At 34.1% G+C, this 57,671-nt stretch carries 61 protein-coding genes (1 of these 61 cut by a window edge); 34 read left to right on the top strand and 27 right to left on the bottom strand.

Translation table 11 applies throughout. The features are described from left to right. Both BK054_RS18035 and BK054_RS18030 read right to left on the bottom strand, forming a co-directional pair. Positions 1-2,331, bottom strand: the 5' portion of a protein-coding gene (locus BK054_RS18035) for a CusA/CzcA family heavy metal efflux RND transporter (protein ID WP_071307622.1). 2,019 nt of this gene lie to the left of the window's left edge; the window shows 2,331 of its 4,350 coding nt (coding positions 1-2,331); its start codon is at positions 2,329-2,331; the stop codon falls past the left edge of the window. Positions 2,332-2,544: 213 nt separating this feature from the next. Next, positions 2,545-2,889 (bottom strand): DUF6660 family protein, encoded by a 345-nt coding sequence (locus BK054_RS18030; RefSeq protein ID WP_071307621.1) that lies wholly within the window; start codon positions 2,887-2,889, stop codon positions 2,545-2,547. Positions 2,890-3,146: 257 nt separating this feature from the next. On the opposite strand from BK054_RS18030, the gene BK054_RS18025 reads away from it, so the two are divergent. After that, entirely contained in the window at positions 3,147-4,547 is a 1,401-nt protein-coding gene (locus BK054_RS18025) for an NAD-dependent succinate-semialdehyde dehydrogenase (RefSeq protein ID WP_071307620.1), read from the top strand. 210 nt (positions 4,548-4,757) lie between these two features. On the opposite strand, the gene BK054_RS18020 is transcribed toward BK054_RS18025, so the two are convergent. Beyond that, a complete protein-coding gene (locus BK054_RS18020; protein WP_006261771.1) occupies positions 4,758-5,279 on the bottom strand; it encodes a transposase in 522 nt (173 codons plus the stop codon). Positions 5,280-5,459: 180 nt separating this feature from the next. Between BK054_RS18020 and BK054_RS18015 the strand changes: the two genes are divergently transcribed. The 9 genes from BK054_RS18015 (at position 5,460) to BK054_RS17975 (ending at position 11,718) form a co-directional block, all read left to right on the top strand. Then, positions 5,460-5,789, top strand: coding sequence for an ArsR/SmtB family transcription factor (locus BK054_RS18015; protein ID WP_071307619.1), 330 nt, complete (start codon positions 5,460-5,462; stop codon positions 5,787-5,789). Positions 5,790-5,854: 65 nt separating this feature from the next. Continuing rightward, positions 5,855-6,340, top strand: coding sequence for a DUF6428 family protein (locus BK054_RS18010; RefSeq protein WP_071307618.1), 486 nt, complete (start codon positions 5,855-5,857; stop codon positions 6,338-6,340). 4 nt (positions 6,341-6,344) lie between these two features. After that, a complete protein-coding gene (gene arsB, locus BK054_RS18005) occupies positions 6,345-7,373 on the top strand; it encodes an ACR3 family arsenite efflux transporter (protein WP_071307662.1) in 1,029 nt (342 codons plus the stop codon). Positions 7,374-7,966: 593 nt separating this feature from the next. Then, positions 7,967-8,764 (top strand): class I SAM-dependent methyltransferase, encoded by a 798-nt coding sequence (locus tag BK054_RS18000; RefSeq protein ID WP_071307617.1) that lies wholly within the window; start codon positions 7,967-7,969, stop codon positions 8,762-8,764. Positions 8,765-9,109: 345 nt separating this feature from the next. Beyond that, entirely contained in the window at positions 9,110-9,676 is a 567-nt protein-coding gene (locus tag BK054_RS17995; RefSeq protein WP_071307616.1) for an AAA family ATPase, read from the top strand. Further along, on the top strand, positions 9,654-10,175 hold the full coding sequence (locus BK054_RS17990) for a GNAT family N-acetyltransferase (RefSeq protein WP_071307615.1): 522 nt from the start codon (positions 9,654-9,656) through the stop codon (positions 10,173-10,175). Before BK054_RS17995 ends, BK054_RS17990 begins: the two co-directional genes overlap by 23 nt. Positions 10,176-10,197: 22 nt before the next feature. Then, positions 10,198-10,758 carry a Crp/Fnr family transcriptional regulator gene (locus tag BK054_RS17985; RefSeq protein ID WP_006258565.1) on the top strand — a complete coding sequence of 187 codons (561 nt, stop codon included), beginning with the start codon at positions 10,198-10,200 and terminating at the stop codon, positions 10,756-10,758. 60 nt (positions 10,759-10,818) lie between these two features. Continuing rightward, positions 10,819-11,151 (top strand): DMT family transporter, encoded by a 333-nt coding sequence (locus BK054_RS17980; protein ID WP_006258563.1) that lies wholly within the window; start codon positions 10,819-10,821, stop codon positions 11,149-11,151. Positions 11,152-11,166: 15 nt separating this feature from the next. Next, positions 11,167-11,718 (top strand): DUF4269 domain-containing protein, encoded by a 552-nt coding sequence (locus BK054_RS17975; protein ID WP_071307614.1) that lies wholly within the window; start codon positions 11,167-11,169, stop codon positions 11,716-11,718. Between the two features lie 180 nt (positions 11,719-11,898). On the opposite strand, the gene BK054_RS17970 is transcribed toward BK054_RS17975, so the two are convergent. Continuing rightward, positions 11,899-12,375 (bottom strand): hypothetical protein, encoded by a 477-nt coding sequence (locus tag BK054_RS17970; protein ID WP_071307613.1) that lies wholly within the window; start codon positions 12,373-12,375, stop codon positions 11,899-11,901. Positions 12,376-12,540: 165 nt separating this feature from the next. Between BK054_RS17970 and BK054_RS17965 the strand changes: the two genes are divergently transcribed. Next, positions 12,541-14,502 (top strand): ATP-binding protein, encoded by a 1,962-nt coding sequence (locus BK054_RS17965; protein ID WP_071307612.1) that lies wholly within the window; start codon positions 12,541-12,543, stop codon positions 14,500-14,502. Then, positions 14,495-15,127 carry a response regulator gene (locus tag BK054_RS17960; RefSeq protein WP_071307611.1) on the top strand — a complete coding sequence of 211 codons (633 nt, stop codon included), beginning with the start codon at positions 14,495-14,497 and terminating at the stop codon, positions 15,125-15,127. Before BK054_RS17965 ends, BK054_RS17960 begins: the two co-directional genes overlap by 8 nt. Before the next feature lie 47 nt (positions 15,128-15,174). Here BK054_RS17960 and BK054_RS17955 read toward each other — a convergent pair whose 3' ends face one another. The 7 genes from BK054_RS17955 to BK054_RS17925 form a co-directional block, all read right to left on the bottom strand. Beyond that, complete coding sequence (locus BK054_RS17955; protein ID WP_071307610.1) at positions 15,175-15,903, bottom strand: FAD-binding oxidoreductase; 729 nt, start codon at positions 15,901-15,903, stop codon at positions 15,175-15,177. A 201-nt stretch (positions 15,904-16,104) separates the two neighbouring features. Then, positions 16,105-16,962 (bottom strand): AraC family transcriptional regulator, encoded by an 858-nt coding sequence (locus BK054_RS17950; RefSeq protein ID WP_006261759.1) that lies wholly within the window; start codon positions 16,960-16,962, stop codon positions 16,105-16,107. 172 nt (positions 16,963-17,134) lie between these two features. After that, the gene (tpiA, locus tag BK054_RS17945; RefSeq protein ID WP_006258553.1) at positions 17,135-17,890 is read right to left on the bottom strand and encodes a triose-phosphate isomerase; all 756 of its coding nucleotides are present in this window, start codon (positions 17,888-17,890) and stop codon (positions 17,135-17,137) included. A 1-nt stretch (position 17,891) separates the two neighbouring features. After that, positions 17,892-18,476 carry a TlpA family protein disulfide reductase gene (locus tag BK054_RS17940; RefSeq protein ID WP_006261757.1) on the bottom strand — a complete coding sequence of 195 codons (585 nt, stop codon included), beginning with the start codon at positions 18,474-18,476 and terminating at the stop codon, positions 17,892-17,894. Between the two features lie 23 nt (positions 18,477-18,499). After that, positions 18,500-19,576 carry an ABC transporter permease gene (locus tag BK054_RS17935; protein ID WP_039330292.1) on the bottom strand — a complete coding sequence of 359 codons (1,077 nt, stop codon included), beginning with the start codon at positions 19,574-19,576 and terminating at the stop codon, positions 18,500-18,502. Between the two features lie 12 nt (positions 19,577-19,588). Beyond that, complete coding sequence (locus tag BK054_RS17930) at positions 19,589-20,689, bottom strand: BT_3928 family protein (RefSeq protein ID WP_006261755.1); 1,101 nt, start codon at positions 20,687-20,689, stop codon at positions 19,589-19,591. 28 nt (positions 20,690-20,717) lie between these two features. Beyond that, positions 20,718-21,263, bottom strand: coding sequence for a DUF1599 domain-containing protein (locus BK054_RS17925; protein WP_006258549.1), 546 nt, complete (start codon positions 21,261-21,263; stop codon positions 20,718-20,720). Between the two features lie 125 nt (positions 21,264-21,388). Here BK054_RS17925 and folP point away from each other — a divergent pair, with 125 nt between their 5' ends. Beyond that, entirely contained in the window at positions 21,389-22,213 is an 825-nt protein-coding gene (folP, locus tag BK054_RS17920; RefSeq protein WP_039330286.1) for a dihydropteroate synthase, read from the top strand. Continuing rightward, complete coding sequence (locus BK054_RS17915; RefSeq protein WP_006258547.1) at positions 22,210-22,818, top strand: hypothetical protein; 609 nt, start codon at positions 22,210-22,212, stop codon at positions 22,816-22,818. The genes folP and BK054_RS17915 overlap by 4 nt, the downstream gene beginning before the upstream one ends. Before the next feature lie 153 nt (positions 22,819-22,971). Here the strand turns inward: BK054_RS17915 and rlmH are convergent, their stop codons facing one another. The 14 genes from rlmH to BK054_RS17850 form a co-directional block, all read right to left on the bottom strand. Beyond that, on the bottom strand, positions 22,972-23,445 hold the full coding sequence (gene rlmH / locus BK054_RS17910; protein WP_039330284.1) for a 23S rRNA (pseudouridine(1915)-N(3))-methyltransferase RlmH: 474 nt from the start codon (positions 23,443-23,445) through the stop codon (positions 22,972-22,974). Between the two features lie 140 nt (positions 23,446-23,585). After that, entirely contained in the window at positions 23,586-24,287 is a 702-nt protein-coding gene (locus BK054_RS17905; RefSeq protein WP_006264233.1) for a hypothetical protein, read from the bottom strand. Positions 24,288-24,295: 8 nt separating this feature from the next. Next, complete coding sequence (locus BK054_RS17900) at positions 24,296-24,985, bottom strand: hypothetical protein (protein WP_006258544.1); 690 nt, start codon at positions 24,983-24,985, stop codon at positions 24,296-24,298. Between the two features lie 6 nt (positions 24,986-24,991). Continuing rightward, a complete protein-coding gene (locus BK054_RS17895) occupies positions 24,992-25,642 on the bottom strand; it encodes a hypothetical protein (protein WP_006258543.1) in 651 nt (216 codons plus the stop codon). Between the two features lie 6 nt (positions 25,643-25,648). Further along, complete coding sequence (locus BK054_RS17890) at positions 25,649-26,347, bottom strand: hypothetical protein (RefSeq protein WP_058699686.1); 699 nt, start codon at positions 26,345-26,347, stop codon at positions 25,649-25,651. Positions 26,348-26,349: 2 nt separating this feature from the next. Further along, complete coding sequence (locus tag BK054_RS17885; protein WP_071307609.1) at positions 26,350-26,997, bottom strand: hypothetical protein; 648 nt, start codon at positions 26,995-26,997, stop codon at positions 26,350-26,352. A 19-nt stretch (positions 26,998-27,016) separates the two neighbouring features. Continuing rightward, the gene (locus BK054_RS17880; protein WP_071307608.1) at positions 27,017-27,646 is read right to left on the bottom strand and encodes a hypothetical protein; all 630 of its coding nucleotides are present in this window, start codon (positions 27,644-27,646) and stop codon (positions 27,017-27,019) included. A gap of 6 nt (positions 27,647-27,652) precedes the next feature. Then, the gene (locus BK054_RS17875; RefSeq protein ID WP_071307607.1) at positions 27,653-28,258 is read right to left on the bottom strand and encodes a hypothetical protein; all 606 of its coding nucleotides are present in this window, start codon (positions 28,256-28,258) and stop codon (positions 27,653-27,655) included. A gap of 15 nt (positions 28,259-28,273) precedes the next feature. Next, on the bottom strand, positions 28,274-28,993 hold the full coding sequence (locus tag BK054_RS17870) for a hypothetical protein (RefSeq protein ID WP_071307606.1): 720 nt from the start codon (positions 28,991-28,993) through the stop codon (positions 28,274-28,276). Between the two features lie 11 nt (positions 28,994-29,004). Continuing rightward, positions 29,005-29,724 carry a hypothetical protein gene (locus BK054_RS17865; RefSeq protein WP_071307605.1) on the bottom strand — a complete coding sequence of 240 codons (720 nt, stop codon included), beginning with the start codon at positions 29,722-29,724 and terminating at the stop codon, positions 29,005-29,007. 13 nt (positions 29,725-29,737) lie between these two features. Further along, positions 29,738-30,187 (bottom strand): hypothetical protein, encoded by a 450-nt coding sequence (locus tag BK054_RS17860; protein WP_232234314.1) that lies wholly within the window; start codon positions 30,185-30,187, stop codon positions 29,738-29,740. Between the two features lie 6 nt (positions 30,188-30,193). Continuing rightward, positions 30,194-30,373 (bottom strand): hypothetical protein, encoded by a 180-nt coding sequence (locus BK054_RS18730; RefSeq protein WP_232234313.1) that lies wholly within the window; start codon positions 30,371-30,373, stop codon positions 30,194-30,196. Between the two features lie 14 nt (positions 30,374-30,387). Beyond that, positions 30,388-31,029 carry a hypothetical protein gene (locus BK054_RS17855; protein WP_071307604.1) on the bottom strand — a complete coding sequence of 214 codons (642 nt, stop codon included), beginning with the start codon at positions 31,027-31,029 and terminating at the stop codon, positions 30,388-30,390. A 26-nt stretch (positions 31,030-31,055) separates the two neighbouring features. Then, entirely contained in the window at positions 31,056-31,391 is a 336-nt protein-coding gene (locus BK054_RS17850) for a PadR family transcriptional regulator (RefSeq protein WP_006258534.1), read from the bottom strand. Positions 31,392-31,682: 291 nt separating this feature from the next. Between BK054_RS17850 and BK054_RS17845 the strand changes: the two genes are divergently transcribed. From BK054_RS17845 to BK054_RS17835, 3 genes are all read left to right on the top strand, one after another. Continuing rightward, positions 31,683-32,000, top strand: a complete 318-nt coding sequence (locus BK054_RS17845; protein WP_071307603.1) for a rhodanese-like domain-containing protein — start codon at positions 31,683-31,685, stop codon at positions 31,998-32,000. Between the two features lie 2 nt (positions 32,001-32,002). Beyond that, positions 32,003-32,617 (top strand): class I SAM-dependent methyltransferase, encoded by a 615-nt coding sequence (locus tag BK054_RS17840; RefSeq protein WP_006264220.1) that lies wholly within the window; start codon positions 32,003-32,005, stop codon positions 32,615-32,617. 629 nt (positions 32,618-33,246) lie between these two features. Beyond that, positions 33,247-33,831, top strand: a complete 585-nt coding sequence (locus tag BK054_RS17835) for a hypothetical protein (RefSeq protein ID WP_071307602.1) — start codon at positions 33,247-33,249, stop codon at positions 33,829-33,831. 36 nt (positions 33,832-33,867) lie between these two features. Here the strand turns inward: BK054_RS17835 and BK054_RS17830 are convergent, their stop codons facing one another. Further along, positions 33,868-34,170: a DUF6804 family protein gene (locus BK054_RS17830; protein WP_006258530.1), complete on the bottom strand. Its 303-nt coding sequence runs from the start codon at positions 34,168-34,170 to the stop codon at positions 33,868-33,870. Between the two features lie 349 nt (positions 34,171-34,519). On the opposite strand from BK054_RS17830, the gene BK054_RS17825 reads away from it, so the two are divergent. From BK054_RS17825 to hisIE, 17 genes are all read left to right on the top strand, one after another. Beyond that, positions 34,520-34,957 carry a hypothetical protein gene (locus BK054_RS17825; protein ID WP_006258529.1) on the top strand — a complete coding sequence of 146 codons (438 nt, stop codon included), beginning with the start codon at positions 34,520-34,522 and terminating at the stop codon, positions 34,955-34,957. 10 nt (positions 34,958-34,967) lie between these two features. Continuing rightward, positions 34,968-40,031 (top strand): DUF4132 domain-containing protein, encoded by a 5,064-nt coding sequence (locus BK054_RS17820; RefSeq protein ID WP_071307601.1) that lies wholly within the window; start codon positions 34,968-34,970, stop codon positions 40,029-40,031. Between the two features lie 71 nt (positions 40,032-40,102). After that, complete coding sequence (locus BK054_RS17815) at positions 40,103-41,779, top strand: hypothetical protein (RefSeq protein ID WP_071307600.1); 1,677 nt, start codon at positions 40,103-40,105, stop codon at positions 41,777-41,779. Between the two features lie 6 nt (positions 41,780-41,785). Continuing rightward, complete coding sequence (locus BK054_RS17810) at positions 41,786-42,418, top strand: hypothetical protein (RefSeq protein ID WP_006258526.1); 633 nt, start codon at positions 41,786-41,788, stop codon at positions 42,416-42,418. A 2-nt stretch (positions 42,419-42,420) separates the two neighbouring features. Then, positions 42,421-42,825, top strand: a complete 405-nt coding sequence (locus tag BK054_RS17805) for a DUF2262 domain-containing protein (protein ID WP_006258525.1) — start codon at positions 42,421-42,423, stop codon at positions 42,823-42,825. 257 nt (positions 42,826-43,082) lie between these two features. Next, positions 43,083-44,123 (top strand): hypothetical protein, encoded by a 1,041-nt coding sequence (locus BK054_RS17800; protein WP_071307599.1) that lies wholly within the window; start codon positions 43,083-43,085, stop codon positions 44,121-44,123. Between the two features lie 37 nt (positions 44,124-44,160). After that, positions 44,161-45,606, top strand: coding sequence for an aminopeptidase P family protein (locus tag BK054_RS17795; protein ID WP_016648963.1), 1,446 nt, complete (start codon positions 44,161-44,163; stop codon positions 45,604-45,606). Positions 45,607-45,698: 92 nt separating this feature from the next. Next, positions 45,699-46,169: a hypothetical protein gene (locus BK054_RS17790; protein ID WP_016648964.1), complete on the top strand. Its 471-nt coding sequence runs from the start codon at positions 45,699-45,701 to the stop codon at positions 46,167-46,169. Positions 46,170-46,277: 108 nt separating this feature from the next. After that, positions 46,278-47,564, top strand: coding sequence for a DUF6051 family protein (locus tag BK054_RS17785; RefSeq protein ID WP_016648965.1), 1,287 nt, complete (start codon positions 46,278-46,280; stop codon positions 47,562-47,564). Between the two features lie 343 nt (positions 47,565-47,907). Further along, a complete protein-coding gene (gene hisG / locus BK054_RS17780; RefSeq protein WP_006258520.1) occupies positions 47,908-48,765 on the top strand; it encodes an ATP phosphoribosyltransferase in 858 nt (285 codons plus the stop codon). An 11-nt stretch (positions 48,766-48,776) separates the two neighbouring features. After that, the gene (hisD, locus tag BK054_RS17775) at positions 48,777-50,066 is read left to right on the top strand and encodes a histidinol dehydrogenase (protein ID WP_039330261.1); all 1,290 of its coding nucleotides are present in this window, start codon (positions 48,777-48,779) and stop codon (positions 50,064-50,066) included. Beyond that, on the top strand, positions 50,059-51,105 hold the full coding sequence (gene hisC / locus BK054_RS17770) for a histidinol-phosphate transaminase (RefSeq protein WP_039330259.1): 1,047 nt from the start codon (positions 50,059-50,061) through the stop codon (positions 51,103-51,105). Before hisD ends, hisC begins: the two co-directional genes overlap by 8 nt. Then, on the top strand, positions 51,098-52,189 hold the full coding sequence (gene hisB / locus BK054_RS17765; RefSeq protein ID WP_039330257.1) for a bifunctional histidinol-phosphatase/imidazoleglycerol-phosphate dehydratase HisB: 1,092 nt from the start codon (positions 51,098-51,100) through the stop codon (positions 52,187-52,189). The genes hisC and hisB overlap by 8 nt, the downstream gene beginning before the upstream one ends. Beyond that, positions 52,186-52,767, top strand: coding sequence for an imidazole glycerol phosphate synthase subunit HisH (gene hisH / locus BK054_RS17760; RefSeq protein WP_006258516.1), 582 nt, complete (start codon positions 52,186-52,188; stop codon positions 52,765-52,767). Before hisB ends, hisH begins: the two co-directional genes overlap by 4 nt. Then, complete coding sequence (hisA, locus tag BK054_RS17755) at positions 52,764-53,477, top strand: 1-(5-phosphoribosyl)-5-[(5-phosphoribosylamino)methylideneamino]imidazole-4-carboxamide isomerase (RefSeq protein WP_071307598.1); 714 nt, start codon at positions 52,764-52,766, stop codon at positions 53,475-53,477. Before hisH ends, hisA begins: the two co-directional genes overlap by 4 nt. Then, the gene (hisF, locus tag BK054_RS17750) at positions 53,471-54,223 is read left to right on the top strand and encodes an imidazole glycerol phosphate synthase subunit HisF (protein ID WP_039330255.1); all 753 of its coding nucleotides are present in this window, start codon (positions 53,471-53,473) and stop codon (positions 54,221-54,223) included. Before hisA ends, hisF begins: the two co-directional genes overlap by 7 nt. Next, positions 54,220-54,816 (top strand): bifunctional phosphoribosyl-AMP cyclohydrolase/phosphoribosyl-ATP diphosphatase HisIE, encoded by a 597-nt coding sequence (gene hisIE, locus BK054_RS17745; protein ID WP_006258513.1) that lies wholly within the window; start codon positions 54,220-54,222, stop codon positions 54,814-54,816. Before hisF ends, hisIE begins: the two co-directional genes overlap by 4 nt. Positions 54,817-55,142: 326 nt before the next feature. Here hisIE and BK054_RS17740 read toward each other — a convergent pair whose 3' ends face one another. After that, positions 55,143-56,396 (bottom strand): helix-turn-helix domain-containing protein, encoded by a 1,254-nt coding sequence (locus tag BK054_RS17740; RefSeq protein ID WP_006258512.1) that lies wholly within the window; start codon positions 56,394-56,396, stop codon positions 55,143-55,145. Positions 56,397-57,671 lie beyond the last annotated feature (1,275 nt).

The following is a 57,671-nucleotide window of genomic DNA, read 5'->3' as shown; positions in this document are numbered from 1 at the left end:
ATTGCTTTCTAAGCGCACGACTAGGTCAAATCTCTTTTCTCCTTCATAAACTACTCCTGCAGTTTCTCCTGCAAAACCAGCTCTTACGACTTGACTGATTTCAGATATGGTAAGCCCATATAGCGCAAGTTTATCTTGATTATACTTAATCGATATCTGTGGCAATCCGCTTACTCTTTCTAGTTTAGGACTAGCTACACCAGGTACACCTGAGATTAGACCACTTATTTCATCTCCTATACTCGCTAGGCGATCTAGATCGTCTCCAAATACTTTAATCGCTACATCACTTCTTACTCCGGTCATTAGTTCGTTAAAACGCATTTGGATAGGCTGAGAGAATTCTGTCGTTACTCCCGGTATTTCTTCTAGTGCTTCTTCCATTAGAGAGATAAGTTCCTCTTTGGTTTTAGCTGATGTCCATTCTTTTTTCTCTTTTAAAATAATAATCATATCGGCAGCTTCCATAGGCATAGGATCTGTTGGAATCTCTGCACTACCTATTTTTGAGATGACCATTTTCACTTCAGGGAAGCGCTCCATTAGAATCTGTTCTGCCTTAGTTGTAGTCTCTATTTCTTGAGATAGTGAACTACCAGAAGAGATAATAATATGTGTAGCTAAATCTCCTTCGTCTAGAGTAGGAATAAACTCACCTCCCATACGACCGAAGACAAATAAAGCAATAGCAAATAATCCAAAAGCAATAGCTAGAACGATTCTTTTTATTTTAAAAGCACCTTCTAATAGAGGTTTATACCAACTATATAGTTTGTCAATAATCTTATCACTAAAGTTTGGTTTTTCTTTTCCTGCTTTCTTTGATAAGAATAACGAAGAGGCCATAGGTACATAAGTAAGCGAAAGAATGAAAGCTCCTAGAATAGCAAATGACACAGTCATCGCCATAGGGCCAAACATTTTTCCTTCGATGCCTGTTAAAGCTAATATAGGCAAGTACACGATTAGGATAATAATTTCTCCAAACGAAGCACTTGTTCTTATTTTAGACGAAGCAGTATATACTTCAGTGTTCATTTCGTCTTGGGTGAGCACTCTATTTTTACCTGCATGGAGTCGATGTACTATGGCTTCTACAATAATAACAGCTCCATCGACTATTAATCCGAAATCAATCGCTCCTAAACTCATTAAGTTACCACTTACACCGAATAACTTCATCATAGAGATAGCGAATAATAAGGCTAGAGGTATCACAGAAGCTACGATTAGCCCTGCTCTCCAGTTTCCTAAAAGCAATACTAGTACAAATACGACAATCAGAGCACCTTCGATAAGGTTTGTTTGTATTGTGCTAACTGTTTTGTCGATTAATTTAGTTCTATCTATAAAAGGTTCTATTGCTACTCCTTCAGGTAGTGTTTTTTCTATTTGAGTGATTCTTTCTTTTACCGCTTTGACCACTTCTTGTGTATTGGCATCTTTTAGCATCATCACCATACCACTCACATCTTCACCTTTTCCATCTTTAGTCACAGCACCATATCGAATACTGCTCCCGATGCGTACTTCTGCTACATCGCGCACTAATACAGGTGTACCGTTGTTAGACTTCACTACGATTCGCTCTATGTCTTCTATGCTTTTTACCATTCCTACACTTCTGATGAAGTAAGCATAAGGTTTTTTGTCAATATAAGCCCCTCCAGTATTCTCGTTATTGGCTTCTAGTGCGTTAAATATCTCAAGGATAGAGGTGTTCATACTGTTAAGCAAGTCAGGTTTTACTGCTATTTCGTATTGCTTTAATTGACCTCCTAGGGTGTTTACTTCAGCCACTCCTTTTACACCTACCAGTTGTGGTTTGATAATCCAGTCTTGTATAGTACGTAGATCCATACTATTGTATCTTTCTTCGTAGCCATCTTTAGGGTAGACTACATATTGGTATATTTCGCCTAGCCCTGTACTCACAGGAGCTAACTCAGGTGTTCCTACTCCTTTAGGAATGACTTCTTCAGCAGTTTTTAGTTTTTCTGATATTTGATTACGAGCCCAGTATATATCCGTGTCTTCTGTAAATACTACAGTGATCACACTTAGTCCAAACCTACTGATAGAGCGAAGTTCCGTTATATTAGGAATAGGCTTTACAGCCTGCTCGATAGGATAGGTGATGAATTGTTCCACTTCTTGTGTTGCTAGTGTAGGAGAACTAGTGATAATTTGAACTTGATTATTGGTTATATCAGGTTGAGTATCCATTGGTAAATTAAGTAGAGAATAAGTCCCAAGCGTGATTAACCCTAGAACAAATAGTCCAATAATAAACTTGTTGCGGATACTAAAATGTATGATTTTATCTAACATAGTAGTAATAGTCTTAAAAATGATTTGTGATGTGTTGTATGGGCTAAGTAATGCCCCATAACAAGAGTTAACTTTATGATTCTATAAGCCTGTATAGGATAGCTACAATCTTGTTCTCTGTTAGAATATAGCTACAGAAATAAGTAGCTCTACAGGTTCATTGAACAACATTATAGCTCAATGAATAGATAGAAAAAGAAAGTTAAAAGGGTATTAAGCAACTATCTTAGGTGGTTGCCAAATAGGGTACTCCATTCTAATCACAGTATCTTTGTGATATGAAGGGATTTTGTGGTTGTGTTTTACAGAAGAAAGGTCTATTACATTAATGACTTCTGCCACAGTTAAAGAAACTGCGCAACAAGAACAGCTACACAATGGAGAGCACACATCTAAGTGGTCTATATCAGAGTCAGCCTGTTGTAAAGAAGTTAAGTGTATAGATTTTGTACTTTGAGTAATATTCAAATCAACATAACTATCCGCACAAGGATAGAAACTTATCGCTAGAAAAACTAACGAAAGAAATAAGTTTAATATGTTGTTGAATTGTTTCATAAGGCAAATATAGTAGAAAGAGATGAGATGATAAAACATAGACTATGTCTTTGCAACAGTGTTGCATAGCTAAATATGGAATACAATAGACTCATACTACTGTTTATTATAGTACAACAGTTCTTGTTCTTATGAGATCCTTGTGTTATTCAGACTCACATTTGTTATATTTTCTTCGCTTATAGGGATTTAACATAAGTTTTTAAGTGTTTCATTTTCAATTAAGTAAATTAGTGGGAACTTAAAAAAATATAATTATGAGTACACAGATAAAATCAAGTATTAAAACAATTAACCCAACTACGGGAAAAGAAGAAAAAGTGTATCCAGTGATGTCACCTGAAGAAATAGATAAGATCTTAGCTAAAGCAGATAAGACCTTTCTGACATGGGGAAAGACAACGATAAAAGAAAGAGCAGCTATTATTCATAAAGTAGCAGAAGCTTTCAGAGCACGCAAGGAAGAGCTAGGAGCCTTAATCACTCGTGAGATGGGTAAACTACACAGTGAAGGGATAGGAGAAGTGCTATTATGTGCGGATATCTTTGACTTCTATGCTACTAATGCAGAAACCTTATTAGCAGATGAAAAGATAAAAATACCTCACGGAGAAGCATTTATTAGTAAAGAACCCATAGGTACTATTCTTAGTGTACAGCCGTGGAACTTCCCATTCTATCAGATTACACGTTCTGCTGCTCCTAATCTTATGGCAGGGAATACAATGGTGTTAAAACACGCTTCTAATATTCCTCAGTGTGCAGAGATTATGGAGATAATCTTTAAAGAATGTGGTCTACCTGATGGGGTATACACTAACTTATTTGTGCCAGGAGCATCTATAGAAGCGATTATCGGTGATCCTAGAGTGAAAGCTGTAGCATTCACAGGAAGTGAGCCAGCAGGATCGAGTGTAGCTGCTGCTGCAGGTAAGCACATTAAGAAAACGACATTAGAGTTAGGAGGTAGTGATGCTTTCGTAGTACTAGATGATGCAGATCTTAAGAAAGCAATTAAGGGTGCTGTGGAAGGTCGACTATGGAATGCAGGTCAAGTATGTGTATCGCCTAAACGTCTTATAGTAGATAAGAAATTAGCTAAGGCGTTTATTGAAGGAGTGACTGAACAAGTAAAGCAAACGAAAGTAGGGGATCCTATGTCAGCCGATACTCAGTTAGCACCTCTAAGTAGTGAGAAAGCAAGAGAAGATGTATTAAAACAAGTGAAGAAAGCTGTAGAACAAGGCGCTAAGTTAGTCTATGGTGGAAATAAATTAGATAGAGAGGGATGGTTTATGGAACCAACTATTCTAACAGGTATCAAAAAAGGGATGGATGCCTATAGCGAAGAGATATTCGGTCCTGTATTCATGATTTATGAAGTAGAGAACGAGGCAGAGGCTATCGCATTAGCTAATGATACAGATTATGGATTAGGAGGTAGTGTATTCACAGAGAATAAAGAAAGAGGAGTGAAGGTCGCTCGTCAGATTGCTACCGGAATGGTGTATATCAACCATGTGACAGGTATCTCACCAGAATTACCTTTTGGTGGTACGAAGAAGTCAGGGTATGGTAGAGAACAAGCGAAATACGGTATCCATGAATTCGTCAATGAAAAACTGATCAGAGTAACTGATATAGATAAAGCTTATTAGTAGTAATAAGTACTTTTAATTGTTTAAGTGGAGGGTGTTCTTTATAGAACATCCTCTTTTTTTATATTCATAGGTTAATGAATTTTATATGACAAAGAATGTTCTGTAGAGGCACAATACATTGTATCTAACGTGTAGTGTGTATATCAGTAATGTTCTGTAGAGACGCAATACATTGCGTCTACCGTATAGTATGTCCATCAATATGATTTATAGGTTATTATAGAATTTGTCTTGTTTCCATGTAATAGGATTCATTATAATATAATTAGCAATCTTAATATAAGATTCTGCAGTTCGTATGATATGATCATGATATCTTGGTTGCCAGAAAAAAGGAATATTTAGTGTGTAAGCATCTTTCTTTACTCCTACTTTAAATCCTCTTATTATAGAGCCTAAACTACCAGAAGTAACTTTGCATTCCTTTTTTAATGTGCTGTTGTCATTAAATGTGTTACTGTTGTTAATATGTAAAATACCATGTATATGATTAGGCATTATGATAAAAGCATCAAGTATGACATAAGGATGATATAAAGGAATATTATTCCAACATTTTAATACGCTATGTCCTAATGGGCTCAAGATTATTTCTTCTTGTTGAATTGTACCAAAGTAATTGATTCTATCTTTTGTACATATTGTAATAAAGTAAGTACCATTATTACTATAATCCCACCATTGAGCCCTGTTAGAAGGACTTCTATATATTTTATTGTTTAGATTCATTGTTTTTGGTTTAATTAATGTCTACAAAAAGTATTCCTGTTTTTTTTAATGCATTTTAATACTGGGTGTTAGACGCAAAGTATTGCGTCTCTACCTTATATCATTCGTGTAATTATACCTCATTTCCTTTCTTATCTGAATAATACATCGTAATATTGCGATGTATTAAATGAAGAGATTATGGGAATTACAAAAGCAGAATTGTTTAGCGAGAAAATGAATCGGTTAGCGAGTATGTTTAAAGTACTAGCGCATCCTGCTAGATTAGCTATTCTTCAATACATCATTAATCAGAAAGCCTGTATCTGTAATGACTTAGTAGAAGAATTAGGTCTTGCACAAGCAACTATCTCTCAACATCTGAAAGAGTTAAAAAACAGTGGTCTTATTAAGGGAAGTATAGAAGGAAAGTCTGTCTGTTATTGTATAGATGATACGGTATGGAATGAATTTGCTCAAGAATTTGGATTATTCTTTGCACAATCTATTCAAAATAACGAATGCTGCTAAGGCATTTTTTTAAACTAACGTATCGTAATATTACGATGTATTAATAAGTGTTAAAATTTAGAAATATGAAATTATCAGAAGTAAAACAAGTGTTAGCAACCATGCAAGACGTGGTATTTAAATTAGAAGACGGTAATAGTGTACCCTCGCATTTTCATATTACAGAAGTAGGTCAGATCGATAAAAACTTTATTGACTGTGGAGGTACTGTACGAAAAGAGCTGAAAGTGAGCTTCCAATTATGGTTAGCAGATGATTACGATCATCAACTGAAAGCAGAGAAGCTATTGCACATTATTAATTTGTCTGAGCGTTTATTACAGATCCAAGATGCTGAAGTAGAGGTAGAATACCAACAGGCTACTATAGGTAAATATAATCTTGGTTTTGATACAACTAATAAGCACTTTGTATTACAAAATACCTTGACAGCGTGTTTAGCAGAAGATGCATGTGGTATACCTGTATCTAAACCTAAAGTAGCTCTGTCTTCTTTAAAAGTAGAATCTTGTTGTTCACCTAGTAGCGAGTGTTGTTCGGATGAGAAATAAAAGGATGAAATTTTTAGATCGCTACCTTACCCTTTGGATATTTTTGGCCATGATATTAGGTGTTGGCGTCGGTTATTTCTTTCCTCGCATTCAAGATCTTATGGCATCGGTGTCTATAGGGAGTACAAATATCCCTCTAGCGATAGGGTTGATTGTGATGATGTATCCTCCATTAGCTAAGGTGGATTATAGTTTATTGCCAAAAGTGTTTGAAGATAAAAAGGCATTAACTTCATCCTTACTACTGAATTGGGTGATTGGTCCTGTTCTTATGTTTGTGTTGGCTATTATTTTTTTGAGGGATCAGCCTGACTATATGATAGGAGTGATTCTAATCGGTCTGGCTAGATGTATAGCGATGGTGCTAGTATGGAATGATTTGGCAAAAGGAAATAAAGAATATGCCGCTATGTTAGTAGCTCTGAATAGTGTGTTTCAAGTACTTTTTTATAGTGTATATGTATGGCTTTTCATCAATGTACTACCTGCCAAATTAGGTTTGGCTACTTATGATGTGCATATAGAAATAAGTGAAGTGATACAGAGTGTCTTAATCTACTTAGGAATTCCCTTTTTAGCAGGCTTCTTAAGCCGAAAATACTTGGTGAAATACAAAGGAGAGCAGTGGTATAATCACAGGTTTATTCCACGTATATCACCTTTTACCTTGTATGCTTTATTATTTACGATACTGTTGATGTTCTCTTTTAAAGGACAGCAAGTAGTAGAATTACCGATGGAAGTGGTACAAGTAGGTATTCCTTTAGTCATTTATTTTGTATTGATGTTTGCCATCAGTTTTTGGCTGAACTATCGTATGAAATTACCTTATGATCACAATGCTGCTATCGCTTTCACTGCTTCAGGAAACAACTTTGAATTAGCTATTGCCATTGCTATAGCAGTCTTTGGAATACATTCACCCCAAGCATTTGTGGGAGTAATAGGGCCTTTGGTAGAAGTACCTGTCTTAATTGCTCTTGTGAGATTAAGTTTGTATTGGCAAAAGAAATATTATCAAAAAGAAATATAGATAGAGACGTAGTTCACCCTAGAACTACGTCTTTTTGTTATAATATCTATTAGAAAAAACTACCTGTACTTTTTTTGTTTTCTCTCTTCTTTTTACTGCTTTTTAATGGTAAATAGCTTTTTTTACTCTTCTTTTTTTAGTTAAAGCAGTTATTTTGACCTCTATACAACCAATATTTTAAAAAAAGCTATCATTTTTTTACATGATGTTTTGTTTTAAGTTGTTGATTATTATCTGTTTGTCTGTTTATTGATAATTTTACTACTTTATTCATACCTACCTTAACCCTAGTAAATACAAGGCATATAGCGAAATCCTTGGACAATTCATGGACAATACCTAGAGAATGGTGGAGGAAAGAAATGTTTTGTCGAAGGATACTCCTTTTATTATCCAGCTATTGTTCTTGGATTAGCTCTTGTGATTCTATTGAGGTGGAAGAGAATTGTATAGAAAATAAATATTGGTTAAACTTTAGAAACATAGAGAATAAAGAGAAAAACTTATTATACAAAAGCCATTCAAATACAGATGAACAAAATATTGAGGTTGATGAAAAAACTGTATTTTAGCTTGTATTTAATTAATGGACTGTGGACACAAATAATAACTATATAGAGATCAATAAAAAAACTTGGAATGAGAAGGTGGCTTTGCACGTAGATTCTGAGTTCTATAATATGAAAGATTTTTTGGCAGGGGAGACTTCTCTAAATGAGATAGAGTTAAACTTGTTAGGAGATGTTAAAGGGAAGAAGATTCTGCACTTACAATGTCACTTTGGACAAGATACGCTTTCGTTAGCTAGAATGGGAGCAGATGTAACAGGTGTAGATCTGTCTGATAAAGCTGTAGAAAAGGGGAGTGAACTAGCTCAACAGTTAGGACTAGATGCTCGATTTATTTGCAGTGATGTGTATCAACTGCCAGAGGTATTAGAGGAGCAGTTTGATATCGTATATACCAGTTATGGAGTTATTGGATGGTTGCCAGATATGAATAAATGGGCTGAGGTAGTTTCTAAGTTTGTCAAACCAGGAGGTAAGTTTGTTTTTGTAGAGTTTCATCCTTTAATTTGGATGTATGACTACGATTTTACTAAGATAGAGTACTCTTATTTTAATATAGAGCCTATCGTAGAGACAGAGACAGGTACCTACGCAGATAAGACTGCTGATGCTGAGTTTGGTAGTGTAAGTTGGAATCACAGTATCGCTGATGTTGTGCAGGGATTGGTTAATAATCAATTGCAAATAAATACCTTCGAAGAACATAACTATTCTCCTTACCCTTGTTTTAATCAGGTGGTAGAGATAGCACCTAAGAAGTATCAGATTAAACCTTTTGGGGATAAAGCTCCTTTAGTATATGCTATCGTAGCAAGGAAGTAAGTATGACACGGATTATATATATGAGATAATAGAGTATAATCCGTGCCTATAGTTGAGTCTATATATAGCGTATATTATAGTGTAAAGTAAATAGGATGTGGAGTGTAAATCTATATCCATAGTTAGGTGGTAATGTGTTTGTTTTTTTTGGATTAGGATATTTTGAGTAAATTTGCCTTACTACATTAAGGTTATCTTCTATCTTAATGACTTCATTTTTAGAAAAGTGTGTAGGTACTACTACAGTGATTGCTTTTCGTTTTTCCTAAGAATACAAGTATCAGTAAAAACAGTTTTGCTCTTGTTGAGGTTATCAATAAGAGTGAGTAATACCATATTATATACATGAACATACCACGATTCTATATATTTACAGGAGGCCCAGGTAGCGGAAAAACGACGTTACTTCATGCCTTAGAAGCTCAAGGATATACCGTAATGCCTGAAGTGGGGAGGGCTATTATCCAGCGCGAACAAGCTTTGGGTAGTGATGTACTGCCTTGGGAGAATAAACAATTATTTTATGAAGCGATGTTGTCTCAGTCTATTTATGATTATGAACATTGTATAACGGATGAGGTTATATTATGGGACAGAGGGATACTCGATAGCATAGGCTATGCCGTATTAGAAGGATTAGATATAAGTGAGACACAGCATAGTATCGCCTCCAGTCTTCCCTATATGCCAACTGTCTTTATCTTACCTCCATGGGAAGAAATATATACGCAAGACAAAGAGCGCAAACAGGATATGGAGGTAGCTAGGGCAACTTATGAGACAATGAAAACAACGTATCAACGATATGGTTATAATCTAATAGAGGTACCTAAAGGGACAGTAGATGAACGCGTAACCTTCGTAATGAATCAATTAAAGAAAGAAGAAAATGAAAGAAATAATAGAGACTGATAGAGTGATAATTCGCCCTTTAGAAGAAGGAGATGTAGAGGGAATATTGGCTTTAGACGGAGATATCCGAGTGTTAGAGTTCTTAGGTAAGAAACCGATAGGGACTAAAGAAGAGGCGCTAGGTGTAATCAGATTTATTCGTCAGCAATACGAAGACTTCGGCATCGGAAGATGGGCTGTGATAGAGAAAGAAACGAATACTTTTATCGGGTGGACAGGCTTTAAGTATTTAAAAGACGGTCCTAGTGGAGTCGCAGAATACTTAGATTTAGGATACCGCTTTATCTACGAGGCATGGGGTAAGGGATATGCTACTGAGACTGCGAAAGCATGCTTAGTATATGCAGACAAACATTTGACAACGTTACCGATACATGCTAGTTCTGAAGTAGGTAATGATGGCTCTAGACATGTGTTAGAAAAAGTAGGTTTTAAAGTAGTCGATACATTTTTAGATGAAGGTGTGCCAAATTTTTGGTATATTAGACTTAAGAAATAAAAGGCTATAACGAAGGAACGCTATGAATATGTTAATTAGATTATTCGAGCAATACGGGTATTTATCACCAATGTGTAAAGAGGCTTTGGAGAAAAATACTCAGATATTTTATAAGAGAAAAGGGGAGTACCTACTAAAAAAAGGACAACTATCAGGTAGTCTTTATGTTTTAGAAGAAGGCTTTGTGCGTGGATTCTATATGCATAATGATCAAGAGATAGATGTATGGTTTGCTTTTGAACAAACCATCATGGGGTCTACTTATCAGATGTATAAGAGCAAAGCTTCTCTTGAGTTTATACAATGTATGGAAGACTGTGTGGTACATGCGATTCCAAACCAAGTTATATTTCGTTTTTTTAAAGAATATCCTGAGTTAAACTTGATTTTAAGACGCTCTACAGAAGACTATTGTTTACAGTTAGAAGATAGAGCTTTTCAACTACAGACCATGTCTGCTACAGAGCGATACCACAGATTATTAAAAGATCTAGGGAGTGATGTGAATAGAATCCCTTTAGGAAATATCGCATCTTATCTAGGGATCTCCCAAGAAACACTGAGTAGAATCAGAAGAATTTGACATATATCAAAAAAGTAGCCCTCTGTTGAGGGCTATTTTTGTGGCGTAAATAAATGATATATGAAGAATTTTATCTTTTTAGCAGTAGCTATTGTGTGTGAAGTAATAGGTACAAGTGCTTTAAAAGCATCAGAACAATTTTCTAAATTAGGAGCTAGTGTATTGACTGTATTGATGTATGCGGCTGCATTTTATTGTTTAAGTCAGACTCTTCGCACTATTCCTGTTGGGATAGCGTATGCGATATGGTCAGGAGTAGGTATCGTTTTAGTAACTTTGATAGCGATAGTACTGTATAATCAAAAACCAGATGTTCCTGCTGTATTAGGGCTGGGATTGATTATAGCAGGGGTAGTTGTAATCAATGTGTTCTCTAAGATGAGTGCGCATTAAATAACAAATAGAAGAATGAGTGATATTAATTTTAAAGAGCTGAGTTATCTAAGAGAAGGAAATAAGGTACAACAGCGAATAGCTGAGGTACTAGAACAAGGATTAGTAATGGATAAGTTACGTAAGTTTGATCCAGTATTAATCGGTACTTTTCCGATAGATATTGCCGTTGAAGGGAGTGATTTAGATATTGCTTGTTATTATCAGAATAAAGAGGAGTTTATACAAACCGTACAACTTTCGTTTTTGTTTATAGAAGATTATACTTTGACAGAAGTAGAGATAGGAGGTATACCTACTGTAGTAGTCAACTTTACGTTAGAAGAATTTCCTGTAGAGTTATTCGCTCAACCTAGACCTGTAGAAGAACAAAATGGTTATCGACATATGCTCATTGAATATGCTATCTTAAACGAGAAAGGTGATAGCTTCAAGCAAGAAGTAATAAAGCTGAAAAAAGCAGGGATAAAAACAGAGCCTGCTTTTGCACAGTTATTAGGGTTAACTGGCAATCCTTATGATAGCTTATTACTTTATGGTAATAAGGAGTTAGATAGATATGAATAAAGGAATTGTGGGGTTGATTTATTAGTATATAGTACCTTTTTAAACATAAAATTACCCACTATAGGTACTAACACTTATAGTGGGTAATCGTTAACAAACATCTCATGTAAACATCTTAGACAACTAATAATAAAGATGTTCTAGTAACTAAACAATACTTGAGAAAGTAATAAGAATATGTTAGAAAGCGTATTGTTTAGAGAAGTCTTTACCATCTCCTGATAAAGTTAGTTCTTCATTAACCAATACTTTTCCTCCTTTTTCTATTTTATAGTTGATTGGTAAACTCTCTCCATAGTTAATAATCTGTACACTATTAGCAAAAGCGTTGATTGGCTCAGTAGTTTCGATTACATACGTTTTAGTACCAGTACCGAAGTCGTTCTTCGCTAGACTAATAGCAGACTCACCTGTTCTAACTTTACCATTTACTTTCCATACATCTGTTTTTCCGCTAAGTGTTCCTCCTGCATAAGTTAGAGAAACAAAATCATTCTCACCTACATTAGTTAAGGATACTGTGACTTTGTAAGTATTCTTTTCTAAAGCTGGACTGTCAGTGCTATTATCATCACTACTACAAGCTGTAGTAGCTAAGCCTAATGTTAAAACGGCTAATACACTTAAAAAAGCAGTTCTTAATTTTGAGTTTTTCATGTTTTTTGTTTTGTTTTATATGTGAGTTACAAATATCAGTAGATTGGCTTTTTATGACAATCACAGAATACCATGAATCTGTTTCTAATGGTTTACCATTAATTTTAGAATAGTAAATGATGAATGTGTTTTTATTGTGATATTTGTACTTTAATACATGATTCTATGTTGAAAAATCTTTATCTACTTGTTTCTTTTACTTTATTCATTTCTTTTAGTTATGGTCAGCAGCTATTACCTTTAGATGAAGAAGGTTACTTCAGAGAAATAAATGAACAAATCGAGACTAGTAAGAGTGAAAAAAATCGTTTAGAGCATTATTTGCTTTTAGCAGAGTTTTATGCTCCTACAGATAGTGTGAAAAGTAAGGAAGCGCTGACTAAGGTATTGTCTTCGCCTCATAAGCATTTGTTATCTAAAGGCGTGATAGCGTATTATCAAGGGATTTATGAGACTAATCAAGGGAGTAAAAGCAAAGCGAAACAATATTATGAAGAGGCGATTAAAGAGCTGAAGGAGGATAAGGAAAATGTAGATGTTTTAATTCGAAGTTGGTATAACTACGCATATGTGCAAGTAGAGGATAAAGGGTATGAAGTCTTACTAAAAATGCTGACAGAGAAGTGTATTCCATTAAGTGAAAAGGCAGGTAATAAGTTATATCTAGCTTATGCTAATACACAAGTAGGGTTGACTTTTATGTCAGTGGGACAATTTGATAAAGCAGAAGAGTACCACTTTAAAGCTTTAGAGGTATTAAAGGAGTTGCCAGAAGAGGGAACTATTCACTTGATTACTTATTTTAATTTAGTGAGTAATTATTGTTATCAAGCTAATAGCACTGCAGCTAAGATCTATTTAGATAAAGCGACTCAACTGTTAGAACACTACCCTAATTCGAGACAGTATCCCAATTATTATTATCAATTAGCAATGTATCACACCACTAGACAGGAATATAAACCTGCTCTAGTGAGTTTAAATAAAGGAATAGAACTCTCTAAGCAAATGAAGCAACCTAAGCTTACTCAAATGCTTTATTTCCGCGTTTATAATGTGTATTTGATGCAGAGTGATTACGAGGGAGCTAAACTTATCTTAGAGCAGATCTTAAAGGATAATATCTTGAGTAAAGAAGCTGTTAATCGCAAAATAACTTTTACACAGTTAGCAGCCGTTAATGAGGTGTTAGGCGATTATAAAGAAGCTTATCAATGGATGAAAAAATCAAGTGTATTAGGAGATAGCCTCCAACAACAAAAGCTGTTGGAAAAGATGAACGAATTAGAGATTATACACGATACTCATGATAAGGAGCAGACAATTAATCAATTAATACAAGAGAAAAAGGAAGATGCTTTGATGGCTAAAAATAGAAATATGCGTATGCTGTTTTTAGCAATAGGCCTAGTACTAAGTGTAATCATAGCTATATTAGCTTTTAGAAATTATAAAAATCAACAAAAGCTAAATCAACAGATCAACATAAGCCATCAACAAGAATTGATATACTTAGAGAATAAGCGAAAATATGAAGCTTCTCAGGCTGTATTAAAAGGGGAGGAACAAGAAAGACAACGCATTGCTCAAGATCTGCACGACAGCATGGGAGGAATGTTAGCGAATATAAGGATGTCTATTTCTTCTACAGAGACGAGTGAGTCTAGTGGGCTATTAGCTAAAATAGATAAGTCTATCATAGAAATGAGGAGGATATCTAGAAACCTAATGCCTGAGACACTAAAGAATTTAGGATTAGAAATTGCTTTAAAAGAATTGTGTGAATCTATGACGTATGAAAAAATGAGTATTCAGTTCGAAGCATTTACTATCAGTACCACTATTCCTTTTCAGACACAATTAGTTTTGTATCGCATAGCACAGGAAGGATTAAGTAATATAATTAAATATGCTCAAGCAGATAATGTGATTGTACAGATTAGTCAAAACGAAGACTTATTGAGTTTGACTATAGAGGATGATGGAGTAGGATTTGACACTACCAAGGTAGTATATGGATTAGGGATTAAAAATATGGAAAGCAGAGTACAGTTAATTAATGGAACATTAAGTATAGACTCTCAAAAAGGACAAGGAACAACGATAAATGTAGAATGTAATGTGTAATAAGGATATAATCACGTTAGCGATAGTAGATGATCATCCAATGATATTAGAAGGCTTAAAATCATTGTTCCAAGTAGATGAGAAATATCAATTATTCTTTTTCAGTACAGGAGAAGCAATAGTAGATTTTGTACAGAAGAATAAAGTAGATGTGGTATTACTAGATATAGTACTCAATGATGGCAGTGGATTAGATTTCTGTAAGATGATTAAACAGAAATCCCCTAATATTGTTGTTATAGGAATAAGTAATCAGGAAGAGAGAAGTATTATCTTTCGATTTTTAGAGAATGGAGGTAATGGATATATTCTGAAGAATGCTGACGCTAAAGAAATAGTCGAATGTGTAGAAAGAGCTATTAATGGAGAGTTAGCATTGAGTAAGAAAGTACAAGAGATTATGTTGACTCAATTATCTAATCCTATAGAATTGCCTCGTTTGACTAAAAGAGAACAGCAGGTACTACAAGCTATATCTAATGGATTGACTTCTGCAGAAATAGCGGATAAACTGTTTATTTCAATAATTACTGTGGAGACGCATAGACGAAATCTGTTACAGAAATTTAAAGCAAAGAATATGTTTGAACTTGTAAAAATAGCTACAGAGAATAAGTTAATCTGATTTATTCTCCGTAGCAGTTGTTTATTGAGTTAGTTAAGTTTGCTATTTTATAAGCCTATTTTTCCTTCTATCCAGAAAGGCTGCGTAATGATATTGTTAGAAGAGACTCCTTTTGCTCGTAGTGCCTTTCTAAACTTCTGAATACTCTTTCCATTACCCATTAGGTAGAATTGCCCATGAACTAGTTTATTCCAACGGTAAGTATCTATAGATTCTAAATAATCTACTGCAGGGTATACTTCTTTATCATCTGATTTTTCAATATACTCCATATGAGGTAGATGGTCATTGGCATAAGGGATAGAATGATCACTTAACTCAAGTAGACCTTCTAGTTTATGGTTATTCTTTTTCATTTCTTCTTGTAATGCCTGACAGAATCCTATACAAGTATCATCACCATAGAAGAAATGGTAATAGGTGTTCTCATCATAGATATTTAGACCTCTAGGTAAACTAGAAGTGAGTTCAGTACCTATTGTTATATTCTTGAAAAAAGTAGTGCCAGGGCCTTTCGCTTTTTGATGAAATATTACATCAAAGTACCCTTCTTCTTTATTAAAAATACTAGGAGTGTAATTGCGATATTCTGTGTCTGATATTTGCATTAATATGGCTTGTCCTATTTCATATTTAGAATTAGAAAGGTCAGCTTCAAAACGTATTCTCAATAAGCCATTAGCTAGCTGTTCTTTTTGTGTAACTACTACAGTAACAAACATCTTACTCCATGCAGTCTTTACTATTGTACCTATTAGTTTTGGAATCTTTGGCATTTTCTTCTCTTTTAGTTTTAAGCAAAATTCATTAAAAAGAAGGAATAGGATGTAAAACTAAAATAGGAGAAGATTGGATAAAAGAGGGGAAAGTGTAGAATTAAGAATTAGGAGTTATGTACATCTCTAAATTTAGTTGACTGCTCCCTGTTTTATGTTCTCTTTTTCCTTATAAAAAAGAGCTTAATTCACAGTATAGAATTAAGCTCTTACAGTATCTCTAAATTGTAGAGGAGTCTGATAGGTTAGTTTTTTAAACATACGAGAAAAATACGTATGGTCTTCAAAACCTAGGTTAAAGGCAATTTCTTTAACAGGTTTGTTGGTGTAATATAGTAAGCGTTTCGCTTCATCTAGTATTGATTTCTTTAACCAATAACTAACTGTTTGTCCTGTGGTTTTCTTTACACAGTCATTTAGATGTGCTGTTGTAATACTTAATTCATTAGCAAAATAAGAAGGAAGGTTCAGATGTGTCTGGTGTGTGATTAGGCGTTTAAAGTTGCTTGTAATCACTGTTGGTTGTGACTGAGTCCCTAACTCTTTGTTTTGTAAGTTATGCGTTGTTTGAGAACAAATGCTATATAATGCAGTAGAGAATAGCCCATTAATGATCTGCATCTTATGTTGGCTATTGGTAGCCGTATGTTTCTTCATTAACTCAAAAGTAGTAGCAAGCATTTGCATCTCTTCTTCTTTTATGTTTAGAAGTTGTTGACTTTCTGGTAAAGTATAAAGCAAGTCATTGAGATCATTAGGTATTCTATACTCTTGTATGCCTAAAAGATAACCAGTGAAGTCATCGCTAATGTGTCTAACGTTGTGTATTTGGTAAGGTTTGACAATAAGTATGTTATTGCGTAAGGCAGTGAATGTCTCCATTTCACAGTCCATTCTCATCTCTCCATTAGTTACAATAGAAATTACATAGTAATCATCTCTATGTGTGTGGTTAATGATAGACTTTTTTTGTTCTATATGTGTATGATCCTTTATATAAATACCTCCTAATGCTTTAGGAGACTGGCTATAAGTGATAATATCATTAGTATGAGTCATTATATTGTTATTTAATAGACTACAAATATACTGTAATTATTTAGAATCTATTTAAATAGAGAATAAATACTTTTGTAAAGAGGTGTAAAATAGGGCAATATGTATAAGTTATGTTATGCAAAAAGGGCATAAACTGTCAAAAGTTTATGCCCTTTAATATTATGAAATACTATTAATTAGCAGCATTTACGATAGCGACAAAGTCATCAGCTACAAGAGCAGCTCCACCGATAAGACCACCATCTACATCAGGTTTAGAGAAGATTTCTTGAGCATTACTAGGTTTAACACTTCCTCCATAAAGAATAGAAGTATTCTCAGCAACAGATTTATCATACTTTCTATCAATTTCTTGACGGATAAAAGCATGTATTTCTTGTGCTTGCTCTGGAGTAGCTGTCATTCCTGTACCAATAGCCCAAACAGGCTCATAAGCAATAACGATATTGCTCCATTGCTCTTTAGTAAGGTGGAATAACCCATCTCTTAATTGATTAAAGATAACGTTTAAGAACTGTTTATTCTCTCTATCTTTTAGCTCTTCTCCTATACAGTAGATAACACGCATATTATGACGTAATGCAGTATTTACTTTATCAGCTAATACAGCATCAGTTTCATTAAAGTAATGTCTTCTTTCAGAGTGTCCAATGATCACAGTCTCTACACCAATGCTAGTAAGCATTTGAGCAGATATTTCACCTGTGAATGCTCCACCTTCAGCTTGATGCATATTTTGTGCAGCTACTTGTACATTAGTTCCTTCTAAATGTGCTACAGCACTAGCAAGGTTTACAAAAGTAGGAGCTACAATTACTTCAACTTCTTTCCCTGAAGGTAATTTTTCAATTAACTCATCTAATAGAGTATGCGTTTCAGAATATGTCTTGTGCATCTTCCAGTTACCAGCAACGATTGAATGTCTCATATTATTGAATTTTTTTAAGTAAGTCTTTTATTTGATCGAAGTTCTTTTCAGTAGCATTGTATAGTGCTATTTTTCCTTCTTTATCTACTACGATATAACGAGGAATCCAGTTTAAATCTAGTGATTTACCAAAGTCTCCTTTCATTCCTTTTCCTTCTTTAGAGTAGTAGTGAAGTCCTTCAATACCATATTTTTCAATTGCTTCTTTCCAAGATTCTTCTGTTTTATCAAGAGAAAGATTAACGAATGCTACATTTGTAAATTCTGCTTTAATCTCTTTCATAGTAGGAACCGCTTTGATACAATCAGGACACCAAGCAGCCCATACATCTATAAGGATAGCTTTTCCTTTTTGTTGATCAAGGATTTGTTGAAGTGTAATTGACTTCCCATCTAATTCAGCAAAGTCTTGTTCTAATGCTCTAGAAGCAAATACAGTTGTATCTTTTACTTGTTCTACTTCTGGTGTAGCAGAAGTCTCCTCTTGTAATGTAGTTGAGATTTCTTCTGTAGTTGTTTCTGCTTTTTCTTTACAAGAAGTAAATACTGCAGCAGCTAGTGCTAATGTTATGAATATTTTTTTCATTGATTCTATTTCTGTTTTATTGTTTAATTTAACTTGATTCTAGGGTCTAAATAAGCATATATCAAATCTACTAAAATAGTAATGATTACGAAAGAAGAAGAGATAATAAGTACTGCACCCATAATGACAGGTAAGTCTAGTGTATTCAGTGCATCTACTATTTCTTTACCTAAGCCATTCCACCCGAAGATATATTCTACGAAAACAGCTCCTGCAAGCATAGAAGCAAACCATCCTGATAATGCTGTAACTACAGGATTCAGGGAGTTCTTTAAAGCGTGTTTATAGATAATCTGCGTAGTACTTAGTCCTTTAGCTTTGGCTGTGCGTATATAATCTTGATTAAGTACTTCTAATAGTGTGTTTCTCATTAACTGAATTACTACAGCTAATGGTCTTATTCCAAGTACTATCGAAGGTAATATAGCATTCTTTAGCACTAAATGTCTTCCTTCTCCGAAATCATCAACCTCATAGAGACTTCCTGTCATCGGTAGTCCTGTATAACTATGCAGTACGTACCCGAATATCCAAGCAAATAAAATAGCACTGAAGAACGAAGGAATACTCATCCCAAAAGTACTTATAATGGCTATTGTTTTGTCTAGCCATGTGTTTTTAAATAGAGCTGAAACAACACCTAGTAGTACACCAATACCAAGCGCGATACTAATAGCTAATGTTGCTAATAGAATAGTGTTTGGCAAGGTTTCTCCAAGTATAGTACTTACTTTCTTACCACTTTTTTGGAAGCTTTCTCTTAAGTATGGTGTCTTCAGCATCAAGTTGTATTGCCCTGTGCTAAATAGGACTGTTCCATTGTACTTTTGATCGGTATTAAAACTGTAATCTCCTTCTGTTTCACTATGTACAGAGATAGGAGATAAGTCATTTAAGTAAAGCAGATATTGCTTTCCTTTAGGTTGATCAAAACCATACTTTTTTTTGATAGCTAATAGTTGTTCTGAGTTTTCATTCTGGTCAAGCATCATCCTAGCTGGATCTCCAGGAAGAATATTAAATAGAAAGAAGACAACAGTAACTACACCAAACAAGGTGAAGAATGCGTATAATAATTTCTTTAAAAAATAACTTAACAAGGTCGTGTAGGCTTATTTTAAGTTTACAGATTCTCTGTCATTCCAATGTTTCTTCTCTACAATAACACCATTTTCTATTACTACTATACTTGGGTTACCACGCTCTATTGTTTTTAGTGTAGTCCCATCACATGTATAGTAGTCAAAAGGAAGTTTGTATTTACTAACTACAGATTCTATTAAGTCTTGATTCGAAGCAGTCATACCAGCTACTACATATCCTTTAACAATAGCTTTATTAGCAAAGTCTTTCATTGCTTCTAGGCCTTTTTCATCAGCTCTAGTTAGGTCATAAGAGATAAGCATTACTAATTTCGGTTCTGCCATCATCATAGATAGGTGGTCAATACCGTCTTTATCCATAGTCAAATCATGAATAGGAGGTTGGTATCCTTCAGAGATAAGTTTCTCTTCTCTTCTTAGGTATTTAGCACCTTCAGGTAATTTAGTTAACTCTTTATCAGAGAACTTGCGCTCTTCACCATTTACATCATAGTAGAACGTAATCTCATAAACTGCTTTTGGAGCGTCTTCAGGAATCTCCATTCCTTTTACGATATCAGTACCTACTTTATAAACTCTGAAGTCTTTTAAAGGTAAATGGTTCAATACCCAGTATCCCATAAAACTACATAGTACTAAAGACAGAATCATTATAATATTGTTAATCTTACCAGAGAAGATAGGTTTTATTACTTGATTATATTTCATGATAATAAGAATCAAGATAAGTAATACAATATCCTTTGTGAAAGATCCCCAAGGTGTTAGTGGAACAGCATCCCCAAAACAACCACAATCTGTTACTTTATTAAAGAATGCAGAGTAGAAGGTAAGGAATGTGAAGAATACAATCATTAAGAACAGTAAAGTAATTGTCAATTTTCGCATATACCCTATTAATAGAGCAACTCCTAATAGTACCTCAGCAATCACAAGAGTCACTGCTAATCCTACAGCATAGGGAGCTAGGAAAGGAATATTTAATACAGCTTCGGAGAAGTATTCTTCTAGCTTATATGAGAACCCCATAGGGTCATTTAGTTTCACTAATCCAGAAAGGATAAATAGTATTCCTACAAATATTCGAGATAATTGAGCAATTATTTTCATAGTTATTTGATTGTATTAGAACAGTGATTTATTGGTTTGGTAAATCTAAGTGTATCAATGCGAATACAGAATAGTTTAGCATATCTTGATAGTTAGCAGCTATTCCTTCTGATACAATAGTTTTTCCTTTGTTATCTTCGATTTGTTTTACACGTAATAGTTTCTGTAAGATAAGGTCTGTTAATGAACTAACTCTTAAATCACGCCAAGCTTCTCCATAGTCATGGTTTTTATCTTCCATTAATTGTTTTGTTTCAGCTACTTTTTGATCGTATAAAGCAATTGCTTCTTCAGTAGATAAGTCAGGTTGATTCGCAACTCCTATCTCTAAATTGATAAGTGCCATCACACAATAATTGATAATACCAATGAACTCAGGGATTTCTCCTTCATCTACCTTTCTAACCTCATTCTCTTGAATACTTCTAAGGCGTTGTGCTTTTATAAATATTTGATCAGTCAATGAAGGCATTCTAAGGATTCTCCATGCGCATCCATAGTCTTTCATTTTCTTGGTATATAAATCTCTGCATATCGCAATTACTTGATCAAATTGAGTAGAAGTCGTATTCATTTGGATTATATTTGTGTAATATTTTTTCAAAAATACTAATAATACTAACCCTTTGAAAGAGGTAGAAGTATTTTAGCTGTTTTTAATTATATAAAACTACATAAAAAAGTAACGCATTACACACAATGACAATAAATTGTAAAGGAGAATTGATTGATTTAAGTTCTCCAAAAATAATGGGAATATTAAATATCACTCCTAATTCTTTTTTTGATGGAGGAAAGTATAAGTCTGATCTAGCTTTTTTAAACCATGCAGAGCAGATGATAATGCAAGGGGCTGACTTTATCGATGTAGGAGCGTATTCTAGTAAACCTAGTGCAGAGTATGTCAGTGAAGAAGAAGAGATAGAACGTATCGTACCTATTGTAAAGTTACTTCAAAAAGAGTTCCCGACTATGCACCTTTCTATAGATACCTTTAGAGCAGGTGTTGCTAGAGCTACAATAGCTGCTGGAGCTTCTATTATAAATGATATTGCCGCAGGGCATTTAGACGAGCAGATGTTGCTCACTGTAGGGGAGTTACAAGTACCTTATATTATGATGCACATGAGAGGAACTCCTCAGACGATGCAGACGATGACTACATATAATGACTTAGTAAAAGAAGTGAAAATATACTTCTCAGAACGAGTAGCAAAAGCAAGAGAATATAAGATTAATGATATCATACTAGACCCAGGCTTTGGCTTTGCTAAAACATTAGAACAAAATTATGAGCTGATGAGTAAAATGGAGTTGTTATCTTCTTTTGAATTGCCTATTTTAGTAGGTATATCTAGGAAGTCTATGATCTATAAGTTATTTGATATTACTCCTCAAGAGGCATTAAATGGAACGACAGTATTAAATACAGTGGCTTTACAAAAAGGAGCTCATATCTTAAGAGTTCACGATGTGAAAGAGGCTGTACAAACAAGAGAAATAATAAAACAATTGAGTATATGAAAAAAGTGCTACTATTAATACCTGCTTTACTATTATTAGTGAGCTGTAATAAGAAAGAGATGCAATTAAGTAGAGCTTCTTTTATTGTTGAAGAAGGAATAGATGATCATTCACCTATTTACTTTGAAACAGGAGAAGAAGGGAAGAGCTTTAATTTAAATGATGCCAACAGAATTGCTGGTACGAACTATATTGTTTCTGTTCAACGCGATTTGAATGCTAAAGAAGTATTACAAGAGATAAAGAGAATTAAAGATCACAAATATGCAGAAGACAATATGCATAGAGATGAGAAGGGAGTATATCTAAGTTATGCTGATACACTACACAAGCATCTTTCTCTTTTTCCAATTAAAGACTTAGACTTTGGTTTCGTAGGACCTACTTCTCTAGATAAAGTAGTATATCTAAAAGATGCTAATAACTTCTTAGTAGAAGGTAAGTCAGTAACTAAAGACCAATTAATAGAGGCTATAAAAGATAAAGATAGTCTACAACTAGGAGTGAATAAAGACGTAACATACGAAACTTATTTACAGACTCGTATTTTCTTTGTAGAAAAAGAAGTAGTAGACCAGTTTTTAAAGACAGATTTAATTTATTAGTCGAATCGTGAAACTGTGAAATCGTTAGTTTGTGAAACCGTGAAACCGTTTTTTTGTGAAACTGTCCACTGTAAACCGATTAACTGAAAATGTTAACCGTAAACTGTTCACTGATTACTGTAAACTGTTCACCGTTCACCGTTAACTAAAAACCTATTCGTGATGATAAGGTTCATTGCGCAGGATAGTGAATCCTCTATAAGTCTGTTCGATAATAAATAAACGAATCATCTGATGGGAAAATGTCATTCTAGAAAGTGATATTTTCCCTTTTGCATTTTTATACACGTCCTCTGAGAAACCATAAGGCCCTCCGATAACGAATACTAAGGTCTTGATACCAGAGTTCATCTTCTTTTGTAGCTCATCAGCGAAGCCAATGCTCGTAAACTCCTTTCCTTTATCATCTAGTAAGATTAGCTGATCAGTAGGACCTATCTTAGATAAGATTAGTTCCCCTTCTTTTTGTTTCTGCTGATCTTCAGACATATTCTTCGCATTCTTGATATCAGGAATTACCTCTAGGTCAAACTTTACATAAAAAGACAATCTCTTCATGTATTCATCCATTAACGTTTGTAATGGTTTACTGTCTGTCTTTCCTATTGCAAGTAATTTGATATTCATCTGTCTGATTTATTTTTTGCAAAAGTAGTTTTTTTATAGAAAATAGCACACTGTCTAAGGTGTATTTATAGCCAATGTAATACTAGGTTGCAGATATACAACGCAATTTTAGTGATTAATGCGATCATAGTAAGGTGTGTTTAAGTTAGTTGGTGTCGTTGAATAGAATGGTGTATCTCTTTGCGCATAAAGGGTATAAATACAAAAAGAGATATATAAACCCACAGTATTAATAAGGTTATCAAAAAGGAGGTTAGAATGAGAAAGCTAATCGATGAAATATAGTTTTGTAATAGATTAATCAGATTAAAAGAAGGAGCTATAACTAGTATTATAGGGCCTCCGAGAGCCATAGTAGCCACTCTAGTTAAATACCACTTCTTATTGCTTTCTTTATTGATCTTTTTGAGTTCTATCTGCCATCTGATCCCCATACCTATAAAGCCTAAAAGAAGTATAAAAGAGGTAATTATAAATATTTCTAAATAGTAATTAGGCAGAGTTAAACCAATAGCAAAACTCAATAAGAATATAGCTAGTGAAACAATTATTTTAGGAATAGTGAAGAAACTTAATAAGACCTTATACATCTGTTTTAAGTAACTATTCGTTGCCAGTTTTATTTTAGAGTCCACTACATCACTAAACCCAAATATCCCAAACTTCTTAAACTCTCTGTCTAGTGCTGTTTCAAAAGGAAGTGAACCATCCTCTCTCCATTGAGACTCTATTCCATTAGCTAAGTGATCGACTAGCTCCAGTTCGATATCATAATATTCTACATAGTGCTTCTTTACGAAAGTGTGTAGAGCTTGTATTTGGTCAGTAGTTAGAGTTTTCATAATAGTAGTTATAGGGTGTTAAACTTCTTTATAGTAGCTTCTTTTTCTAGTTTGAGCTTAGGAGATATAACATTGTATGTAATGTATATCCAGAGTCCTACGAATAAGATAAGTACACTTGATAACACAATAGACTTATCAGCTATAAATCTTGCAAAATAATACGTGATGTATAGAGCAGATAAAGGAAATGCTATTACGGATAATCTTATTCTATCCATAAACCACTTCTTTTGAGTTGCTTTATGAAGTTTTTTAACTAGAGTCGCCTCTATGATATAATAAATGAAAACTAGAGGCATTAGACTCCATATAATCACAGAGATTATATCTCTATTCTCAAATATCGTTGATAGATAATTAAGTGATGTATATATGATATAAAAGAGCGCACTCGTTAAGAGTAATTTAGGCCAATGCAGGAAGCGCAGAACTTCTTTTAGAATAATGCCAAGATAAAAATACGTAAGACTATTCTCCTTCTTCTCAATGATTGTACTAAACCCAAATACCCCAAACTTCTTAAACTCTCTGTCTAATGCTGTTTCAAAAGTAAGTGAACCATCCTCTCTCCATTGAGATTCTATTCCATTGGCTAAGTGATCGACTAGCTCCAGTTCGATATCATAGTATTCTACATAGTGCTTCTTTACAAAAGTGTGTAGAGCTTGTATTTGGTCAGTAGTAAGTGTTTTCATAAAGACTTAATTAAATTGTTGTTTGTAAGATTTATAAGTAAGTAGTGTCCAGGTTAATGAAAAAGGAATAAATAAAGCCCCTCCAATTATAAAACCTTGAGTGAAGCCTAGCAAATCTCCTTTTTTAAGTAAATGTTGAAAGAGTAGGATACTTATGAATAGCACTACTATTAATGCATTATAAGAAGTTATCTTCTTAATTCTCTTCTTTAGATAAACAGCGTGTTCACTTACTATCGTTTTGATATAGTGTCTAAGTATAAATACTATATTCAATGAAACTAGAGCTAATAACATTGAAACTATAAAGTATAAACTATCTGAAAACACTAGAACTGTCATTTGACAAACAGCAATAATTATCCCCAATAAGATAGAGTTGTTCTTTATTCTACTATCTTTTTCAATCCAGTTTTTAGAGATAAAGTAGGGTGTGTTTTTATAGAAATGATAAGGATCTGTTTTTAATAAATCCTTCCAGTTTATAAAAGTCTGTCTAAAAGCATCTTCATATTCATACCCTTCATTCATCAATTCTTCTATTTCACAGGCAATATGATCCAATACTTCATCACGAGTATCTTGATACTTGATATTGTATTGAGTGATTAAGGTCTCTTCTATATGTTTTATTTGGCCAGTAGATAGTGTTTTCATAAGTGCCTAGTTAATAGTTTTTAATATTCTATCTCTTTCATTTTGGTAGGTTGGTTTGATGATATTAAGACCTACATAGATACTAAGTATAGTTAAGGTAATACCCGAAGCCATTAATAAACAATCCCCTATAGAGTCATAAGTAGTAGGTAGGTTAAAGAGCCTTTTACCCTGCATAATGATATTAAAGAAGATTGTATTCGAGAGTAACGAAAAACTCATAACAGATGAATAAGTTCTGTCTAATAGTAGTTTTGTCTTCACTTTTTTGCGTAACACTAAATCTTTTGCATAGCTATAAAAGAATACAATAACTGGGCTCATTATAAATATCATTGTTAAGAATTTAAATTCTTGACCTATCCAATGAAGTAATGCGGCAATTAGTAATATTATAGCTATAACTGTAACTATTAAAGGAAATGTGAAAAACTCTTTTAAAGATTTAAAAAACATATGTTTATATTCTCTGAACTTTTGTTTCTCTCTACTTTCTTGAATAGATAAGAATTTATAAGAACCAAAGTTTTCATATTCTTTAGCTAAAAGATATTCTAAGTTATTATTGTCACCTTCAGACCATTTCTCTTCTATAGAAGAAGCTAGATGATCAGTAAGTTCTTCTATTATTTCGTAATACTTCACATCTTTACTGATGATAAAATCTTTTATCTCTTTTATTTGATCAATAGTAAGTGTTTTCATAATTACAATATTTTAGATGAAACACTGTTGTATTCTTGGTTGTGTTTTAAGGTCAAATACATGGCTATACTCGATAAGAATATAGCTAGTAGTAAGAATATTAGGTTTAAGTAAACTATCGAAAAAGTACTCGTGAAACTGTAATATAAAGCTACCATGCCATCTAAAACAAATAAACTAAACCAAGCAACACCTTTGATATGTTCGGTGTAGTAATCCAGTTTAAAGTTCGCGTAACGATTCTTTTTATACTTGAGGTACCCCATTATTAACATAGGAAAAGCTGTGATAGCTAAAGCTAGGCCTAAGATGAATAATTGATCTTTGATAAAGACATGGATTATAGAAGTAGTGAATACAGCCAAAACAAATAGTAGCCCAATACTCTGCATATCTTTTACAATTAATGGACTGACTATAAATCTAGGCGTTTTGTTGATCACCCAATTAGAAGGCTTTAGTTGACTATTCCATTTAGCTATTGTTATTTTACTAGCTTCGTGAAAATAAGCACCTTCATTCATCAGCTCTTCTATCTCACAGGCAATATGATCCAATACTTCATCACGAGTATCTTGATACTTGATATTGTATTGCGTGCTTAAGGTCTCTTCTATATGTTTTATTTGGTCAGTAGTAAGTGTTGTCATAATAGTGTTGAGTTAATAGTTAAGAGGTGCTTACTTGACCTTTTTTTATCAAGTTTCTGAATAAATAGATATGATACCAAGTAATTGTAAAGTGATACATAACAACAGAATCTATACTACTATAATTTAATTGTAGTAAGTTATCTAAAAAGGTCATTAGAACAAATAATAGAACACTTACACTGATCTCCATAACCAATAATCGTTTGTATATATCTAAGTAGTACCCCTTTAGTCTTTTAGTGTTGTATAGAGAGATTGTAGCTACTGTTATTGTAAGTATTGACACAAAAGCTGTAACAGCACTTATTTTCTGTATGCTAAAAAAAACAGTAAGTCCAATTGATACAAAGAAAGTTAAGAGATATACAGTCCAATTAGGCTGTGTTACAAGCTTAACTATTGGACGAGATATAAACTTTGGGATACCTTTATAGACTCCAAAATGCTCTAGTAGTAGTTTTGAATGCCATTTATTAAATACAATATTGTATGCCTCTCTATGTTCATATCCTTCATTCATCAGTTCTTCTATCTCACAGGCAATATGATCTAGTACCTCATAACGAGTATCTTGATACTTGATATTGTATTTAGAGATTAGAGTATCTTCTATCTGTGTTATTTGGTTAGTAGATAGTGTTGTCATAAGTACCTAGTTAATAGTTCGAATGTTTAACTTGCTTATTTCTAATATGTAATATAGTTGATATAAGGATATAATGAATAGTAGAGGAATCAATTTATACGTAAAACCTCCCCAAAAAAACACAAGATAGAATAAAGAAATACCACTATAACCCAATATATCTTTTTTTAGTTGACTTATTCTGTACCCTTTGACTCCATAGTACTTAATAGTTATAAATAATGTTGTCATTATACTAGTCAAGGATATAAATATTCCTATTGTATTCGCTAAATGATAATCTTCTATTATATTTTTAAAGATATAGGGTACTCCTATACCTATTAGCATGGCTAGGATGATATTGAATACATCTCTTTTTACCCATTGACGACCTAAATAATAAGGTACATTATTGTATCTTATAAACGGGTGTGGTTTTAAGTCATTATGCCATTTATTAAATGTCTTTTTAAAAGCAATCTCATAGCCAAAACCCTCACTCATCAGTTCTTCTATCTCACAAGCAATATGATCTAGTACCTCCTCACGAGTATCTTGATACTTGATATTGTATTGAGTGATTAAGAACTCTTCTATTTCTTCTATTTGGTTAGTAGATAGTGTTGTCATAGCGATTTTTGGTTACTAGTTAGTTTTTAGTAAGTTATTTTTATCTCTAATATATTTTGGTTTTAGATAGAAGTATGCACTGTACTGTGTAAGTAGTAATAGTGTAAATAGTATACTCTTAGTTGTATATATAAAGCTTAGTGATAGTATTCCGTTGTCAGTTACAGACATATAATTCTTTATAGAATGAGTACTTCCAAATACTATTATACATATAACACTAGCTATGATACTATAACTTTTATCATTAAGAGTTTTTTTATAACCATTCATATATCTATACTTTTGCAAAGCTTTAAGTGTTTCGCTAAAAATAATTACCTGTCCTATACCAAAAATTATAAGTATTATTAAGTTAGATAGCGATGCTAACAATAGTGAATGCTGTGTTAGTGTCATTAATGAATATAAAGAAAGAACAACAGCTATTACAGCTAATAGTTTAAAAGAGGTTAAACAATCTTTTACTCCTTTTAAGACAACTAGACCAAACTCTTGTGTTTTTATGTTCAGGATGGTAGACTGTACTTTGCTTAAACCTTTAACCCCGAATTTATTAATCTCTATAGTCAAGGCCTCTTCAAAAGATATGTGAGTATTAGACTCTCTCCATTGTTGCTCAATACCATTAGCGATATGGTCTGTCAGTTCTTCTATTACCTCTATGTATTCAACCTTGTGGTTGATTAGTTCTTGTCTGATTTTATCTAGTTCTAGTGGTTGTAGTGTTTTCATAGTGTAATTAATTAGATTACTTTAGATTGTGATAGTTCATTCTTTTTTTTAAGTACCATAGGTCTCAGTTTATTGAGAATGATGAAAGGGATAATCAGCAAGAGTGTAAATAGAATACTTTTAGGTACCCAGATAAAAGCGCTGTTTGAATAGATAAACTGTTGAGAAATTTTACTAAAACAAAGAATTATCATAGGTATTAAAGAGAAATAGGTTAACTGCTTTACTAGTAAATAGTACGCATTAGAAATATATCTTTTTGTATTTCCCAGATAAGGTAATTTACAACTACTATCACTTTCTATCATGATAACTAGATTAAAAGTTACAATCGTAGCTAAATAACCAACATTAAATATTCTGTCTATAAAATACCATGTACTTGAAATATTAAATAGTAGAAGTGTACCAATAAAAATAGCTAGTAGATAGAACACTTTAGAAGTTACAAAGTACTCTTTTATACCTAAACCGATGATACACAAGTACTCATATATTTGGGCTTTATTCATCTGAGTTTGCACTTTGCTTAATCCTTTAACCCCGAATTTATTAATCTCTATAGCTAACGCCTCTTCAAAAGATATTTGAGTATTAGATTCACTCCATTGTTGCTCAATACCATTAGCGATATGGTCTGTCAGTTCTTCTATTACCTCTATGTATTCAACCTTGTGGTTGATTAGTTCTTGTCTAATTTTATCTAGTTCTAGTGGTTGTAGTGTTTTCATAGCATTTTCTTTTTTAGTTTTTTATCAACTTCAAGCTTTCTCTATAGATCAATACAGTATTTATGAACGTATAGATCGCTATTAATCCTATTATCAGAGTAGCAAAGTCGGTGTTAGGTTTACTAATATATCTAGATAGCTCATATATAGTTAGCCCCATAAATACTAAGACATTTATAATCTGTTTTTTAGATAAGGTCTTTAAATAAAAGCTTCTATAACTCTGTGTCTTTTTTAAGAATCTAAACATATTAAAAGATAACAAGACAGTAATCCCTAATAGCACCACAGCCAATAGAAGTAAATCATACCTAGTCCAATATGAGATACCGAAGTAGAATACACCAAATAACGCAGTCAAGGCTCCAGCTATTTTCCATCTAGCACTCTCTTTTTCTGTCCACGAATTAGAGATAAAAGAAGGAATGTCATTGTATTTAGAACTTAGATTAGGCCTTAGCATAGGTCGTCATTTATTAAATACTAATATGAATGCACTATCAAAGTCAAGGTTATGTTGATTTATTTCATATTCTATTTCACATATAACATGATCTGTTACTTCTGCTATAATATCTTCATATTGAATATTATATTCATTTATCTCACATTCTATTTGTTTTATTTCTAGGTTACTTAATGTTTTCATAGCATTTTCTTTTTTTAAGCAATCTGTGTACGACGTTGTCTACTATTTTCTCTAGATAACACTATAATATTGATACAGTGATATAGTGCAACTAATGATAGTAGGTCAAGGTCTCCCATAGTAAAGCCGTTAATCATATATCTGTAAACTTTTATACCAAGTATAAGAGTGAATACAAGTAGTATACTACCAGATACCATAGATTTTAGAATCAAATAAGAAGCTCTATAGTTCTGTCTCTTGCGGTTCTTCATGAATAGTAGAATAGATAATACAAGACCTATCAAACTGATCGCAAAAAAGCTAATATTATGAGTGGTATGATCTAATTTTAAAAAGAGTGAGTTGGTTAAGGCAAATAAGAAAGTGATAACACCTGCTATTCTCCATCTGTTATCATCTCTGCGATACCACGTATTAGAGATAAAAGAAGGGACGTGTCTATACTTAAAGTCTTTTCTAGGAGTCAACATAGGATGCCATTTATCAAATACTTGTATAAAAGCTTGTTCAAACTCGTATCCTGTATGATATAGCTCTTCTATTTCACAGAAGATATGGTCTGTCAATTCTTCTTTAAGATTGGCATAACGCACATTATATCTTGCTATCTCAGCGATAATTAGTTGTTGTTGGTTTATAGTAAGTTTTTTCATTGTGTTTTGTCTTTGGTGGTTGCCAATTATGTCAATTTTAGGTTGACAATGTTCTGCATATTGCGGATAAAGCTTTCTAGCTCTTCCATTTTAGAAGTAGTTTCTTTTACTCCAGATTCTGTGAGCTTATAGTACTTACGTACTCGTCCATCTACACGCTCTAGTTCTACATCTAAGTATCCATCAGCTTCTAGCTTGTGAAGGGCAGGATAGAGAGCACCTTCTGTCAAGCTCATTTCTCCTTCGGTTACTTCCTTTACCTTTTGCGTGATTTCATACCCATACATTCTCCCATTCTGATCGAGTAGTTTCATGATGATGGCATTGAGACTTCCTTTATAAAGTTGTTGTTGCTTTTTCATACTTAAGATTCTTATGTATAGCAAAAGTATAAAAATATCTGATACCTCCAAATCTTAGGTATATACTTTTTAGATACTTTTCATGTTTTGATGTATAAATGTTTGTTTAGTGTAAGTAATTAGCGTAAAATAGGTGTAAAGTGTTAATGGTTGAGACTGTCAGAGAATTGCCTTTTTGAGGTGGAAGGCTGCAGGAATGTTAAATAAAAGGCTTCTTTGAGTACAGTAACCTAAGTTACAGTTAACCTACAAGGGAAGTCATACCTTTACTCTTTTAAACAACAATGGACTATGTTTGGTTTTATAAATAAGTTATTAGGATTAGATAAGGCAGAGTTACTATTCGCTTATGTTCAGGAAGGAGCTATGCTGGTAGATGTATGTACAGTGGGAGAGTTTAAAAGTGGTTCTGTGCCAGGCGCTCTGAATATCCCATTAGATACATTAGAATCACAGTTGCATAAATTACCTAAAGAAAATAAGATTGTCGTATTCTGTAGAAGTGGAATGCGCAGTGGTCAGGCGAAGCGTATGTTAGAGCAGAAAGGATATACACAAGTGATAAATGGTGGAACGTGGACTAAAGTCGCTAATGTAAAAGGAAGATAAGCATGAAAGAGTTTTGGAATGAGCGATATAAAGAACAAGAATATGCTTATGGGATAGCGCCTAATGCCTATCTAGAAGAAGTACTCAAGTCTAGTCGTGACAAGGAGGTTATATTAATGGCAGCTGAGGGAGAGGGGAGAAATGCGGTATATGCAGCGCAAAAAGGCTGGAGTGTAAAAGCCTTTGATCAAAGTATAGAAGCTAGGAATAAAGCACTTCAATTAGCTAAACAACACCATGTAGAGATTGACTATCTTGTCAGTGATGTTGAATCGCTATCTTACGAATTAGCATCAGTGGATGCAGTAGCGTTGATTTATGCTCATTTTCCAGAGAGTGTAAGGAGGGTCTATCACAGACAGTTAGGAAGTTATGTCAAAGCAGGTGGAACATTGATACTAGAAGCTTTTGCTAAAGAGCATATCTATAAACAAAAAGAGAATCCCGATGTAGGAGGACCTAGTAACCCTACGATGCTGTATAGCGTAGAAGAATTAAAAGAGGATTTCTGCGATTTCGAATTTATCAATCTAGAAGAGGTAGATATAGAGCTGTCAGAAGGTCTATATCACAGAGGAATAGCAAAAGTAATCAGAGGGATAGCGAAGAAGAAATAAGACATAAAAGAATATATATAAGCCTTGAAGCACTAGCTTCAAGGCTTTTTTTGTTGCAACAGGATAGTGAATATAGATAGGGTGATGCAGAGGTAAACGAAAAATGAAAAGTGTTTTTTCAATCTCTAATCAGCAAAATAGCAATAGTATGATGATCTAATGATTATGAAGTATGAGTCTTTCATCAAAGGAGAATACATGGAGTATAAAAGGAGCATTGTTGGACAAAGCTTGCCTTAGCTCCACCATTCTTGGGTTATTGTCCATGTATTGTCGAAGGATTTGCATTGAAGCCCCTATTTTACTAAGGTTATAGCATGATTGTATTTTAATGTATAGACTATTTTTTTTAGTAACACGCTGTTATTAAGTGTATTGTTGTTTTTTAGAAATAAAAAAAAGAGGTTGTTTTTTTTATTTTTGTGCTCAAAAAACGGATAATTACTGTTTTTAGAGAAAAAAAGTTGAGTAGAAGTTTAAAATAATAACTTTATCAATTGAATAATTATTGAAATAGTAAAAAAGTAACACTGTTTTTTTGTAGAAAAGAACATCAAATTGTTGTTAAAAAGACTTTATAATTGAATTAATTAGCCACCTTTGTATACTATTAAAAAGAATAAAATAAGATGAGAAGAATAAGTATTGTTGCAGTATTATTAGTTGGAATAGCATTTGTCTCTTGTAAGAAAGAGAAGAAAGTAGAGGCTATAGAACCTTTAGAAGAGGTAATAGAATTTCAGGAGCCTAAAGCTGATGCTGTAGGATCAGATATTGTATTAGGAGTAAGTAACTTTTTAAAGAATGAGTTTCTGACAGAAGCAGACTTGAAGGTGATGACAGATACAGACCGTCAGTTTAAGCTGTATGCTATTGATCTAAATGGAGATGGGAAGAAAGAAATCTTTGTAAGTCTTACAGGTACTTATTTCTGTGGATCAGGTGGGTGTACTACTTTGTTGCTTGGGTCTGATTATAAGTTAATCACGAAGTTTACAGTGATGCAAGGAGCTATTTTTGTAGAACCTACTGTAGAGAATGATTGGAAAGTCTTAACTGTAAAATCAGATGGAGAATTGAAATCACTAGTATATGCTAATGGTACATATCCTTCTAATCCTTCTGTAGTAGAGAAAGCGAAGTATGATGCACCGAGTGGGCACGCTGAGGTAGTCTTCGATCAAGAGCAGAAGTTAGATGTATATGAGTTTTAGTCATTAAAATAATTTATAACCGCGGATGGATTAATTCTATTCGCGGTTTATTTTTTTATTGCTGTTAGGGATATTGATAAATAGACCAATAGCAACTATGACATCCACTATATTCCAAATACTACGACCAAGAGCGACTTTTAAAAAAGGCTGAAACAGTAGCACTAGTACGATATAGATAAACATCTCCGTTTTTTCTTCTCTATAATAAGATTTGTACGCAAAGTAACTAAATCCTATACAGGCCACAAAGCGAACGAATTGATAGAACCCATAAGGCAACTTTAAAAGACACATTAAGAGTAAAACTGCAATAGTGATTTTGATAGCTTTTTCCATGAGTATGACAGGTGTGAAATAGAGTATTAAGATACGAAATAACTAGATTAAATGCGATGTCGCTAATTACTATTTCTAGAGAATAGGTTATTCGTATTTATCTTTTATAACTATCGGCAAGTTTTGAAATAAATTATCTGCTTATATGAGTTTTTTGCCGATATCGGCAAGTTTTTAAAATAATTTATCTGTTTAGATGGTTTTTTTGCCGATAACGGCAAGTTGAAGAACGCTGTGTAAGTATTATTGAGGTGTTAAGATGTATGATTTGCTATAGAATATAGCCAGTTATAGCTACTTACCTTTTTGTTAAAAGTCTTATCTTTCCTCTTTGAAAAAGAAAGAGATTATGACTGTAAAGCAAGTGAATATACAGATCAAACAATTGAATAGATTAAGTGCTGAGGTAGAGGGACTGACGATAGCGATAGTAGTATCCACAGCTGAAGTCACGGTAAGAGAGTTCCTTGGAGCTGTAGTGACACAGCAGGTAGAACAACATATACAGAAGTTCAAACAGCGCAATACCATAGAGCAGTTAACCATTACACAAGAAGCTTTAGATCATATTCTATTCACTAGTAAACTCCGTTTTACTTCTCCTGAGAAGTATAGAGATATCAATATAGCAGAAGAGGTACAGCGTGTGATACAGGCGTATGAAGATCAGTTGTTCTTATTGTTTTATGGAGAGCGAGAGTTGCTGTCATTAGAAGAGGCCATTGTGTTGAATGATGCAGATGCCTTTGTATTTATTCCCCTTAATTTTTTAAAAGCTAGTTTTTAAACAGATCCCAATGAATAATAATATTGTAACTATACTAAGAGATTATCAAGTAGAGAACCGTACTTACGCAGAGATGCATGAGGAGCTTTATGCGATGGTGTATAACGAAGAGTACGTAGGTGTGAAATTAGAGCCACATATCGCTATGTTAGGACTACACTTTACAGGCAATAGCAATGATCCAGAAGATTCTATTTATAGCCCTAAGGTATTTACGCGTTATGATGAGACTTTTGTAGAGATGTTAGCAAGTAATTCTGTTGGGATGTGGAGAGAAGCAGAGTATTACGCTTTATTGGTGTGTTTTTTTGGAGAGAAGCTAGCGCCTTGGGTACAGAAATTATTAGATCGAGTGGATGAATATATCTTAGGAGGACAATATGATATAAAAGAAGCGACGTGGCACAATGCAGAACATACATTCTTAAAACAGTGTAATGTTATTTCAGGACTGTTATATGGTATATCGTTCTATGATAATCATAACTATGATTCCTATAGCATAGAGTTGCCACTTCATAAGCAGGTGGAGTATAGTATGCACCTCTCGCTACCTAACTATCTTCCTTATGTATGGGCAGTAGCTTTAGATAGTGGAGAAGGGCAGTTAATCGAGGTAGTCGATACTATCTGTGATGGGGATAATGAGCATGGACGATGGACACCTTCTTTTTTATTGATGCTAATGGCTTCAAAGCAATCAAAGTATTGGGAGAAAGTAAAAGATATATTGGTAAACGCTGGTCGTGAAGAGGGAATTAGACAAGATATTACGAGGTTATTATCACATGTACAGGTAGCTAACTTAAAGTATTTTTTAGAAGTTATTCTCTCTCATAATTTAGTGCGTTATGAAGCAGTGCGTACAGAGTTAGCATACCACTTTAGAAGTCATGTAGAAGATGACAAACAAGATAATGTAAAGCGACTATGTGAGTTGATGCTCTATGCTATAAATCACTATGAGTATTTTGACGAGAAAGAATTATCTGCATTTAATGAAAAAGAGTTTTATGCACTGATGCACTGTTATCTATGGATACACAGAGAGATGGCGTTTGGCTTTGTTGAGAGTGCTTTTGAGGAAGTAGAGCGCAAGTATCAGCTTGTAATACTAGAGTTCTTACCAAACTTTAATGAATATACGGTAGAGTCTGTACTATTTAATAAAATATTAGAAAGTAGAGATCAAGAGTTTATCGCTATGCTGCTAAATCGAATAAACCAATATTTGGAAGGGAGTAGAGCTTCAAGGTATTTTATCCAACAAGAAAACTATGAAGAGGTATATCAAGTGTTTTATGACTTATACGAACAGTATAAAAGTGGAAAGACACTTATCTTGAAGAGTAGTGTAATACCAGATTATTACAGAAGCTTTGAGTTAAATAAAGAAGAGTTATTGACTTCACTGTTGTATTTGACAGAGGAGTCATCAGAGAAGGCGAGGCTGTTTATAGACAAGCGAAATACCTTTACTGTTGATTTTAAAGAAGAGTTATTAAACTTATTGTTGTTTGGAGGTAAAGAATATGGACTTCAGGGGTATGGATATAGTTTTACAGGAGAGGTACAACCTACCTATGAGGTGCAAAATGAGTTAGCTTTCGCTTATCTGAAAGAGCGCAAAGAAACAATAGCCTTTGGCTGTATGCGCTTCTTAGCAATCGCTACCTTATCAAGTAAAGACGAAGAAGAAATAGTAGCATACTTTAAAGGGAAGTTTAAAAAGACACAACAGCACTTTATCCGTCTATTGATCTCTAGACAAGATGATTTTAAGGATAGACTATTAGAACAGTTAATACGAAGCGAGAATGTGAATCAACGCTTAGCAGCAATGGAAGGGTTAGTAGTACTAGCTCAGAGAGGTGACATACACCATCAACTAGGTACTTGGTTAACACAGTTAGATGATCTAGGTATTCAGTATGCGAAAGAGGAAGAAGAATACTTAGTACTCTTGCGTGACTTTGGGCGTCAAGGAAAAGAAGGACAAGACACAGATATGGCATTATACGATGCTACTGTGGTGAGTGCTGTTGTATTGCCTTCAGTGGAAGAGAATACTTTATTTAGCCAGCGCATTGCACATAATTGGGGACTTTCTAAGAAATGGGAAGAGGTAGTACGAGAGTTAGATAGCCTAGAGTATCTGATGAAACAATATGCTACGTATGAATATGAACATTTTAATTATGGAAAAGCAGAGAAGGTACTCTTAGGAACACATTTCACGAAGATGCATAGTTATTCAGGTGATGATGAATGGACAGCAGAACAACACTTCCAAGATTACCCACTGTATGAAGTATGGAATCAGTGGTTTATGGATAGTAAGTTGGATGCATTAGACTTATTCCTATTGCATTGTGCTACTTCAGAAACAGACGTTCCTGAATTGATAAAACCATTATTAGATGGGAAGTTGCCTTATTTTTATAATAAACTCTCAGCTAAATATGATAACTATTGGTATGCGATGGGAACAGTCTTTTCTTGTTTAACCTATCAATATCCATTTAAAGAAAAAACGACCTATTGCTTAGATGGTCTAAAAGCAATATACAACAGTATTACTCAAGAAGTATTAGATTTAGAGATACGCACTTCTGTTTATGGAGAGGAGTATAGCTATACATGGGTAGATTATACAGATTTATCTTGGTATGCTGAGTTTATACCTATAGAGGACTTAACAGAAGAACAGTGTTTAGCATATTTCAGACTATTGCGTTGGCGTCAAGTGAATTGTAATAAAGTAGATGATAGTTATTATCTGTTACCTTTTGAATTGATGGCTTTTGCCTATGAAAAGAGTGAAATTACGCGAGACGAGTTTATACAGTATCTAGTTACCATAGATAATAGAAAGTCTTATTTCAGTTCAGTGTTATCTCCTTTTACAAAGCGATTTATAAACGATAAAGTACAGCAAGTCTTGGTTGAGTTTAAAGCGTATTATTTACAACAGGTTATGGATAGGGATAACCCTACGACTAAGGTATTTGATATTGTCTTTGACTTTCAGGAGATAGAAGGAATGCAGTATTTCTTTGGATTATTGCATAAGATCAAGCACACAGGGATATCTAAAGAAAGTATTTACTATTATGCAGAGATGCAAATTACGATTAAGGAATTAGGACAAATCTATAGTAAACTTATTCGTAGAACAACACCTCTAAGTGCTGATACTCAAGAGATGTTTAATGCTCAAGTAGCAGAGATAAACTTCAGTGCAGCACAATGGATCGAAGTGGCTGTAGCATGTCCGCAGTGGATAAAGTACATCACGACTTACTTAGACTGGCAAGGATTAGAGTCAGCGATATGGTGGCTGTTCGCTCGTCTGCTGGATAACGAACAAGAAGAGGAGAGAAACAAGATACAAAAACAGATACAACGCTACTCTGCTATAGCGTTAGAGGAGTTTGAAGGAGGTGTAGTAGATATAGATTGGTTCTTTAGTTTTTATCACGTACTAGGAGAAGAGCGTTGGCAGATGCTTTATGATTCAACTAAGTTTATGGCAGTAGAGGGGCATACTCGTGTGAAGCTATATGCAGATGTGCTGTTAGGTAAAGTCTCTATGAAAGACTTGAAAACGAGGGTTATCTCTAAACGCGATAGAAACTATGTACGTGCATGTGGGTTATTCCCCTTATCTGAGACAGATAGAGAAGGAGATTTGATGGATCGATATGAGTTATTAGAACAGTTTAAGAAAGGTTCTAAGAAGTATGGAGCTATGCGCCAAGAGAATGACTTAAAGATATATAATGTAGCGATGCAGAACATCGCTAGAGCGGCAGGGTATACTGATGCAGTGCGTTTTCAATGGTCTATGGAGAGTGTACAAGTGCAGTCTATTCTAGAGAACTATAAGGAATTGGTATTGGATGAGTATACATTCTCTTTGACTGTATCTGATGAGGGAAAAGTAGAGTTGACAGTGAAGAGTAAAGGGGATAAGCCCTTAAAAGCGATACCTGCTAAACTAAAGAAAAATGAGCAAATCATTGATATAGTAGAACGTCAGAAGGCACTGAAAGAACAGTATAGTCGCTCTCGTCTGAACTTAGAGCAGGCAATGCTTAGACAAGATGTATTCTCTTATGCAGAGATGCAAAATTTGTTACTGCATCCGATTATCAAGCACCACTTGGCTAAGTTAGTCTTTAAGTGTGGTGAGGTTTACGGTTTATTTGTAGAGGGAGTATTTACCACTATAGATGGGGTGGTAATGAATGTACAAGGAGAGGAAGAGTTCGTGATAGCGCACTGTTATGATTTATATCAAAGTGGACAGTGGGTAAATATACAAGCTTATTTGTTTGACAAACAGGTAGAACAACCCTTTAAGCAAGTGTTTAGAGAGTTGTATTTACACAACGAAGCAGAGGAAATAAATATCGGTAGCTCTAATCGCTATACGGGATATCAGGTTAAAGACAAACAGACTTTAGGACTGTTTAAGACAAGAAACTGGCAGTATGAATACTATGCGAATTACAGCAAATTGTATTTTGAGGAGGATATTCGAGTTGAGGTTTATATTGACTATTTAGGAGGTAGCAATGCAGAGTACGGAGACTATGTGAGTTTAGAGCATATCTTATTCACTAAAGCTTCTACGGATGACGTGATTGCCCTAACAGAGGTTAATCCTATTGTCTTCAGTGAGGTGATGAGAGACCTTGACTTGGTGGTAAGTGTCGCTTATGTAGGAGGAGTAGATCCAGAGACAAGTCTGTCTACGGTACAGATGCGTATGGCTGTTGTGAGAGAAACAGCACGATTATTGAAGTTAACAAATATCGAGTACAAAGAACGCCACCTTGTGATCACAGGGACTAAGGGAATCTATAGCTTACATGTCGGTAGTGGTGTGATTCACTTGATATCTGGTACGCATCTCTATATCGAGCCTGTACATACACAGGATAGAGGGAAGTTGTTCCTACCCTTTGTAGATGATGACCCTAAGACCACAGAGATTGTGTCTAAGGCTTTAATTTTAGCTAGGGATGGGAGTATTAGAGATACGGGTATCTTAAGGCAGATAGAGTAGAAAATCTTTATATATATGATATAGTTCTTTAGTGGAGAGTAAGTATATTTGACAATAGAAAAAAGAAGGTAATGACAATAGGACAGATATTAAAATTAGTAGAAAAATCGACATTAAGGAAAACAGAAAGGCTATCTCTAAGAGAAGTAGAGGAAGAGAGTAAAGGACATTGGGTAGCTTATGTAGATGACGAAGAAAGTAGCTATGATGTACAAATCGTAATAGATGGCCGTACTGTAGTCAGTAGAAGTTGTGAATGTGAGATTGACAATATAGTCATGTGTTCACACCAGACTAAGCTACTGATGGCAATAAATGATGCCTTAAAAGGGAAGAAAATTGCTACGAAACCCGTTGTGAAAAAAGCTTTGAGTAAAAAGAAAATAAGCGAAAGTGTAGCATTACTTCAAGATGTTAATCAAGAGGAGGTGTATACATGGCTGACTGAATTGTTTAAGAAAAATAAGGAGGTAGAGCAGGAGTTTATATTAACTTTTAAAAAACAAGATAGTGCCGAATATAGTGTTGATATCGTTGATAAAATATTGAAAGATATTTATACTTCTGTTTTTGGAAAAAGAAAGAATGCAGATGCTAAAGATATTAAGAGGCTGGTAGATTTGGTTTCACTTGCATTAGAGCCAGTGGATAAATATATCGTTGTTAATATTACAAAACCTATTGCTTTAGAACTTTATTTAAAGATAATGTCTTCTCTATTTACGTTAAAGTATAGTGTGAATTATACTAGCAAACGAGTTGATACCTATATGAATAAGTTTGTTGAAAGATACGTATTAGCATTATTAAATGTCAAAGATCAAGATGTTGTCAAGAATACGATAGTAAACTTATTGAAACAACTGTATGAGCCTAAGAATAGTTTACACTACAGTCTAGTTTCAGCTTTAGTTATAGAACTATACGAAAGTAAAGATGAGAGATATACTTCTCTTTTTGGGGATGAGGTAGTGAAAATAATGAAGCATTATCAAGATAATAATTATGTTGTTGAGATAGAGATGTATTTGTTCTTTTTGATAATAGCTGTTGAACAACAAGTTTTAAAAGATTGTTATAAATTGTTTAAACCAGTTAGGTTTCAGAATGAATACAATTTGCTATTATTAAAAGGGTTAATGGATATAGATCTTAAACTAGTAGAGGAGTATTGTTTAAAAATAATAGAGAGTAATATTCAGACAGAGTATAACGAACCTTATCTAGAGATACTAGAAGAAATTTATGAGAATAATGGGGATAAAAGAGGTTTAGCAAATATAAAGAAGCAACTTTTCTTTGAGACCTATGACCTTGAAGATTATAGTTATGTAATTAAGTATTTAGAGGATACTGAAGAGGTTAAGAGATTTAGAGCTAAGGTTTTAAGTAGTTTAATAAATAACTTTCATCATGCAAAATCAGCCTCTATGTTGTATTTTGCTATTCTGGAAACAGAGCATAATTATAAGAAAATGCTAGAAGTACTAAGTAGAGATGTTCCTCAAGATGTAATGTGGGCTTATGGCGAACAGATGTGTAAGTTTAATGCTGCATCGTACTTAGACAAGGTTATGAGTATTGGACAAACTCCTGTTTATCCTAGATATACTGATGAAAGATTGGCTAAGTTTATTGTAGAGAAATTCTCAGCGAAAGATATCGTACAGAAATTGATGAAGTATAGGTATACAGATGGAAGTTTGAATAAAAAAATCAAGACACTTGTCGAGAAAAAACAAAAGTAGATAGTAATGAAACAAACAATTTTAGATAGAATACAGGCACTTGGAGGAGATATTAGTCAAGTAAAAGGGAAGTCATTAGCAGAAGATTTGATGTCTATCACTTTTGATATGGTATTATATCCGAAGCCAGAAGATACACCTTGGGCAGATGAAGAGGATCAAGAGCCTATCTATGGTTTAGGAGAGTATATAGATGAGCATCAAGAGTTGATTCAGTCAGATAGACAGGCATTTATGGATAAGATGATAGCTCATTACTATGTACATACAGAAGAAGGGAGAGGGCAGGTGTTTTGGACAGCAACTCCTTTTACACCCTATAAGGAAGGAACTGATGATTATGAAGAGTGGAATACAGATTTTATGGATGAGGATTTTGTTAATCTAAGCGAGATAGAGAGAGTAGTAGGTACAAAATATCCAAGCATGATACAGCTATTCTATAGTTATGGTTTTCCTGATCATTATTATATTTGTATAGACGATCCTAATCAAGAGAATCCTACATTATTTGGTACTGATCACGAGGTTTTCTTTAGTGAAGTGACTAATGAAGGAAGTTTAGAAGCATTCATGAATACGTTTATGACTCCACAGGAATTGATTAGTATAGTAGATAAAGCATTAAACAAACAATAGATATGATATTAACAGCACAAGATTTTAAAATATCAGAATATGATGAAGAAACATTAGAGATGGATTATACTTTAGGAGAAGAAGTAATTAATCTTTCTATTTATAATGGCGATGATGAGTTAGAAGAGATTCTAAAAGATGTCAATAAGGTAGTAGTTCAGTTAGAGAAATACAATGCTGAAGGAAAAGATATTATTGTAGATGAGCTGTATGATGTGTATAGTGAAAAGAACGAAGGATTGTCTGAAGAGCAGTTTAGAGATGAGTTAGGACTGTTGTCGTTATATTTTACTGGAGATGGTGAAGTAGAGTTTAATTATGAAGGCGGAGCATATTTCGGAGATCATATTTTATCTATTGAGATGGTTGATGGAGAGTTTGAATCTCATGTAGCGATGAATGGATAAGTAAGTATTAAATTAGATATATAAGGCTTGAGAATTAATTCTCAAGCCTTTTTTATATCGTAGTGTCCCACTTTATACAACCATAAGTGAGTATATAAGTTCAACTGAGGTCATTATAATCACAATTAAAATAAGATGGATAGAAGTATACTAGATTTGCTGATGAGTAGAAAAGGAGTATATGCTCAAAACGATTTTTGAAATAGTGTTATAGTGGGGATAAATATGTTACTTTGTGTTCTGACAATAAAAGTATTATGAAAGTAGCAGAAGTAATCAAATCAATAACTACAAAAGATAAAAATAGAGCAATGCAATTGCCTGTTCGTGAGCTAGAACAAGAGAGTAAGGGGCACTATGTAGCTTTTGTAGATGATGGAGAACAGAGCTATGATGTACAGTTGTTTATTCAGGCTGCTAAGATTACTGCGCTTACTTGTGATTGTCCGAATGGAGAAACACTTTGCCTCCATAAAGCAGCGGTATTGCTAGCTATGGAAGATAGTAAGGGAGGAACGAAAAAGAAATCCACTACTACAGGAGTGAAGACTAAAAAGAAAAAGCTAACTGAGACAGAAGAAGTAATGCTTCGTGTAGACAAGGAAGCTATCACAGGATGGCTGTCAGAAGTCTTTAAAAAGAATAAACCTTTAGAACAGCTCTTTTTACTTACTTTTTCGACTGATGAAACACAATACACCACAGATCAGGTAAGAGAGATTATGGAACAGACGATAAAGTCGGTTGCGGGACGTCGAAAAACATTAGAAGGGGCGAATGTGAAGAAGCTGATGGACTTGATGAATATTGCTTTAGAGCCTGTGAATCACTATGTGACTGTCAGTATTAATAAACCAATCACATTGGATATCTTTTCGACTGTGATCGAAACCATGACAGACTTTCAGAATCGCATTAGAACGTATAGTAAGAAGATTGATTTGTTCTATGATGAGTATATACATTGGTTGGCATTGACCATTAATAATGTACAAGTTAAATCAGTGTGGGAAGAGGTGATTAAGAATATTGTTTATAAGACCTTCGAACACTTTGTAAACAAGAAAATAGAAGGTAAGACCTATTATAATTTCTTAGTAAAAGAGGTCTATCACTCTGCTAACAAAGAACAACAAAAGTATATCGCAGATGAGCTAGTAGTACACATACTTTCTATGCCTGTCAAACGTCAATTGATGGACTTTGAATATGTACTTTTCTTAAAAGAAGTAGCACTAGACCAAGATGTATATGATAAAGTACAACAGTTCTTTTCAATAGATATTTATAAGAATTAGCACCTGCTCTAACAACTAGATAAAAACTACTCAATTTGTGAGTATATATCAGACAAAGTTGTTACCTTGGGAGGATCAAACCAACAATACCATGTTTAATACAGAAACTTATAAGAGAAGAAGAGAAGTTCTTCAACAAAATATTCAAGCAAAGGGAATCTTATTGTTTTTAGGAAATATAGAGAATCCAATCAACTTTGCTGACAATGCTTCACATTTCAGACAGGATAGTACGTTTTTGTACTACTTTGGTATCCAACAACCACACTTAGCTGCTATCATTGATTTAGATGAGCATAAGACAATCGTATTTGGAGATGAGATGTCTATGGATGCTATTGTATGGATGGGACGTCAAGAGACTTTAAAAGAAAAATGTGAGAAAGCAGGTGTAGTAGAGACAAGACCTTATGCAGAATTAGCTATTTATTTAGCGACTGCTATGAGCGTGAAAAGAAATATTCACTACCTACCTCCTTACCAATCATTCAACAAGATTTTATTAAGTGAGTTACTACATATTTCTATAGTAGACTTTAAACCATCTGTGCCGATGATTCAAGCTATCGTAGCACAACGAGAAATCAAAGAAGCACAAGAAATAGTACAGATAGAAGAAGCACTAAAAGTATCTAATCAGATGCACTTATTGGCTATGCGTATGGCTAAGCCTGGAGTGAAGGAGTATGAGATCGTGAGTGCTATTCAAAATGTGGCAGGGAGTCATAACTGTGAGTTAGCTTATAACTCTATTGTGACAATCAACGGAGGTATTTTACACAATCATTATAAGATGAATACTTTACAGTCGGGTAAGTTATTGTTAAATGACTCTGGTTGTGAGACGCCAATGGGGTACGCATCTGACTTGACGCGTACATATCCTGTAGATAAGACTTTCACACCAGAACAACGTGATCTTTACAATGTAGTTCTTAATTCTTTTGAAGGAGCTAAGGCAGAGTTAAAAGCAGGCGTGAAGTATAAAAATGTACACCTAAAAGCCTGTGAGATATTAGCAGAAGGGTTAATCGACTTAGGATTTATGAAAGGAAATGCACAAGATGCTGTAGCTAATCATGCGCATACGATGTTCTTCCAGTGTGGATTAGGGCATATGATGGGACTTGATGTACATGATATGGAAGATTTAGGAGAACAGTATGTAGGATATACAGCAGAAGACCCTAAGGATACGAAGCAGTTTGGTATTAAATCATTGCGTTTAGGAAAAGAGCTAAAAGCAGGACATGTACTAACTGTAGAGCCAGGTATTTACTTTATTCCAGAGCTAATCGAGATGTGGGAGGCAGAGAAAAAATATGCAGAGTTTATTAATTATGACAAGGTAAAACAGTTCGCTCACTTTGGAGGTATCCGTATTGAGGACAACTTCTTGATTAAAGACAATGGTTATCAATATTTAGGGCCAGAGTTAATCAGAACTGTTGCGGAGATAGAAGATTATAAATCTAATTACTAAGAAGCTATTTTTATATTTAATATGAAGCCGATAAGTACTAATGAACTTATCGGCTTTTTATATAGAAGTATAAATGTTTAATAAGTGTACACATGGGGATGTTAGATAAAACAAATGGCAGTATATTTTTAGAAGAATTTAATTGTAGACTGTATAAGGGAATGCAGTTAGAAGAATTAAAACAAACAGACTATTACAAGGCTAAATATGATAGCTTTAGAGATGTTAATACAGGATATTTCTGGTATGGTTTTAATCATTTTGATTGGGAAGGGTATCAAGTTCGGATTAGTATTTGCTTCTTTGGAGATAGCTTAGAGAGTATGTATATATACACTAGCGATGACAGAGATGCTAAGACTTGGGATGATTGGTCAGAAAAGAAGGAGATGGAAGTCTTTGAACGCAATAATTCTTTTATGCGTAAACTGTCAGGGGAGAAAGGAAAGAAAAAGAATTCACCTTATCCTCAGTGGAGTATCGCTTTTGAGTGGGGAACTTTATGGTCTGTATATGATCCTAGAAGTGCAAGTAGTATATCAGGTCTGTCTTATAAAAAGTAGATTATATTTTCTATAATTAATTGAAATAACGATTGGTGATATAATAAATACAAGTAGTAGTTCAAAATAATTATATATTAATAATGTCTGATTTGTGTAATAATGTCAATGGTTATTGCGTTAATACTATGCATACATAGTATTTTAAATCAACCTAATCCTAACGCCATGCATTACTACCAATTACACGATCAACTCAAAAAGCTTTTTAATACAGAAGATGACTATATAAAAAGTGAAGAACTAGGTATTGAATTCTTTAAATACGATTTTGAATCTACACAAGCAGCTAATGTACTATGTGGTTCAGATAAATTGTATTGTGATGAACATCACGAGAGTTTTGAAGATACTTTTTGTAAGCTGATTACAGACACAGATCATCTATTAGATATTTCTGATTATAGTGTAGAGGAGAATAAGAAGTTTAAGATTATTGTTTTAAAGACATTAGAGCAAGAGGTTTCAGAAGAGACTATAGTCATGTTTCACGGCTTAAATGAGAAGAAGTGGGATAAGTATCTACCTTGGGCATATGAGTTAGCAAAACGTACTAAAAAGGCTGTAGTCTTGTTTCCTATAAGCTTTCACATGGATAGAGCACCTCTTGAATGGTCTGATCGAAAACTGATGTTTGAGGTGGCTCAGAAGAGAGCGATGCATTGGCAAGAGAATTCAGATACGAGTTATGTTAATGCAGCATTGAGTACACGTATGGAGGCTAATCCACAACGTATGTTTTGGTCTGGATTACAGACATATTACGATTTTATACAATGGGAGACTCAACTAAGAGAAGGTAAGTTCCCGAGTCTTTCTAAAACAGCTTCTATTGATTTGTTTGGATATTCTATAGGCTCGTTTTTATCTATTATTATTCTGATGGCGAATCCTAATGGCATATTGAATAATGCTAAGTTAGTTTGCTTCTGTGGAGGAATGACTATTGATCGTATGTTCCCAGTATCGAAGTATATTATGGATGGAAAAGCAACTATTATGATGCAAAAAGTCTTTGCTCAATTACTGACAACTAAGTTTATAGCAGAACCTCGTCTAAATCACTATCAATCCAAAGAATTACACCCAGGGGAGAGTTGGTTTAAAACAATGCTTCGTTACAATCATCACCAAGAAGAAAGAGAAGAACGCTTAAAAGAATTAGAGAATCAAATCTACTCTGTCAACCTTAAAAATGATGAGGTAGCTCCTGCTGTAGAAGCTTTAAATATGCTAAAAGGACCGTATAGAGATGTGCCTATTGGAGTGGATATTTTAGACTATCCTTTCTCCTATAGTCATATGGTTCCTTTCCCTTTAACAATCAAGAATGCAGAAGAAGTGGATACTCATTTTAATCTAACAATGGCTAAAATGGCTAATTTTTATCTGTAGTTATTAATAGGTTAAAAGGCTTGCTCTCATTGAGTTTGAAAGCTGTTTTAAATAGGCGATATTTGAAAAGTATAAGAAATAAATAAAAATAATTAACCAAGTGTATTAAAATTATATATACATTTGACTTATCAAATAAACAAAAAAGACATGTATCCAAGTCAATTACATCATCATCATCATTCTACTTGTACTCTTACGAGCTGGTAATGATATGGTGTATTTGAATCCAAAATATCTAATTATCCCGTTTGAGTAAATCAGACGGGATTTTTTGTTTTTAAGCGTATTGCTATTTGATACTTCCTATCGGTTTACTCGAACATTTTAATCAAAAAATAATATGAGTAAATTAAAAATTGCAATCCAAAAAAGTGGACGTCTTAGTGAGAAATCCCTAGAATTATTAAAAGAATGTGGCATTAAGTTTCCTAATGGTGGTGGTAAACTAATTGCCGAAAGTAAGAACTTCCCTATCGAAGTACTGTTCTTGCGTGATGATGATGTAACGAAATATGTAGAACAACAAGTAGCTGATATCGGTATTGTAGGAGAGAATGTGTACTTAGAGGCTAATCTACCTGTTAAGGTATTAGAATACCTAGGCTTTGGTAGTTGTAGATTGAGTTTAGCTGTATCTAAAGAAGTTGACTATACTGGTATTACTTACTTTGAAGGCAAAAAGATTGCAACTTCTTATCCCTTTATCCTAGAAAAATACTTAAAACAACAAGGCGTGAATGCTTCTATAGAGTTTATCTCAGGAAGTGTGGAAATAGCACCTAGCATAGGGCTAGCTAATGGGGTATGCGATATCGTGAGTAGTGGATCTACGCTAATGTCTAATGGACTTAAAGAAGTAGACAAGGTGCTAGACAGCCAAGCAGTCTTAATTAGCAACCAAGCTTTAGGAGAGGAGAAACAAGTCTTATTAGACAAACTCTTGTTTAGAATTAAGTCTGTTTTAAATGCTAAGGAACGCAAGTATATTTTATTAAATGCTCCTAATGATAAGTTAGAACAGATCATCTCTATACTACCAGGGATGAAGAGTCCTACTGTTTTACCCTTAGCAGATGAAGGTTGGAGTAGTCTACACTCTGTTATCCAAGAAGACCAATTCTGGGATATCATCGACGAGTTAAAAGCCTTAGGAGCAGAGGGAATTCTAGTAGCTCCGATAGAAAAAATGATTTACTAAAATAAGAAGCTATGATAACAGTATATAAACCTGCAAGAGAAGAATGGATAGGGTTAACAAAGCGTCCTATTATCACAACAGAAAGTCTAAATGAGAGTATCAGTACAGTACTCAAACAAGTTAAAGAAAGAGGAGATCAGGCTATTCAGAATTATACTTCATTATTTGATGGAGTACAGTTAACAGACTTCAGAGTAAGTAGACAGGAGATAGAAGAAGCCGCTACTTTAGTTAATCAGGATATCAAAGATGCTATAGCTATAGCTGCATCGAATATCAGAACGTTTCACCAGTCTCAGTTATCTACAGAAGATAAAGTAGAGACGACAGAAGGAGTGACTTGCTGGAGAAAGAGTGTAGGAATAGAGAAGGTAGGGCTTTATATACCGGGTGGTACAGCTCCGTTATTCTCCACATTATTAATGTTAACTATTCCTGCTCAACTAGCAGGTTGTAAAGAATTAGTATTGTGTACACCGTGTAATAAACAAGGCAAAGTAAATGAGGTAGTTCTTTATGCTGCGCAGTACCTAGGTATAGAGACTATCTTTAAGATTGGTGGAGCACAAGCTATTGCTGCCATGGCGTATGGTACAGAGACAGTGCCTCAAGTCTATAAGATATTTGGCCCTGGTAATCAATATGTAACTAAGGCTAAAGAGTTAGTACAGGCACAAGGCATAGCTATCGATATGCCAGCAGGGCCAAGTGAGGTCTTAGTCGTTGCAGATCAAGAGGCTGATGCAGATTATATAGCAGCAGATCTATTATCACAGGCGGAGCACGGAACAGATAGTCAAGTAGTCTTTGTGACCACAACGAAGCAGAAGATAAGTGAAGTAGCTGAGGCATTGGAGAAACAGCTTGAGGAACTACCTCGAAGAGACTTAGCGAAACAGACGCTTAATAATAGCTTGATGATAGAATTATCGACTATAGAAGAATGTATTGCTTTTAGCAATGCTTATGCGCCTGAACACTTAATCTTAAATATAGAGAATGCTGAGAAGTATATAGACTTAGTGATCAATGCAGGTTCTGTATTCTTAGGTGCTTATTCTTGTGAGAGTGCTGGTGATTATGCGAGTGGTACGAATCACACCCTACCTACTAATGGCTATGCTAAGAGCTATAGTGGCGTATCGGTAGACAGCTTTGTAAAGAAGGTTACTTTTCAAAAGTTAACGAAACAAGGACTAAAGAACATAGGTAAAACAATTGAAGTAATGGCAGAGGCAGAAGAGTTAATCGCTCATAAAAATGCTGTTAGTATTCGCCTTAAAAAACTAAGCAATGAGTAATAATAAAATAAGTATAAACGAATTAGTTCGCCCTAATATTAAGGTTTTATCCCCTTATACAAGTGCACGGGATGAGTACAAAGGTGATATAGGAATATTCTTAGATGCAAATGAGAATCCGTATGGTATAGTGAATCGCTATCCTGATCCATATCAAGTAGAGTTAAAGAAAACCATTAGTCAGATAAAAGGAGGAAACCCAGACCAATTATTTTTAGGTAACGGAAGTGATGAAGCGATTGATTTAGCCTATCGAATATTCTGTGAACCTAGTAAGGATAAAGCTATCGTATTTACCCCTACTTATGGGATGTATGAAGTATATGCTAATATTAACGCTGTTGAGTTAATCACACTTCCTCTAGATGATGCATTTGATTTAGAACTAGCAGTAGTAGAACCTTATTTAGAAGACCCTACTGTGAAGCTGATGTTTATCTGTTCGCCTAATAATCCTACGGGTAATCTATTAGATAGAAACAGTATCACAGCATTATTAACGAGATTTAAAGGGATAGTCATTATAGACGAAGCTTATATAGACTTTAGCAATGAGCCTTCTTGGTTAGAGGAGTTAGTGAAGTATAACAATCTTATTGTTCTACAGACTCTTTCTAAGGGATGGGGAATGGCAGGACTTCGCATCGGTATGGCATGGATGAGTGAGGAGTTAATCTCTTATTTTAACAAGGTAAAATCTCCTTATAATCTAAGTAGTGTAACACAAGAAGAAGCTATAAAGCAACTACAAGATACAGAGGGATTTCAACAAAGGATAAAGCTACTTATCGAGGAAAGAGAGAAACTCATCCAAGAGTTGAAGCAACTTTCTATTGTGAAGAGAGTATGTCCCTCACAGACTAATTATCTATTAGTTGAATTTGGTAATGCGGATAAGGTATATGAAGCCTTGATTAATAAGCAAATTATCGTGAGAAATAGAAGTAAGGTCGTAGAGAATACTTTGCGTATTTCGATAGGTACACCAGAGGAAAATAACCAATTAATAACTGCATTAAAAACAATAGATCGTGAGTAAGAAAGTATTATTTATTGATAGAGACGGAACTATTATTAAAGAACCTGAAGACTTTCAGATTGATAGTTTTGAGAAGTTGGTATTCTTACCTAAGGCTATTTCTAGTTTGTCTAAGATAGCGAGAGAGTTAGATTACACTTTAGTTTTAGTTAGTAATCAAGATGGGCTAGGAACTGCTTCATTTCCAGAAGATACCTTTTGGCCTGTGCAGAACTTTATATTGGATACACTAGCAGGAGAGGGAGTGACATTTACAGATATTTATGTAGATAACTCTTTTGACTATGAAAATAAACCTACGCGTAAACCTGGATTAGGAATGTTAGGTAAGTATGTCTATGGAGATTATGATTTAACGAACTCTTATGTCTTAGGCGATAGGTTGACAGATATACAGTTAGCAGAGAACTTAGGAAGCAAAGTTATTTATATCAATGAAGTTGCAGATGAGCGTGCCACATTGAGCACAATAGATTGGCAGGAGATCTATCAGTTCTTAAAGCAACAACCCCGTATAGGTAAAGAATACAGAAAGACGAATGAGACTACGATTGATATAGAAGTGAATCTAGACAGCGCTAAAGACTGTGTTATCGAGACAGGTTTAGGATTCTTTGATCATATGTTAGAACAAGTCAATAGACATGGTAATATAGGTTTAAAGATAAAAGTCAAAGGTGACTTACAAGTAGATGAGCACCACACAATAGAAGATACAGCTATTGCACTAGGTTCTGCGTTTAAGCGTGCCTTAGGCAATAAGAAAGGCATAGAGAGATATGGCTTTTTACTACCGATGGATGAGTGTTTAGCTCAGGTAGCTATAGACTTTGGAGGGAGAGCATGGCTGATGTGGGACGCAGAGTTTAAGAGAGAGAAAGTAGGAGATATGCCAACAGAGATGTTCTATCACTTCTTTAAATCTTTTGCTGATGCAGCGAGTTGCAACCTGAATATAAAGGTAGAAGGTGACAATGAGCACCACAAGATAGAGTCGATCTTTAAAGCCTTTGCTAAAGCAATAAAGATGGCAGTAAGTAAAACGGAGAACTATAATATACCAAGTACTAAAGGCATACTATGATCGCAATCTTAAAATACAATGCAGGAAATGTACAGTCTGTACAGAATGCTATAGAACGACTAGGGTATCAGACCATAGTCACAGATGATGTAGCGATACTTACCTCTGCGGATAAAGTGATTTTTCCAGGAGTAGGAGAGGCTTCTTCTGCGATGAGGTATTTAGTAGATAAAGGATTGGATAAGGTTATCGTAAGTTTAAAACAGCCTATACTAGGGATATGTTTAGGAATGCAATTGTTGTGCAATTCTAGTGAAGAAGGGAATGTAGTAGGATTAGGTGTCTTTGACAATGAAGTAAAGCTTTTTCCTGCCACAGATATTGTTCCTCATATGGGATGGAATAATTGTGATATGATAGAAGAAGAGACCTTGTTTAAAGGGATTGAAGAGCTAGATGATTTCTACTTTGTACACAGTTATTATGCTACTTTATCTAAGGATACTATTGCTGTTAATAATTATATCGTGCCCTTTTCGGCTGCTTTAGCTAAAGGTAATTTTTATGCAGTACAGTTTCACCCTGAGAAGTCAGGTAAAGTAGGAGAACTATTATTGAAGAATTTTTTAGAATTATGAGAATCATACCAGCGATAGATATAATAGACGGACAGTGTGTTCGACTATCAAAAGGAGATTATAATACCTCTAAAGTGTATAATACAAGTCCAGTAGAGGTATCGAAGCAGTTTGAAGATGCAGGAATTAAGTATTTACACGTAGTGGATCTAGACGGCGCTAAGTCAAGCCAAATAATGAATGCTAAGGTATTAGAAGAGATAGCTACTCAGACCAATCTACAGATAGATTTTGGTGGAGGTATTAAGAATGACTCGGATATCATCACTGCCTTTAACAGTGGAGCTAAGCAAGTGACTGTAGGAAGTATAGCGGCGACTAAGCCTGAGCTATTCTTAACATGGTTAGAGCGATACGGAAGTGAGCAGATTATATTAGGAGCAGACTGTAAACAGCGCAAGATTATGACCCAAGGGTGGTTAGACTCTGCGGATACAGATGTGCTAGAGTTTATCCAATCGTATGAGCAGAGAGGAGTATCCTATACCATAGTCACTGATATAGAAAAAGATGGAATGCTAAACGGACCTGCTATTGAGTTGTATAAAGAGATTATAACGAATACTGAGGTGAAACTGATCGCTAGTGGAGGATTAACTACGGTAGCAGAATTATACAAGCTAAAAGAGATAGGTTGTGAAGGAGTGATCATCGGAAAAGCGATCTATGAAGGAAGAATAACATTAAAAGAGTTGAGTGAATTATGCTAAAGAAGAGAGTAATAGCGTGTATGGATATTCAGAATGGTGAGGTAGTCAAAGGGGTTAACTTCGTTGATATACAGCGAGCTGGTGATCCTATAGCGTTGGCAAAACGCTATGTGGTAGAGGGCGCAGACGAATTAGTCTTTCTGGATATTACAGCTACGATAGAGAATAGGAAGACGCTGATCAGTTTAGTCAATGAGATTGCGAGTCAGATTAATATCCCTTTTACCGTAGGTGGTGGGATTAGTACTAGAGAACAAGCAATAGATTTAGTGAGAGCAGGCGCAGATAAAGTAAGTGTCAATTCAGCTGCTATCAAGAGACCTGAGCTAATACAGGAGATCGCTCAGGCATTGGGGAGTCAATGTGCAGTAGTAGCGATAGACACGAAGTACGAAGAGGGTGAATGGTGGGTATACAGTGCAGGAGGGCGTATCAAGACTAAGTTAAAGACTATAGACTGGGCAAAGCAAGTAGCTAGTTTAGGAGCAGGTGAGATACTGTTAACCTCAATGAATAATGACGGTACGAAAGCGGGCTTTGCACTGGATATTACAGCTGAGGTAGCTAAAACGGTAAATATACCCGTGATAGCATCTGGTGGTGCTGGGAGTATAGATCACTTTGCACAAGTGTTTACTCAGACGCAAGCGACAGGTGCGTTAGCGGCTAGTATATTTCACTATGGAGAAATAAGTATACCAGAGTTAAAGCAAATATTAAAAACAAATAATATAAGTGTAAGATGAAACTAGATATAGATTTTAATAAAGGCAACGGGTTAGTACCTGTGATTATTCAAGATAAGGATTCCATGCAGGTATTGATGCAAGGCTATATGAATGAAGAAGCCTATCAACAGACGATTACAGAAGGTAAAGTAACGTTCTATAGCCGTACTAAAAATAGACTCTGGACTAAAGGAGAAACTTCAGGTAATTATTTACTAGTAAAAGAGATTTTGACTGACTGTGATAGAGACTGTCTATTGATAAAAGTAGAAGCTATTGGAGCTACTTGCCATACAGGAAGTACTTCGTGCTTTGGAGAGATTTGTGATAAAGGTTTTGTTTACATCTTAGAGAATATCATCAGTGAGCGTATTGATAACAATGTAGAATCATCTTATACCAATCAACTATTTAAGAGAGGAATCAATAAAGTTGCTCAAAAAGTAGGAGAAGAAGCAGTGGAGTTAGTTATCGAAGCCAAAGACGATAATGATACTCTTTTTAAGAATGAAGCAGCAGACTTATTATATCACTACCTTATTTTATTAAAAGCAAAAGGATTTACTCTAAGTGATATAGAATCTGTTTTAAAAGAAAGACACCTTAAATAACTATCCCTATATGTAGTGATATATAGTCTTGTTTTAAAATTCTAATATTTCGGTTTAGAAAAAAATATTTTCTAAATATGCGAATTTTGATAAGCTATATGTCAAAACAAAACAGACTTGTCATTTATGATCAAGTCTGTTTTTGTTTAATTTATATTGACTAGCTGTTTCCTTTTGGATGACAACTAGTAAGAGGTCAATAAGTTCGTGTTCAGTCCGTTATTTTGTATGAATTAACGGAGTCAGTATGGACTCATAACGGACTCACTACGGACTCATCCCTACTTTAAGTGCTACATTAGTAATAGAAAAGTAACTGAAGTATGCTACCAATCTTTTAATGCAAATACCTGTGAACGCGAGTTTACATTTAACTTCAGATATATATTACTAATATGATATTTAGTCGTACTTATCGTTATACTCAATTCATGTGCTATCTCTTTATTAGTCAGTCCATCCCAGATGAGGTAGAGTACATCTACTTCTCTCTCCGTTAGTTTATAATTGTTCTTTAAATGATAAGACAAGTCTCCTTGATGATCCTTAAGTGTAATAGTATCAGGTTGTTTTAGAGTTTGTGTATTCTTTTCATGAACTAGCAGTTTATGGTAATTCTTCAGCATTAATACATATTGAAACATAAAAACACGGTTGCGTACATTGTGTTTTTGGTTTTTTCTGACTAGCACATAGTTATTAATAATACTCAATACGATAATCGCTGATACATATAGCTTTAAGTTTGGCATAGCGTGATTCTGAATAGTGATAGGGTCATCTATTTCTAGATTGATAAAGCTCAGTCCTAACAGAATACACAATGATATTAAAAAAGCTACATAAAGATAGTATTGCTTTCTGTGTTTTAAATTCCTTTTAGTTAATTGTACAAAAATAAAGAATACTAAAACAGTAATGTCCAATACTACTGAATGTTTGCCTCCATATAGATAGCTAGAGAAGTATAATACAATGGCTATGATAGAGGTAAGAGAATATAATTTTAATTCATTTTTATACATAAATCTCTTCGTTCCGAATGGGTAGTATGTAGATAGTAACATACCTGTAAAAATGATAGAGGAAGAAAGAATAGTTGCTTTTAAAAAAGATTCAACTGCTTGTAAATGAATATGAAATAGGTTTAGGATATCACCTGTTATAAAACAAAGTGTAATAAGTAACTGTATAGATAAATAACTAATCCACTTACGTTCTTTAAAGATTTGGTAGATAATAAAACTAGCTATTAATCCTAAGAAAGCCATACCATAGAATATACCTGATACAAAATAGTTGATAGGTAGATCTATATAGGATGTCATTTCATGGTGTAGTTGTACACCGCTGAAGTTATTAATGCTTATAGTGCTTTGAAAGATAGATAGCTGACCCAATCCAATATTCTGAAGCATTTTTGGAGCTATATCAAATAGGGTATATGAGGTGTAGGTGAGTACTATATCCTTTATATTAATGAATAAAGTAAGTAGCCAAGTTATAAGGACATAACTCAGTATTACCGATATAGGAATCAATCCTATATGGGTATATTGTTGTTTTTTTTTCGAATCCATTTTAATTTTTTAACAATAAATAATCAATACCATAGAATAGAGTACGAGGGGATAGCTGCTGTCTTAGCCCAAAACAGTAGACATCTGTACTTTTCTATAATAGCAATTTTTGACTTTGATAGTGAGAAAGTCTATATAGTTAGTGTACTGTTAGTATTAGTTAAGGATAGAGTGGTGAATAATACTAGCGTAAAACAAACTATATGTGATATACTAAGTGTTTTTTAGTACTTAAAAGATATATTGATCTCTAAATTTTCTTTTCTGTAATTGTTAAATATTTTAGAAGTATAGCTTCTAATAGGTGGTGTTATGTATTTGATTTTGAATACATCTAAGAGAATTGATTTTAGTGTAACCTCTTTGTTTTTAGGTTGTTGTTGTTCTTTTCTCATGTTTATTGTTGTTTTGTTTTGACTAAGCAATATAGAGTGAAAAGCTGTAATATGTACTATAACAAAGTATAGTTCTTTGTTAAATAATTACCCTATTTATCTGTTTAAGACATTTGTGAATTAGTGTGTTATGCGAATAGAGGAAGGTTTTATAAGACTAATGACATTTATTAACAGTTAGACTAAGGCTGTTGTTAAAAGTGAGCTTAAGTTATGATATCTTAAATATAGACTAGGCTAGGAAAGTATTAATTTTTAGAGTGTTTTAGTGATCTGTTTCCTTTTAGTTTTATAACATATTATTCTGTAAAATATATTAAAGTAATAGTCAACTTCTAACTACTGAAGGTACGTTGATTGCACTATTTATCTAGATTATTATAAAAATCATATATCGTATTATCGATTCTATTTTAAGACTTTTTAGGTTTTAAGAATCTTTTATATATAGCGTAACCTAGACTATTTTGACACTATTTTACATTTTTTAAAATCACATTGTATCATTCGAATTGTTGATGTTTCACATTTTTTGGTGTAGCAAATAATGGGTAAATACTGTTTTTTAGAATCGTTGAAATTAGTTAGGTACTAGTACTATTTTAAGTTTTTAAATATCTGTTTTTTAGCTGTTTATTGTTTTTAAGGGCGTCTTTTTAAACTTTTTAAAAGTATCAATTTAAGATTATTAACAACCGTATTGGGCTTCTATTTATGATAAAAACCATGCTTAAGTATAGGCACTACCTCTCGTGCAGTGACTAATTTTGTTTTTGAATTTGGGAAGAGATATAGTTCCAATGAATCTAGATAATATTAGCAGTTCTGATTTTGTGGGGACAATGGAGAACTGTTACGCTCCCTCAATATGTTTTAATAG

Origin of the sequence: Myroides sp. ZB35, from assembly GCF_001865835.1 — a bacterium.
GTDB lineage: Bacteria > Bacteroidota > Bacteroidia > Flavobacteriales > Flavobacteriaceae > Flavobacterium > Flavobacterium odoratimimum.
This window is presented reverse-complemented; position numbering and strand designations above follow the sequence as displayed.

What these genes read in the sequence shown, in the direction of transcription:
- BK054_RS18030 (WP_071307621.1), bottom strand. Translation starts at nt 2,889, where the DNA reads ATGAAACAATTCAACAACATATTAAACTTATTTCTTTCGTTAGTTTTT.
- BK054_RS18025 (WP_071307620.1), top strand. Translation starts at nt 3,147, where the DNA reads ATGAGTACACAGATAAAATCAAGTATTAAAACAATTAACCCAACTACG.
- BK054_RS18020 (WP_006261771.1), bottom strand. Translation starts at nt 5,279, where the DNA reads ATGAATCTAAACAATAAAATATATAGAAGTCCTTCTAACAGGGCTCAA.
- BK054_RS18015 (WP_071307619.1), top strand. Translation starts at nt 5,460, where the DNA reads ATGGGAATTACAAAAGCAGAATTGTTTAGCGAGAAAATGAATCGGTTA.
- BK054_RS18010 (WP_071307618.1), top strand. Translation starts at nt 5,855, where the DNA reads ATGAAATTATCAGAAGTAAAACAAGTGTTAGCAACCATGCAAGACGTG.
- arsB (WP_071307662.1), top strand. Translation starts at nt 6,345, where the DNA reads ATGAAATTTTTAGATCGCTACCTTACCCTTTGGATATTTTTGGCCATG.
- BK054_RS17995 (WP_071307616.1), top strand. Translation starts at nt 9,110, where the DNA reads ATGAACATACCACGATTCTATATATTTACAGGAGGCCCAGGTAGCGGA.
- BK054_RS17990 (WP_071307615.1), top strand. Translation starts at nt 9,654, where the DNA reads ATGAAAGAAATAATAGAGACTGATAGAGTGATAATTCGCCCTTTAGAA.
- BK054_RS17985 (WP_006258565.1), top strand. Translation starts at nt 10,198, where the DNA reads ATGAATATGTTAATTAGATTATTCGAGCAATACGGGTATTTATCACCA.
- BK054_RS17980 (WP_006258563.1), top strand. Translation starts at nt 10,819, where the DNA reads ATGAAGAATTTTATCTTTTTAGCAGTAGCTATTGTGTGTGAAGTAATA.
- BK054_RS17975 (WP_071307614.1), top strand. Translation starts at nt 11,167, where the DNA reads ATGAGTGATATTAATTTTAAAGAGCTGAGTTATCTAAGAGAAGGAAAT.
- BK054_RS17970 (WP_071307613.1), bottom strand. Translation starts at nt 12,375, where the DNA reads ATGAAAAACTCAAAATTAAGAACTGCTTTTTTAAGTGTATTAGCCGTT.
- BK054_RS17965 (WP_071307612.1), top strand. Translation starts at nt 12,541, where the DNA reads ATGTTGAAAAATCTTTATCTACTTGTTTCTTTTACTTTATTCATTTCT.
- BK054_RS17960 (WP_071307611.1), top strand. Translation starts at nt 14,495, where the DNA reads ATGTGTAATAAGGATATAATCACGTTAGCGATAGTAGATGATCATCCA.
- BK054_RS17955 (WP_071307610.1), bottom strand. Translation starts at nt 15,903, where the DNA reads ATGCCAAAGATTCCAAAACTAATAGGTACAATAGTAAAGACTGCATGG.
- BK054_RS17950 (WP_006261759.1), bottom strand. Translation starts at nt 16,962, where the DNA reads ATGACTCATACTAATGATATTATCACTTATAGCCAGTCTCCTAAAGCA.
- tpiA (WP_006258553.1), bottom strand. Translation starts at nt 17,890, where the DNA reads ATGAGACATTCAATCGTTGCTGGTAACTGGAAGATGCACAAGACATAT.
- BK054_RS17940 (WP_006261757.1), bottom strand. Translation starts at nt 18,476, where the DNA reads ATGAAAAAAATATTCATAACATTAGCACTAGCTGCTGCAGTATTTACT.
- BK054_RS17930 (WP_006261755.1), bottom strand. Translation starts at nt 20,689, where the DNA reads ATGAAAATAATTGCTCAATTATCTCGAATATTTGTAGGAATACTATTT.
- BK054_RS17925 (WP_006258549.1), bottom strand. Translation starts at nt 21,263, where the DNA reads ATGAATACGACTTCTACTCAATTTGATCAAGTAATTGCGATATGCAGA.
- folP (WP_039330286.1), top strand. Translation starts at nt 21,389, where the DNA reads ATGACAATAAATTGTAAAGGAGAATTGATTGATTTAAGTTCTCCAAAA.
- BK054_RS17915 (WP_006258547.1), top strand. Translation starts at nt 22,210, where the DNA reads ATGAAAAAAGTGCTACTATTAATACCTGCTTTACTATTATTAGTGAGC.
- rlmH (WP_039330284.1), bottom strand. Translation starts at nt 23,445, where the DNA reads ATGAATATCAAATTACTTGCAATAGGAAAGACAGACAGTAAACCATTA.
- BK054_RS17905 (WP_006264233.1), bottom strand. Translation starts at nt 24,287, where the DNA reads ATGAAAACTCTAACTACTGACCAAATACAAGCTCTACACACTTTCGTA.
- BK054_RS17900 (WP_006258544.1), bottom strand. Translation starts at nt 24,985, where the DNA reads ATGAAAACACTTACTACTGACCAAATACAAGCTCTACACACTTTTGTA.
- BK054_RS17895 (WP_006258543.1), bottom strand. Translation starts at nt 25,642, where the DNA reads ATGAAAACACTATCTACTGGCCAAATAAAACATATAGAAGAGACCTTA.
- BK054_RS17890 (WP_058699686.1), bottom strand. Translation starts at nt 26,347, where the DNA reads ATGAAAACACTTACTATTGATCAAATAAAAGAGATAAAAGATTTTATC.
- BK054_RS17885 (WP_071307609.1), bottom strand. Translation starts at nt 26,997, where the DNA reads ATGACAACACTTACTACTGACCAAATAAAACATATAGAAGAGACCTTA.
- BK054_RS17880 (WP_071307608.1), bottom strand. Translation starts at nt 27,646, where the DNA reads ATGACAACACTATCTACTAACCAAATAACACAGATAGAAGATACTCTA.
- BK054_RS17875 (WP_071307607.1), bottom strand. Translation starts at nt 28,258, where the DNA reads ATGACAACACTATCTACTAACCAAATAGAAGAAATAGAAGAGTTCTTA.
- BK054_RS17870 (WP_071307606.1), bottom strand. Translation starts at nt 28,993, where the DNA reads ATGAAAACACTACAACCACTAGAACTAGATAAAATCAGACAAGAACTA.
- BK054_RS17865 (WP_071307605.1), bottom strand. Translation starts at nt 29,724, where the DNA reads ATGAAAACACTACAACCACTAGAACTAGATAAAATTAGACAAGAACTA.
- BK054_RS17860 (WP_232234314.1), bottom strand. Translation starts at nt 30,187, where the DNA reads ATGCTAAGGCCTAATCTAAGTTCTAAATACAATGACATTCCTTCTTTT.
- BK054_RS18730 (WP_232234313.1), bottom strand. Translation starts at nt 30,373, where the DNA reads ATGAAAACATTAAGTAACCTAGAAATAAAACAAATAGAATGTGAGATA.
- BK054_RS17855 (WP_071307604.1), bottom strand. Translation starts at nt 31,029, where the DNA reads ATGAAAAAACTTACTATAAACCAACAACAACTAATTATCGCTGAGATA.
- BK054_RS17850 (WP_006258534.1), bottom strand. Translation starts at nt 31,391, where the DNA reads ATGAAAAAGCAACAACAACTTTATAAAGGAAGTCTCAATGCCATCATC.
- BK054_RS17845 (WP_071307603.1), top strand. Translation starts at nt 31,683, where the DNA reads ATGTTTGGTTTTATAAATAAGTTATTAGGATTAGATAAGGCAGAGTTA.
- BK054_RS17840 (WP_006264220.1), top strand. Translation starts at nt 32,003, where the DNA reads ATGAAAGAGTTTTGGAATGAGCGATATAAAGAACAAGAATATGCTTAT.
- BK054_RS17835 (WP_071307602.1), top strand. Translation starts at nt 33,247, where the DNA reads ATGAGAAGAATAAGTATTGTTGCAGTATTATTAGTTGGAATAGCATTT.
- BK054_RS17830 (WP_006258530.1), bottom strand. Translation starts at nt 34,170, where the DNA reads ATGGAAAAAGCTATCAAAATCACTATTGCAGTTTTACTCTTAATGTGT.
- BK054_RS17825 (WP_006258529.1), top strand. Translation starts at nt 34,520, where the DNA reads ATGACTGTAAAGCAAGTGAATATACAGATCAAACAATTGAATAGATTA.
- BK054_RS17820 (WP_071307601.1), top strand. Translation starts at nt 34,968, where the DNA reads ATGAATAATAATATTGTAACTATACTAAGAGATTATCAAGTAGAGAAC.
- BK054_RS17815 (WP_071307600.1), top strand. Translation starts at nt 40,103, where the DNA reads ATGACAATAGGACAGATATTAAAATTAGTAGAAAAATCGACATTAAGG.
- BK054_RS17810 (WP_006258526.1), top strand. Translation starts at nt 41,786, where the DNA reads ATGAAACAAACAATTTTAGATAGAATACAGGCACTTGGAGGAGATATT.
- BK054_RS17805 (WP_006258525.1), top strand. Translation starts at nt 42,421, where the DNA reads ATGATATTAACAGCACAAGATTTTAAAATATCAGAATATGATGAAGAA.
- BK054_RS17800 (WP_071307599.1), top strand. Translation starts at nt 43,083, where the DNA reads ATGAAAGTAGCAGAAGTAATCAAATCAATAACTACAAAAGATAAAAAT.
- BK054_RS17790 (WP_016648964.1), top strand. Translation starts at nt 45,699, where the DNA reads ATGGGGATGTTAGATAAAACAAATGGCAGTATATTTTTAGAAGAATTT.
- BK054_RS17785 (WP_016648965.1), top strand. Translation starts at nt 46,278, where the DNA reads ATGGTTATTGCGTTAATACTATGCATACATAGTATTTTAAATCAACCT.
- hisG (WP_006258520.1), top strand. Translation starts at nt 47,908, where the DNA reads ATGAGTAAATTAAAAATTGCAATCCAAAAAAGTGGACGTCTTAGTGAG.
- hisD (WP_039330261.1), top strand. Translation starts at nt 48,777, where the DNA reads ATGATAACAGTATATAAACCTGCAAGAGAAGAATGGATAGGGTTAACA.
- hisC (WP_039330259.1), top strand. Translation starts at nt 50,059, where the DNA reads ATGAGTAATAATAAAATAAGTATAAACGAATTAGTTCGCCCTAATATT.
- hisH (WP_006258516.1), top strand. Translation starts at nt 52,186, where the DNA reads ATGATCGCAATCTTAAAATACAATGCAGGAAATGTACAGTCTGTACAG.
- hisA (WP_071307598.1), top strand. Translation starts at nt 52,764, where the DNA reads ATGAGAATCATACCAGCGATAGATATAATAGACGGACAGTGTGTTCGA.
- hisF (WP_039330255.1), top strand. Translation starts at nt 53,471, where the DNA reads ATGCTAAAGAAGAGAGTAATAGCGTGTATGGATATTCAGAATGGTGAG.
- hisIE (WP_006258513.1), top strand. Translation starts at nt 54,220, where the DNA reads ATGAAACTAGATATAGATTTTAATAAAGGCAACGGGTTAGTACCTGTG.
- BK054_RS17740 (WP_006258512.1), bottom strand. Translation starts at nt 56,396, where the DNA reads ATGGATTCGAAAAAAAAACAACAATATACCCATATAGGATTGATTCCT.